Annotated in this window: 52 protein-coding genes and 1 pseudogene (1 of these 53 running past the window's edge); 13 read left to right on the top strand and 40 right to left on the bottom strand. The window is 58.8% G+C overall.

Annotated elements, in window-relative coordinates:
- The 3 genes from NKJ32_RS17735 to NKJ32_RS17725 form a co-directional block, all read left to right on the top strand.
- A protein-coding gene (locus NKJ32_RS17735) for an ABC transporter ATP-binding protein (protein ID WP_352592925.1) crosses the window boundary here: on the top strand, nt 1-131 show its 3' end. The gene continues 592 nt to the left of window position 1, outside the view; the window shows 131 of its 723 coding nt (coding positions 593-723); its start codon lies beyond the left edge, outside the window; its stop codon occupies nt 129-131.
- An 8-nt stretch (nt 132-139) separates the two neighbouring features.
- Nucleotides 140-880 (top strand): aspartate/glutamate racemase family protein, encoded by a 741-nt coding sequence (locus tag NKJ32_RS17730; protein WP_352592928.1) that lies wholly within the window; start codon nt 140-142, stop codon nt 878-880.
- A 102-nt stretch (nt 881-982) separates the two neighbouring features.
- On the top strand, nt 983-1,687 hold the full coding sequence (locus NKJ32_RS17725) for a GntR family transcriptional regulator (RefSeq protein WP_352592978.1): 705 nt from the start codon (nt 983-985) through the stop codon (nt 1,685-1,687).
- 1,030 nt (nt 1,688-2,717) lie between these two features.
- Here the strand turns inward: NKJ32_RS17725 and NKJ32_RS17720 are convergent.
- Together NKJ32_RS17720 and NKJ32_RS17715 are read right to left on the bottom strand one after the other, a co-directional pair.
- Nucleotides 2,718-5,267, bottom strand: a complete 2,550-nt coding sequence (locus tag NKJ32_RS17720) for a caspase family protein (protein WP_352828299.1) — start codon at nt 5,265-5,267, stop codon at nt 2,718-2,720.
- A gap of 714 nt (nt 5,268-5,981) precedes the next feature.
- Nucleotides 5,982-7,430 carry a caspase family protein gene (locus NKJ32_RS17715; protein WP_352828296.1) on the bottom strand — a complete coding sequence of 483 codons (1,449 nt, stop codon included), beginning with the start codon at nt 7,428-7,430 and terminating at the stop codon, nt 5,982-5,984.
- A 422-nt stretch (nt 7,431-7,852) separates the two neighbouring features.
- Between NKJ32_RS17715 and NKJ32_RS17710 the strand changes: the two genes are divergently transcribed.
- From NKJ32_RS17710 to NKJ32_RS17695, 4 genes are all read left to right on the top strand, one after another.
- A complete protein-coding gene (locus NKJ32_RS17710; RefSeq protein ID WP_352828293.1) occupies nt 7,853-8,194 on the top strand; it encodes a hypothetical protein in 342 nt (113 codons plus the stop codon).
- Nucleotides 8,154-8,948, top strand: coding sequence for an autotransporter outer membrane beta-barrel domain-containing protein (locus NKJ32_RS17705; RefSeq protein ID WP_352828290.1), 795 nt, complete (start codon nt 8,154-8,156; stop codon nt 8,946-8,948). Before NKJ32_RS17710 ends, NKJ32_RS17705 begins: the two co-directional genes overlap by 41 nt.
- Before the next feature lie 839 nt (nt 8,949-9,787).
- Complete coding sequence (locus NKJ32_RS17700; RefSeq protein ID WP_352624033.1) at nt 9,788-10,612, top strand: PA3715 family protein; 825 nt, start codon at nt 9,788-9,790, stop codon at nt 10,610-10,612.
- Between the two features lie 124 nt (nt 10,613-10,736).
- The gene (locus tag NKJ32_RS17695) at nt 10,737-11,285 is read left to right on the top strand and encodes a class I SAM-dependent methyltransferase (RefSeq protein ID WP_156948240.1); all 549 of its coding nucleotides are present in this window, start codon (nt 10,737-10,739) and stop codon (nt 11,283-11,285) included.
- A gap of 329 nt (nt 11,286-11,614) precedes the next feature.
- Here NKJ32_RS17695 and NKJ32_RS17690 read toward each other — a convergent pair whose 3' ends face one another.
- Nucleotides 11,615-11,848: a DUF6429 family protein gene (locus NKJ32_RS17690; protein WP_352508779.1), complete on the bottom strand. Its 234-nt coding sequence runs from the start codon at nt 11,846-11,848 to the stop codon at nt 11,615-11,617.
- 168 nt (nt 11,849-12,016) lie between these two features.
- Nucleotides 12,017-12,204, bottom strand: a pseudogene (locus tag NKJ32_RS17685) (3'(2'),5'-bisphosphate nucleotidase CysQ); the annotation flags it as partial.
- 324 nt (nt 12,205-12,528) lie between these two features.
- Between NKJ32_RS17685 and NKJ32_RS17680 the strand changes: the two are divergent.
- On the top strand, nt 12,529-14,115 hold the full coding sequence (locus tag NKJ32_RS17680; protein WP_352624032.1) for an adenylate/guanylate cyclase domain-containing protein: 1,587 nt from the start codon (nt 12,529-12,531) through the stop codon (nt 14,113-14,115).
- 146 nt (nt 14,116-14,261) lie between these two features.
- Here the strand turns inward: NKJ32_RS17680 and NKJ32_RS17675 are convergent, their stop codons facing one another.
- The 12 genes from NKJ32_RS17675 to NKJ32_RS17620 form a co-directional block, all read right to left on the bottom strand.
- Entirely contained in the window at nt 14,262-14,507 is a 246-nt protein-coding gene (locus NKJ32_RS17675; RefSeq protein WP_352624030.1) for a type II toxin-antitoxin system VapB family antitoxin, read from the bottom strand.
- Nucleotides 14,508-14,741: 234 nt separating this feature from the next.
- Nucleotides 14,742-15,530 (bottom strand): 3'(2'),5'-bisphosphate nucleotidase CysQ, encoded by a 789-nt coding sequence (cysQ, locus tag NKJ32_RS17670; protein ID WP_352828306.1) that lies wholly within the window; start codon nt 15,528-15,530, stop codon nt 14,742-14,744.
- 10 nt (nt 15,531-15,540) lie between these two features.
- Nucleotides 15,541-17,478: a sulfate adenylyltransferase subunit CysN gene (gene cysN, locus NKJ32_RS17665; RefSeq protein WP_352828287.1), complete on the bottom strand. Its 1,938-nt coding sequence runs from the start codon at nt 17,476-17,478 to the stop codon at nt 15,541-15,543.
- A 2-nt stretch (nt 17,479-17,480) separates the two neighbouring features.
- Complete coding sequence (gene cysD, locus NKJ32_RS17660; RefSeq protein WP_352828284.1) at nt 17,481-18,386, bottom strand: sulfate adenylyltransferase subunit CysD; 906 nt, start codon at nt 18,384-18,386, stop codon at nt 17,481-17,483.
- A gap of 353 nt (nt 18,387-18,739) precedes the next feature.
- The gene (locus tag NKJ32_RS17655) at nt 18,740-20,056 is read right to left on the bottom strand and encodes an O-antigen ligase family protein (RefSeq protein WP_352828282.1); all 1,317 of its coding nucleotides are present in this window, start codon (nt 20,054-20,056) and stop codon (nt 18,740-18,742) included.
- The gene (locus NKJ32_RS17650; protein WP_352828279.1) at nt 20,053-21,234 is read right to left on the bottom strand and encodes a tetratricopeptide repeat protein; all 1,182 of its coding nucleotides are present in this window, start codon (nt 21,232-21,234) and stop codon (nt 20,053-20,055) included. The genes NKJ32_RS17655 and NKJ32_RS17650 overlap by 4 nt, the downstream gene beginning before the upstream one ends.
- On the bottom strand, nt 21,200-23,584 hold the full coding sequence (locus NKJ32_RS17645; RefSeq protein ID WP_352828277.1) for a GumC family protein: 2,385 nt from the start codon (nt 23,582-23,584) through the stop codon (nt 21,200-21,202). The genes NKJ32_RS17650 and NKJ32_RS17645 overlap by 35 nt, the downstream gene beginning before the upstream one ends.
- A 55-nt stretch (nt 23,585-23,639) precedes the next feature.
- Nucleotides 23,640-24,398 carry a polysaccharide biosynthesis/export family protein gene (locus NKJ32_RS17640; RefSeq protein WP_352828275.1) on the bottom strand — a complete coding sequence of 253 codons (759 nt, stop codon included), beginning with the start codon at nt 24,396-24,398 and terminating at the stop codon, nt 23,640-23,642.
- Nucleotides 24,399-24,430: 32 nt separating this feature from the next.
- Complete coding sequence (locus NKJ32_RS17635) at nt 24,431-25,240, bottom strand: tyrosine-protein phosphatase (protein WP_352828274.1); 810 nt, start codon at nt 25,238-25,240, stop codon at nt 24,431-24,433.
- A 507-nt stretch (nt 25,241-25,747) separates the two neighbouring features.
- Entirely contained in the window at nt 25,748-26,230 is a 483-nt protein-coding gene (locus NKJ32_RS17630) for a hypothetical protein (protein ID WP_352570781.1), read from the bottom strand.
- Nucleotides 26,231-26,448: 218 nt separating this feature from the next.
- Complete coding sequence (locus NKJ32_RS17625; RefSeq protein WP_352828270.1) at nt 26,449-26,964, bottom strand: hypothetical protein; 516 nt, start codon at nt 26,962-26,964, stop codon at nt 26,449-26,451.
- Between the two features lie 297 nt (nt 26,965-27,261).
- Nucleotides 27,262-27,402, bottom strand: coding sequence for a hypothetical protein (locus NKJ32_RS17620; protein ID WP_352828267.1), 141 nt, complete (start codon nt 27,400-27,402; stop codon nt 27,262-27,264).
- Between the two features lie 178 nt (nt 27,403-27,580).
- Between NKJ32_RS17620 and NKJ32_RS17615 the strand changes: the two genes are divergently transcribed.
- Nucleotides 27,581-29,560, top strand: coding sequence for an acyltransferase family protein (locus tag NKJ32_RS17615; RefSeq protein WP_352828264.1), 1,980 nt, complete (start codon nt 27,581-27,583; stop codon nt 29,558-29,560).
- Between the two features lie 64 nt (nt 29,561-29,624).
- On the opposite strand, the gene NKJ32_RS17610 is transcribed toward NKJ32_RS17615, so the two are convergent.
- The 5 genes from NKJ32_RS17610 to NKJ32_RS17590 form a co-directional block, all read right to left on the bottom strand.
- Nucleotides 29,625-29,774 (bottom strand): hypothetical protein, encoded by a 150-nt coding sequence (locus NKJ32_RS17610; protein WP_352828261.1) that lies wholly within the window; start codon nt 29,772-29,774, stop codon nt 29,625-29,627.
- A gap of 1,045 nt (nt 29,775-30,819) precedes the next feature.
- A complete protein-coding gene (locus NKJ32_RS17605; protein ID WP_352828258.1) occupies nt 30,820-31,293 on the bottom strand; it encodes a hypothetical protein in 474 nt (157 codons plus the stop codon).
- 24 nt (nt 31,294-31,317) lie between these two features.
- Nucleotides 31,318-32,421: a glycosyltransferase family 4 protein gene (locus tag NKJ32_RS17600; protein ID WP_352828255.1), complete on the bottom strand. Its 1,104-nt coding sequence runs from the start codon at nt 32,419-32,421 to the stop codon at nt 31,318-31,320.
- A gap of 68 nt (nt 32,422-32,489) precedes the next feature.
- Nucleotides 32,490-33,464, bottom strand: a complete 975-nt coding sequence (locus tag NKJ32_RS17595; RefSeq protein ID WP_352828252.1) for an NAD-dependent epimerase/dehydratase family protein — start codon at nt 33,462-33,464, stop codon at nt 32,490-32,492.
- Between the two features lie 195 nt (nt 33,465-33,659).
- A complete protein-coding gene (locus NKJ32_RS17590; RefSeq protein WP_352570840.1) occupies nt 33,660-33,989 on the bottom strand; it encodes an acyltransferase in 330 nt (109 codons plus the stop codon).
- Between the two features lie 380 nt (nt 33,990-34,369).
- On the opposite strand from NKJ32_RS17590, the gene NKJ32_RS17585 reads away from it, so the two are divergent.
- The gene (locus NKJ32_RS17585; protein WP_352828249.1) at nt 34,370-35,233 is read left to right on the top strand and encodes a hypothetical protein; all 864 of its coding nucleotides are present in this window, start codon (nt 34,370-34,372) and stop codon (nt 35,231-35,233) included.
- A 63-nt stretch (nt 35,234-35,296) separates the two neighbouring features.
- On the opposite strand, the gene NKJ32_RS17580 is transcribed toward NKJ32_RS17585, so the two are convergent.
- The 16 genes from NKJ32_RS17580 to NKJ32_RS17505 form a co-directional block, all read right to left on the bottom strand.
- Nucleotides 35,297-36,679: an O-antigen ligase family protein gene (locus tag NKJ32_RS17580; protein ID WP_352828246.1), complete on the bottom strand. Its 1,383-nt coding sequence runs from the start codon at nt 36,677-36,679 to the stop codon at nt 35,297-35,299.
- A gap of 26 nt (nt 36,680-36,705) precedes the next feature.
- Nucleotides 36,706-37,782, bottom strand: a complete 1,077-nt coding sequence (locus NKJ32_RS17575; RefSeq protein ID WP_352828244.1) for a glycosyltransferase family protein — start codon at nt 37,780-37,782, stop codon at nt 36,706-36,708.
- 233 nt (nt 37,783-38,015) lie between these two features.
- Nucleotides 38,016-38,699, bottom strand: a complete 684-nt coding sequence (locus NKJ32_RS17570) for a class I SAM-dependent methyltransferase (protein ID WP_352828243.1) — start codon at nt 38,697-38,699, stop codon at nt 38,016-38,018.
- 105 nt (nt 38,700-38,804) lie between these two features.
- Entirely contained in the window at nt 38,805-40,181 is a 1,377-nt protein-coding gene (locus NKJ32_RS17565; RefSeq protein ID WP_352828240.1) for a flippase, read from the bottom strand.
- A gap of 357 nt (nt 40,182-40,538) precedes the next feature.
- Nucleotides 40,539-41,762, bottom strand: coding sequence for a glycosyltransferase (locus tag NKJ32_RS17560; protein WP_352828238.1), 1,224 nt, complete (start codon nt 41,760-41,762; stop codon nt 40,539-40,541).
- A gap of 59 nt (nt 41,763-41,821) precedes the next feature.
- Entirely contained in the window at nt 41,822-42,583 is a 762-nt protein-coding gene (locus NKJ32_RS17555; protein WP_352828236.1) for an FkbM family methyltransferase, read from the bottom strand.
- A 13-nt stretch (nt 42,584-42,596) separates the two neighbouring features.
- The gene (locus tag NKJ32_RS17550) at nt 42,597-43,547 is read right to left on the bottom strand and encodes a hypothetical protein (RefSeq protein WP_352828234.1); all 951 of its coding nucleotides are present in this window, start codon (nt 43,545-43,547) and stop codon (nt 42,597-42,599) included.
- Between the two features lie 161 nt (nt 43,548-43,708).
- Complete coding sequence (locus NKJ32_RS17545; RefSeq protein ID WP_352828232.1) at nt 43,709-44,179, bottom strand: hypothetical protein; 471 nt, start codon at nt 44,177-44,179, stop codon at nt 43,709-43,711.
- 23 nt (nt 44,180-44,202) lie between these two features.
- Nucleotides 44,203-45,048 carry an O-fucosyltransferase family protein gene (locus NKJ32_RS17540; RefSeq protein ID WP_352828229.1) on the bottom strand — a complete coding sequence of 282 codons (846 nt, stop codon included), beginning with the start codon at nt 45,046-45,048 and terminating at the stop codon, nt 44,203-44,205.
- Between the two features lies 1 nt (nt 45,049).
- Nucleotides 45,050-45,661, bottom strand: a complete 612-nt coding sequence (locus NKJ32_RS17535; protein WP_352828226.1) for a hypothetical protein — start codon at nt 45,659-45,661, stop codon at nt 45,050-45,052.
- 165 nt (nt 45,662-45,826) lie between these two features.
- Complete coding sequence (locus NKJ32_RS17530) at nt 45,827-46,600, bottom strand: glycosyltransferase family 2 protein (RefSeq protein ID WP_352828223.1); 774 nt, start codon at nt 46,598-46,600, stop codon at nt 45,827-45,829.
- Between the two features lie 21 nt (nt 46,601-46,621).
- Nucleotides 46,622-47,716, bottom strand: a complete 1,095-nt coding sequence (gmd, locus tag NKJ32_RS17525; RefSeq protein WP_352828221.1) for a GDP-mannose 4,6-dehydratase — start codon at nt 47,714-47,716, stop codon at nt 46,622-46,624.
- 160 nt (nt 47,717-47,876) lie between these two features.
- Complete coding sequence (locus tag NKJ32_RS17520; protein ID WP_352828218.1) at nt 47,877-49,154, bottom strand: sugar transferase; 1,278 nt, start codon at nt 49,152-49,154, stop codon at nt 47,877-47,879.
- Nucleotides 49,155-49,194: 40 nt separating this feature from the next.
- Nucleotides 49,195-50,514 (bottom strand): UDP-glucose dehydrogenase family protein, encoded by a 1,320-nt coding sequence (locus NKJ32_RS17515; protein WP_352828215.1) that lies wholly within the window; start codon nt 50,512-50,514, stop codon nt 49,195-49,197.
- Nucleotides 50,515-50,661: 147 nt separating this feature from the next.
- A complete protein-coding gene (gene nusG, locus NKJ32_RS17510; protein WP_352456046.1) occupies nt 50,662-51,252 on the bottom strand; it encodes a transcription termination/antitermination protein NusG in 591 nt (196 codons plus the stop codon).
- Nucleotides 51,253-51,627: 375 nt separating this feature from the next.
- Entirely contained in the window at nt 51,628-52,218 is a 591-nt protein-coding gene (locus NKJ32_RS17505) for a biotin transporter BioY (protein ID WP_352503745.1), read from the bottom strand.
- A gap of 114 nt (nt 52,219-52,332) precedes the next feature.
- Between NKJ32_RS17505 and NKJ32_RS17500 the strand changes: the two genes are divergently transcribed.
- A complete protein-coding gene (locus NKJ32_RS17500; protein ID WP_352828213.1) occupies nt 52,333-53,241 on the top strand; it encodes an MBL fold metallo-hydrolase in 909 nt (302 codons plus the stop codon).
- A 13-nt stretch (nt 53,242-53,254) separates the two neighbouring features.
- Here NKJ32_RS17500 and NKJ32_RS17495 read toward each other — a convergent pair whose 3' ends face one another.
- Nucleotides 53,255-54,037, bottom strand: a complete 783-nt coding sequence (locus NKJ32_RS17495; protein ID WP_352828210.1) for a DUF1499 domain-containing protein — start codon at nt 54,035-54,037, stop codon at nt 53,255-53,257.
- 83 nt (nt 54,038-54,120) lie between these two features.
- The gene (locus NKJ32_RS17490; protein WP_352828207.1) at nt 54,121-55,749 is read right to left on the bottom strand and encodes a fatty-acid--CoA ligase; all 1,629 of its coding nucleotides are present in this window, start codon (nt 55,747-55,749) and stop codon (nt 54,121-54,123) included.
- 175 nt (nt 55,750-55,924) lie between these two features.
- On the opposite strand from NKJ32_RS17490, the gene NKJ32_RS17485 reads away from it, so the two are divergent.
- Together NKJ32_RS17485 and NKJ32_RS17480 are read left to right on the top strand one after the other, a co-directional pair.
- Nucleotides 55,925-56,311 carry a hypothetical protein gene (locus NKJ32_RS17485; RefSeq protein ID WP_352828205.1) on the top strand — a complete coding sequence of 129 codons (387 nt, stop codon included), beginning with the start codon at nt 55,925-55,927 and terminating at the stop codon, nt 56,309-56,311.
- Nucleotides 56,312-56,436: 125 nt separating this feature from the next.
- Nucleotides 56,437-56,826: a DUF427 domain-containing protein gene (locus NKJ32_RS17480; RefSeq protein WP_352828204.1), complete on the top strand. Its 390-nt coding sequence runs from the start codon at nt 56,437-56,439 to the stop codon at nt 56,824-56,826.
- Here the strand turns inward: NKJ32_RS17480 and NKJ32_RS17475 are convergent, their stop codons facing one another.
- A complete protein-coding gene (locus NKJ32_RS17475) occupies nt 56,827-57,564 on the bottom strand; it encodes a polysaccharide deacetylase family protein (protein ID WP_352828203.1) in 738 nt (245 codons plus the stop codon). It lies immediately after the preceding gene.
- Between the last annotated feature and the right edge of the window lie 107 nt (nt 57,565-57,671).

The raw sequence follows: 57,671 nt of genomic DNA, 5'->3' as shown, positions 1-57,671 counted from the left end.
CGCGCATGGCGCTGCGCATCTCGCAGCGCGCCTACGCACTGACGACCGGAAAGATCGCGCTGGCCGGACATTCGGCTGAGCTGCTTGGCGACGACCGGGTCAAGAAACTCTATCTCGGCGGCGAAATATGAAAGCGCAAATGGACGTACTCGTCGTCAATCCCAACACCACCGCGTCCATGACCGAAAAGATCGGCGAGGCGGCGCGCCGCGCGGCTTCGGCCGGCACCAGGATCATCGCCGTCAATCCGAAGGACGGGCCGCCGAGCGTCGAAGGCTATTTCGACGAGGTCTTCGCCATCCCGGGAATGATCGGCGAGATCCAGAGACATCCGGCGGCGAGCGCCTGCGTCATCGCCTGCTTCGACGACACCGGCCTCGACGCAGTACGCTGCGTCGGCGAGATGCCGGTGGTCGGCATCGGCGAAGCGGCGTTTCACATGGCGAGCCTGATTGCCGGCAAATTTAGCGTGGTGACGACGCTGTCGCGTTCGGTGCCGGCGATCGAGCACAATCTGGTGCGCTACGGCCTCGCCAGCCGCTGCGCCAGGGTGCGGGCAAGCGACGTTCCCGTTCTGGAGCTCGAAGTGCCCGGCTCCAACGCCCGCCATCGAATTTCGGAGGAGATCGAGCGCGCCATCCGCGACGACCGGGCCGAAGCGATTGTGCTGGGATGCGCCGGCATGGCCGACCTCGCCGCCGCGCTCAGCCGCGAACATAGCCTTCCCGTGCTCGACGGCGTCGCCTGCGCAGTAAAACTCTGCGAGAGCCTCGTCGGCCTTGGCCTGTCGACCTCAAAGCGCGGCGGCTACCAGGTTCCACTCGAAAAATCCTTCGCCGGAATCTTTGCGCCCTTTTCGCCCTCCGGCCGTGTGTCCTGATGCGTGCAAAATTGTTGACATTCCCACACAGGATGTTCGATGTGCGGCCGGAAACGCGGTGTTCGCGCCGCTATGCGGTCCGGCCGCCGGGACAATGAGACGATGGACCTGCTTGGGCCAAAGCCACGGGATGGCGACAAGCCGACGATGCGCTGGTTTCCGGTCTATGCCGGCCTGCGCGACGCCATCGTCAGCCACCGCCTCGCACCGGGCACAAAACTACCCGAGGACGAACTCGCCTCGATCTATTCGGTGAGCCGCGCGGTGATACGCGCGGCGCTGCAGGCGCTGTCGCATGACCGCTTGGCTCGGCTCGAGCCGAACCGCGGCGCGTTCGTCGCCCAGCCGACCAAGCAGGAAGCGCGCGAGGTGTTCGAAGCGCGGGCGCTGATCGAGCCCAAGGTCGCGGCGCTTGCCGCCGAACTGGCAAAGCCGGCCGAGATTGCGCAACTGCGGCTTCATCTCGAAAAAGAGCACGAGGCCCTGCATGCCGGCCGCGACAGCGACGCCATTATGCTGTCGGCAAAATTCCATGTCGGCATCGCCGAAATCGCCGGCCATTCGATCCTGACCGGCTTCGTCAAAGACCTGCTGTCGCGGTCGTCGCTGATCATCGCGCTCTACTGGCGCCGCCGCGACACCACCTGCGAAAGCCAGGCCCATCACGCCCTTGTCGATGCCATCGAAAAGCACGACGCAAAAGACGCGTCCGACCTGATGCGAAGCCATCTCGTCGACCTGCTGTCGGGCCTTGATCTGACGCTTGGCGAGAAGAAGCCCGAGAGCCTGTCGGACATCTTGCGCTGATCTGCGCTGTCAAACCTTTCGCGGGAGTTCGCCTATGTCCGCGCCATGCTGGGCGTGATTGAAGGCATAGCTTCGGTCCATGACTACTACTGCTTCTTCGTTCCTGCCGTCATAATGGTAGCGCTTGTAGAGTCCCGCGGCGCTGCCCTCCGGCTGCCACTGCTCCTGCTGGGCCATAGAGTCAAATCAGTCCCTCCCGCACAACGAGCCGGTCGGGCAACGCGCCCGATCAGAGCTTGAAGCAATCATAAAGCGCGTGTTGGTCGCTCAAGCCGACCCGGTGAAACGCGATGCGCTCGAGCGGGACATCTGCGCAATGGCAGCAGTTCGTGGTGGACGGCTCCATGTCGCTTCAGGTGGGCATGATAACGGCGACAGCGCGGAAATAGACATGTGAGGTGAAAGAAGCGCTTTGGCAACGTGCGAGTCGAGGTCAGCTGGGCAAGCATCCAGCGGGACGACGTTGCGAATGACAATATGTGCCGATCCGGACTTTGTCTCTCTTTCTTAGGCGTCAGGAAATGGCGCAACCTCCTGGTTCAGGAACCGGAACATCTGGTACAGTCGAGGTGTGGCGCGGTGGCGGTAGGTTGAACATATCTGTTTGCCGCCCGTTTCGTCCGGCGGTGCCTTACTGGTCCTCCGGAATCGATCAAAGGCCACGGAACGCTACGGTCGTGCGATCCTTCTTTGGCCCTCACACCCTGACCTGATCACCCCCCCCAGCCGCCTCCCCCGCCTCCGCTCCCGCCGCTCCCGCCCGAAGGAGGAATGATGACAGGCGCAGGAACAGGCTCCTCTTCAACCGGTATAATCACTTTCTTGGCGGCCCTGGGTTTGGGAGCGGGCTTGACGACCTTTGGCGGAGGAACCCTGCGAACGACCTTCGGCGGGGGCGTGCCGACCAGCGCCGTCGGTTCAAATTTGGGTGTCAGAGAATTGCAGCCCATGAGGCCCGCCAGGACGCCGGATAGCGTTGTTCCGATGATTGCTCGCTTAAATGCCCTTTCCACCATTGCCTCCTCCTTGATCAAAACAAGTCCCGACGCGGATTGGCTTCTTCCCAGACTCGTCTGGCCGCGCGAACCAGTTGAGTATCGAGTGAACCGGACCCGGGGATCTTCGATTTCAGTTCCTGGCGCAGCTGCTTCAACGCCGCCGTTTTCGGCTTCGATCCGAATTTTGCCAGCGTCCTTTGGGCGTCCGGCAGTTCCTTGCGCAGGTCGAGCGCAGCCGCAAACGCGAGGAAACGCACTGCAACGGCCTGATCCGCCTTGTCGCCCTTTTGCAATTCGAGGGCCGCGCGATCGAAAGCTGCGAACTGATCGCCCCGCGCGATCCCAATTTCGAACAATCTTTGCGCTTCCGCTAGGTTCCGTTCCACGTCGACGCCGTCCCGATACATGCGTGCGAGGCTGCCCGGAGCGTAGGGCTGGCCGAGATCGATTGCCTTCTGAAAAAGCGCCAGCGCCTCTTTCGGATCCTTCTGAACGCCCTGCCCAGACAAGTAATTGCGGCCGAGCAGGTTCATCGAATACATGTCCTGCCGCTGGACGCCGGCCTGCAGAAACGCAACGGCGCGGGCCGGATCGGCGGTCACGCCGTTGCGGCCCTCGGTGAAGATCGCGGCCAGATCGTTCATGGCATAGGTGTGCCCCATCGCCGCCGCCTTGAGCAGCAGGTCCAAGCCCTTGCTGGTGTCGGGCTTGACGCCATAGCCATTGAACAAGGCGCGACCCCACGACGTCATGCCATAGGGGTCCCCCTTGTCCGACGCCGCCGCGTAAAGCGCGTTAGCCTGTGCGCGGTCGACGGCCATTCCGGTTCCCGTCGCATACATGTAGCCGAGCTCGAATACGGCACGGACGTGTCCCTTCTTGGCGGCTTCCTCGATGGCTGTCCTGCCCTCGTCGACCTTGCCTGCCGCAAGGAGCGCGCGCCCCAGTTCATAGCGGAAGCGCGGAACGGCGGGATAAGCCTTCACGGCGGCCTCGCAAAGCTCTACCGCGCTGGTGCCTATTTCGTTCGGCAGCAAGCCGGGGACGACGCCTTGCAGGTCGAGAGGTTCGCCGGCAGCCGTATCGCACGGATCCACTGTTGGCGACAGTTTCATTGTGGCGGGCTTGGATGATCTGCTGTCCGCCCGGATTTCGAAGCCAACCTCGACCGTGGCTTCGGCGCCGATCTGGGGTTCGTAGCGCAGCCGGTCGACTTCACCGGACCTCAGGCTTGAGTCGGGCGCCAGGGTTCGATCCGGCAGCGAGAGCGTTCCCGTTGCCGGATAACCCGAAACTTTCAGGCTGACGGCGGGATCATCGGTCGGGAAGTCAAGGTTCAGCGCAACCGGACCGACACCCACGGGAACATTGAAATTTCGGTTTTCGAGCGCCTCGGCCGCACCGGTGATATGAATGCCGCGCTCCAGCACGTTCTGCTTCTGCTCGGCTTCGAGCGAGGCCATGATCTCTTCGCCTTGCGCGCCTTCGCCGCTCTTGACCCGAAATACCACGATGCCTTGGGTTTGGCCTCCCCAGTTGTCATGCGTGGCATAGGCAAGCATATCCACCTCTTCCTGCGTAGCGACACCCTTGGGAACATCCATCTGCAAATGGGGCAGGTCCTTGCCTTGGATCGGCACGCCCACCTCGACAGGCTTGCCGTCCAGCATCAGGCGCCCCAAGGCAGGCGGTCTTTCGATGCTCAATGTGATCGTGCCGCCGTCGACGTCGATCGGTTCGGGCAGGCCCAAGCCGACGGGTCCCACTCCCGACAGCACGACCTTCTCCAGCACCGGCGGCAGCGAGGGGCGATTGCTGCGGCGCATTAGCACGACCTCGTCGATCAGCGACGAGTTCTCCCAGGGAACTTGGAGGCCATTTGTGGCTTCCACCACATCGCGGCGCACCGCCGCCATTACGGTGCGGATCTCCTGGTTCGGGGCCAGGGCGCGACGGGAAAACGCTGCCGAAAACGGACTGAGTTCGCCGGCGCCGTCATAAGCCGCCGCCCCGGGTTCGGTGGCAAACGCAATCAGGGTGTTCAGCGAGCTTCTCACCTGTGCGAGCCCGGCGTTGCCGGCGGTAATGAGCTGGTCTCTCAGCCAGTAATTCTTGCGTGGGAACGGATTGTTGCGGCAGGCATCGAGGATGATCACCTGGATCTTCGATTTCGAACGCAACTGTTCCAGCACATCGTTGAGCTTGATGGCCTGGACTTCGATGTCTGCCGCCTGCTTCAAGGAGGCATCGACCGGAATCAGGAAGTTTTCGCCGCCGATCTGGAAGCCGTGACCGGAATAGTAGACGACGGCTAGGTCGGCGCCGTCGACTGCGGCCAGATAGTTGCGAAACTGCTCCTCGAACTGCAGCTTGGTCAGATCGCTTGCGACGAAGACCTCAAAACCGGCCAGTCGAAACGTTTTCGATACGTCCTCGGCATCCCTGGCCGGGTTTTTGAGTGCCGGGAATTGTCGGTACTCCGAGTTGCCGATGACAAAGGCGACCCTTCGGTCGGCGCTAGCCTCAAAGGTCGTGAAGCTCGCGAGGAGGAAGGCTGCGATGATTCCGCAAAGTCGGAGCATGGCAAATCCCTTGAACGCTATTGCCTCGCCCACAAGAACACAGCATGTGGTAGCAAGGTCCGTCAGAGAGCATGCAATCTGCCGAGACAGAAAGAGAGAAAAGCCGTCGCGACAGCGGGCATATTCCTCACTTGATCGAATGCTAAATTACATCAGGGACCGAGTGTCTGCAACGTCTGTCACACCTCCAGGCGTGCTCTTCCGATCCCTGGCGCTCTGCTCGGTCGGCCACGCGCGACTTACGAGCCTGCCAGTTCAAGCACAGCGACGGATCAAATCCGGGTCACGAACAGTTCACGGCGACACAGAGCTGGACTCGCGCCCGCGCCAAACCATATCTCGGCTAGTACAGTCGACCGGATTGAGCACTACGGCGGCCGTCGTAAGCAAACTCGTTCCCCTTGCCCAGCGAAGCGGCATTTTGACGATTGTCCCGGCAGCTAGAATTGAAAAGCCCGGCGGTTCTGCGCGGTTCGTGCACCATCGAGCCGAGGCAAGATTGTTGGGTCCGAGTGTATGGCGGAGGGGGAGGAACTCGTATCCAACCTTCTCCGGTCCGGAAGACCTCACCAGACAATCGCGTTCATATACGCGGAACGGATCGCCGGAACAGCGATCGGTACGAGCCAGGTTGTTTAGCTGCGGCAGGCGGGCCCAAATCACGCCATGCTGTGGTCGCGTGACAAGAAGGGTACGCGTGGAACAATGGCTTCTCTAGAAAACGCCGCCAATCCCAATTCCGCCATTGATATCGGGAGGAGCAGCTGCGGGAGGCGAGGATTGCGGCTGCGAGTTTCTGGGATTTTTTCGGCTGGGAGCACCCTTTTTCCGCACGGGCGCAACATCTGAGGCGGCACTTGCTCGCCTGGGCCTCTGCGGTACGGTCACAGGGTCTTTGCAGACGCGGCCGGAGTGCAAAAAGAGCTCCCCCAGAAGTTCAACGGTCGGCTCGGTGGCCGACGTTATTCGCTTGGTGTTCTTGTAATACGTGCTGAGAGCATGGAGCGAGCCCTTGCCCCAATCTCCGTCGACGGTCATTCGATAACAACCTAGGCGGCGCAATTCTGTCTGGACACTGCGTACGAGCTCGGCTTGTTTTTCAGGCTTCGTTGCACCAGCCTGCGTGCCAACGATCAAAGTTTCGAGACCGGAGATCACACTTTTCCGGGCCCCTTCGAGGCTGGCAATCTCCGTACCAACCGCATCGGCTGACGCGCCGGATGGCGCCGAAGCCTCCAGCGATCGTAAAGTCTGTCCCACGATAATCACCGCAGTCTGCAAGTCGTTGGAAGCAAGTTCTACCTGGAGACTTTGCTTCGCGACAGGATCCGACAGGATGCGCGACAAGCTGGCGCTCAACTGAGCCGGGTCGAGCACTTGCTGCTCGGTGAAGTAAAACTGCTCGCGAAGGTTGGACTGATCCCACGGGACCTGACGACCGACAGTGAGTGCTTCAGTCTCGTTGCGCACGCGGATCATCATGTCCGAAATGCTGAGCCCTGGGATCTCGACATTCTTCAAAAGGGCTGTGGTGAACGGGCTGTTGTCTCCCGAGCCGTCCGCCGTGATGTTGCCTGGCTGGGTTGCAAAGGCAACAAACGTGTTTTCGCCCACTTCGACCTGCGCAAGCCCATCCATTACACTTGGGCCTTTGCCCATCGCGTTGTTTCGGCACGCGTCGAGGAAAATGAAGGTCTGCCGTTCCCGACTTGAGAATCGTGCGATCAGGTCGTTGAGCTTGATTGCTTTCGCAGTCAGTTCCCCGATGGTTTCAGGATCGGGCGTGTCGACCGGCAGCAGGTAATTCTCGCCCTGAAGCTGCACGCCATGCCCGGCGTAGAAAATCAGCACCGCGCTGGCGCCCACAAGCTTGCCATCGGCCTGGCGAAAGAGCCTGCCGAAACCGGCAAGGGAGAGATCCACTCCCAGCAGCACATCAAAATTCAGCCTTCCCAGGCTTTCGGAAAGCCTTGTGGCGTCGTTCACCGCATTGGGCAAGTGTGGGAGACGAACACTTTGGTAATCGGAGTTGCCGATGACAATGGCGAGCCGCTTGCTTGACTGTGGCGTTGGTTCATCTTCGACCGCCGCTTGAGCGCGTACCGATCCAACCAGTGCCACCAGCAGAACCATTATGATGCGCAGGAAGGGACTGTGGGTCATGTAACAGGCTCGTTTCAGCATGCGACAATCTCAGAGTCGTCGAAGTGTCGAACCGGCTCACGCTACTCTTGCGCGTGAAACTTATGTCTCGGAGTGCAGCGGTTTTTTTACACCAGAAATCACCTCAAAGAAAGCGCAAGGGTGGTGCTAGCCCGCTTTCTTGACGCAGTGATCATCCGACAAAGTAGCGCTGGCGCGTGCAATCGACAGATCCGGTCGGCAAGCTCCGCCGCAGGTTCTAGCAAGCAGAAATCGAGCAATGTACAAAACCCATATCCCGAGCGGCGAGAACCTGCTACACTCTTGCCAGCGCCGGTGCAATATGTTGCACCCACGCTGCCACAGCCAGATATTGCATTGAGAATCTTCTGCGTATCGCATCCCTTATTACATTAGCTTTGTAGTTAAGAGGGGAAAGGACAATGAAGGAAAGCTTCGCTCGGCGCTTATGCGCAGCGGGCATGTTCTCGTTTGCCGCTGCATTGATCTTACTGCCTTCTCAGGCAAGCGCCTGCATTATCGACAGTGAGGGCATCTTTCTGGACACGAACTGCTATCTTGGAGGTGCGACCAACAGCGTAATTGTCGACACGTCTTTGGGGGCGCTTGGTGATGTAGTTGACAGCGTAGTCGAAGCGGACGTCGGCCTCGCGAACGGGGTTCCGCTCGCTCAGTCGACGCCGTTCGGTGTTTTCGCTTCCGGTCAGTTGGCTCGCACTGAACATGACGGCTTCTCGATTTCGAATAGCTTGGGGCGTCCTTGATGGGCCGAGCTTCCGCGTAGATGAATTCTCCGCTGCCATCAGCGTCGACTTCAATGCCGCAAAGCGTTTTGGATTCGGCAGCGAGCATGGGCTGAACCTCGGCCTGTTCGCCGGGTATGCCTCGGCCAAAGTCGATTCCGACGCATTCGGGTTCATCGGGGAGGGTGAAGCAACCAACAGAAGTGGGATGTTCGGCGGCTACGGGCTCATTCGACGCGGCACAAGTTATGCGCTCGTGGCAGCATCTGCGTTCCTTGGGAACACCGACATCGAAAGGGCGGGACGCACTTTCGGCAGCTACGACACACAGGGCTATGCACTGACAGGCTCAATTGGTCGCATCTTCAACCTGACCGATCGGGTGCGACTCGACATCCGCGGCGGATTGTTGGGCGTCATCTTTACCGGCGATGGATACACAGACAGCTTTGACACTGTCTATGGAAAGAGCCGGTTGTCGTTTGGCGCAGTCAAATTCGAACCTGGAGTCTACGCTGATTTTCTGCTCGGCAATGGCATGGTGATCAGCCCCTATGCGCGATTGGATATCCAGGAGCGCTTCGGCTATTCCAACACGGCAAGCGCCGACGGTAGAGAGAGTGACTTTGACGACGCGGACTTTTCGGCTGCACTGTCGTCCGGCTTCAACCTGAAAATGTCTCAATCGATAATGCTCAGCAGCGAAATTCGCGGTAAGTGGTCTCAAGACAGTTCAACCGTCAGCGGCAAGCTGGGTGTGAAGATCGCCTTTTGAATTCGGGATTGGGATCCCGGTAATTGGACTGACCAGCAAAAGAGCTGATCATCGCCACTGCGTATCAGCTATTCTGCGGCAGGATGCTTTTTATGCGGCTGGGTCAATAGCGCGGGCGATGACCCCGGGAGCGGGTCCAGCAGGCTGGCTAAGCGCGGATGGTGGCCTTGCCGCTGGCGATGAAATGCAGGTTGGCGAATCCTCGTCATCGCGTTGGTCGCTCCGCTCGGTCGTGCGCGCGAAACCCACGAGCCAAGCAGCCCAGCCACAACGACGGATCAAACCGGGGTCGCGCCGAGGCAGTGCTGCTTTTCCAAGGCGCCATAGGGTCGCCAGTATCCCGGCCTTGTGTGCCGAGCGGTCGCTCCGAACCCCTTAGCGGCACCCCATTTCTCAGCCCGCACCCGCGCACTGGCCCCGTTAACGGAATTCGGTCGAGGGGTATGGAGGCCGAGCTCCTACATCTTCGAAAGGAAGCGAGCGCCTTTGCTTTCTTTCAGGCTGCCGACGCCAGAGGCAATCCTCTAGTCGAGATTATCTTGGCGACAAATGCGCCTGGTCCCGGCTTTGGAGGGAGGCCGATGTGAAACGGTTCATGGGCGGTACAAGGGCTCGATCCGCGGCCGACCCCGCCACACATCTTGATCTGCCAGTACAGTCGGTCCGTGGATGACCGGGTTCAGCGCTGGGGGCATGCGTCGTAGGGGACTCAAACGAGCTCTCTCGATTCAGCAGTTCATCGAGGCCTCGTTAGCCGCACTTTCCGCGCACCCCTGTGCGCCGCCAGCAATCTCGCGTAGACATGCCTGCCCGCATCCGCGCTGTGACGTGAGAACCTCATGCGAATCCTGTTGCCTGTCTTCTTCCTCTGCCTGACCAGCCTGTCGCCCGCCAAGGCCGCGGCGGGCGATTGCGGCGATGCCGCCGCGCTGGTGCAGCAGGCCTATCCCAAGGCCCGAAAGAGCGCCGACGGCACCTCGTTCACGCTTGAACCCCATACCAGCATCGCCTCGACGCTCCCGGAGAGCGATGCGCCATTCGGCCTGGCCTGCAAGATCTGGCCGGCTCATGACGACCTGCTTTTGGTCGCGGTACCGCTGATTGACAGCGCTAACGGCGACGACCTGCATGTCGGCGATATCGAGCTTCTGGTCGTCGACAGGAATACGCTGCGTGTGCGCCAGCGCCTGCTCCAGCCTGGACTGATGACCGATGATGCCATCGCGATCCGTAAGGTGGAATTCGACACCGGCCGCTATGCAATGGCCCCTGAGGTCACCGCCTTCGGCCTGCGCATCGAAATGGCAAACCATTCTCAGGCCAATCCCTTCACTGAAACCGACCTGCGGCTCTATGCCCTCGCCGGCGGTGCGCTGCGCGTGGTGCTCGACGGTCTCGTGGTGGCCGGCACTGGCGGCGAAGGCGATGCCAGTTGCGCCGGATCCTTCCATTCCAGCCAGGTCAGGCTGACGATGAGCCCGGCGCGCCACCACGGCTATCATGACATCATTGCGGTCGAGCGGACGGATACCGACAATCCCTCCCCCGACCAGAATGGCGAATGCCAGTCCCATCCTGGCAAGCCTGTGAAGCGGACCTACCGGATGCGCTATGACGGCAGCCGCTACGCGGTTCCCGCGGCACTCAAGGTGATGGGGTTGTGACGCGGCCGCACACGTCCCTGCCTTGGTTCGTCAATGTGATCAATTCCAGTTGAAAGGGTATCGACCATTAATTCTCTCGTGGTAGGAGGCGCTCAAGGGGGCTCTTCCCAAAGGAGCTGATAATTTGTGGTGGTCAAGATTCAAAAGGGGTTTTGCCGGAACGTGGGACGACAGACTTGACGGACTATTCTCCGCAAAGGTCGACTACGCCGGAAAATCCATTCTCGATGTTGGCTGCAATATGGGTGTTGTCGCCTATGAGATATCCAAGCTGAAACCCAGCTCGATCCACGGGATAGACATCGCCAAGCCGCACATCGAGACTGCAAAAATGTTATTGAGCGGCTCCCCGGTACATGCCCGGTTCGATCGCCTGAATCTCGGCAGCCGGCGCCTCGGCAATATCCTTCTACCGAAATACGATATCGTCCTGCTGCTGGCCGTCTATCAGCACATGCAGCGCAACATCGGCCCAGGCAAGGCGCGAAGGGTGCTTTCCAATATTGTGAGGCGCACCTCAAACGTCGTTGCCCGCGTTCCGCCTGGAACGGATGGCGAATTCATCGAAACGCTTTCTGACGAGGGGTTCCAGGTGAAGAGCACTCACACATCGCCTCTTGGTAGTCATGTGCTCGTGCTTGAGAAACCTGCCTTCGGAAATCCGCAGCCATGATGACACATTGCTTGCGGTAATCTGCCTCTTCAACATCCCATGTGCCAGCAGCGGGCGCAGACCCGCTGCCTGCCTGCAACTCGGCCCGGGCAACGCCGATTCGCCGGCAGAAAGCATTTGCGGATGGACTTCGCGCCAATGCCGTTGACATTGAGGGCCGCGGCTGCGGTGTTCTCTGCCACTGCCTTAACAGTTGGATGCGCCCGTTGGCGTAGACGAATTTGGCCGTACGGCGAGAGCGGCCGTCCCGCCTGCGGTCAGCGCGCCGCCGGTGTCGAAATTCAGCCATGTGCGCTATCAGCTCGCAGGCGCCCGTCCCGCGCTCTGGCTCAGGGCGCCGGGCGAGTGAACAGGGTTCGGAATAGCTCCTCAGCACGCCGCAGTCCTTCATCTGTCAGAACCACTGACTTCGCCTTGTTTGCCGGATTCGCGATCAGCCCCTTCTCGTGCAAGCGATCCAGAGCATTCCAATCCAACCCCTTCCAGGCGCGCCTCTCTTCATGCAGCGTCAGCCAAAGCAGGCCCATAACGGCATCGTCGATCTTGTCGGTGTCGATCTCCATGCAAGCAGTTTAACACGCGAAAGCGCCGCTGCCACGATCCACACCGTAGGGTTATTCCTCGCGCAACGGTTCGGCTGAAAATAAGTGCTTCACTCAGGCGTCGCGTACGCGACAGCGTCATTTGCGCGGGCGACGAGCCGGGATGGCATCGGAGTTCAATCATGGTGGCTAAGCGACTGTGGCAGCCTTGCCGCTGGCAACGAAATGCGAATTGGTGAAATCCTCGTCGTCGCTCTGGTTGCGCTTACCGCAGGCGAGCGGCGCACCATCCGGTCCGCGTCATGCTGCCGGCAGCGCCGCGGTACGGCGTCACCCGCCGCAGGGTCCCATTCCATAGTGCGACCGACGCGCGGATACGTTTTGCGGGACACTTTCTTTTCCGACCCGCTCTCCGACCGCAGAAGTCTCAACCTTGCCAGAGGTGAATTTTTGACCCCTGAGCGGTTATCGCGGAGCGCATTCCGGCCACAACCGACGTTGCGACATGCCCTTTCACTGATTCACTGTCCGTCTAGCGCCAGAATGCGAATCCGCTGTGAGGGTCGGGGCTTAGCAACAACCGCTCAAGGTCGGTCCGACGTTGCAGGGCTGACGTGTTTTCATCGAGCCAAGACTGACTCTGGTACCGTGCCGGGAATGAGCTATAGTTCAGATACTAATGACGGCCGGGCGCTTGCACAATGGCTGGACTGGGTGAACAGATTGCGCGCCAGCAGCGCACCATGGGACCGCTCCTGGTGGCGGCAGTGGTCATCGGCCTTATCGGTCTGCCCGTCGCAGCCTGGCTCGACCTCCGAGACCTGTCGGAACGGATGCTGCGCAGGCAAGCCAGCGAAATCAGCCGCATCATCGACGAAATGCGCGGATTTTACGGCAGCGACGTCGTGGGACGCGTGCTGCAAGCTAACGGCGCCGTGACTGCGACGCACAACTACCGGGACGTGCCAGGTGCGATCCCTATTCCAGCAACCCTCTCGATCGAACTCGGCAAGCGCATCAGCGCTCATGACGGCTCGGTCAAATATCGGTTCGTCTCGGATCTGCCCTTCAAAGGTCGCGCGCCCCACCAGCTCGATGCGTTCGAGCGGAATGCAATCTTGGCTTTGCGCGCCAACCCGAAGGAGCCGATCATCGAGGTCTCGGGTTCACTGTTTGACCGGCAGGTCCGCGCCGCGGCCCCTGTTGTAATGGGACAAGTCTGCGTGACCTGCCATAACTCACACCCGGACAGCCCCAAGACGGACTGGAAGGTAGGGGATGTCCGAGGGATCCAGGAGATATCAGTCAATCAGCCTATCGCTGCGAACGTGCTGACCTTCAAGTATCTGCTTCTATATTTCGGCTTCGCAGCGGCGGCGGGCCTGACGTTCATTCTCCTGCAGCGTCGGCAGTCCACGTTGGTTCAGGGCATCAACAAGGAGCTTTCCGAGGCAAACGACTTCCTGGCCGCGATTTCATTGAAGATCGCCAAATACCTTTCGCCTCAAATTTACAAAAGCATCTTCAGCGGCCAGAAGGACGTCACCATCGCGACCGAGCGCAAGAAGCTCACGATCTTTTTCTCCGACGTCAAGGATTTCACCGCGATCGTGGAACGGCTCCAGCCCGAGGACCTGACGCTTCTCCTCAACGAGTACTTCACCGAGATGTCGACGATCGCGCTCAAACACGGCGCCACCGTCGACAAGTTCATCGGCGACGCGCTTCTTGTGTTCTTCGGAGACCCCGAGACGCAAGGCATCGAGGAAGACGCGAGAGCCTGCTTGCGCATGGCTGTCGACATGCAGCGTCGGGTGGAGCAGTTAAACAGGGTGTGGCGTGACCGCGGAGTTGAACGGCCCTTCCGAGCTCGCATGGGCATCAACACGGGCTATTGCAATGTTGGGAACTTCGGTTCCGATGATCGGATGGACTACACCATCATCGGAGCCGAAGCGAACTTGGCGGCCCGTCTGCAGTCGATTGCCGAGCCCGGCGGCATCTGCCTCAGCTATGAGACTTACGCGCTCGTGCGCGACCTTGTCCGGGCGCGTCCATTAGCACCGATTGCCATGAAGGGGATCAGCCGGGAGGTTGTCCCCTACGAAGTCGAGGGCCTTCTGGGTGAACTCGCCCAGCGCCCTCAGGTCATCAGCGAGCACGCGACTGGCCTCGACTTGTTCCTCGATGTTGAGGCAATCGACGAGAACGGGGTAGAGCGGGCGAAGAAACGACTTTCGGAGGCGCTCCTGGCCTTAACCGTCCGAAGCAAGCCCGCCGCATTTTAGGTTCTTGAACGTGATCCAATCTGGACCGTGGCCAGCCAAGTAAAGTCCGGTTCAACACCGTTCAGCCGCGCCGGGTCCCGGCCAGGAGTTCGCGCGCATCATGCTCTTGATCATCAGCGCCGTCAGGGCCGAGGCGTCGATGAACATCAGTCATTCTCGTACAGGCTGTCGCGAAACGCCTTGTCGGCGGGCCTGCCGTGATCAGGCTTGCCCCGGGCTCGCAGATCACGGCAGAACCTGAGGCCGATCTCTACGAGGGACGGTCTAGCCTGTTCGCGCTCAAGCTCATGCTTGAGCGCGGCATGGACGGCCTCTGTCAGACCAGTCCTCTTAAGCGCGGCGACCCGGCGGGCCAGTGCGTCGGTCTCGGGATTCTTGATGTGGAACGCCATCACTCGCTCGTATAGCCGTTCAAGTGTATCGGTATACAGCAATTTGGATACACCGTGTGAAGGCCCCGCAGCATCGACCGGACACGAAGCGAATCGGCCACGCCGACCCACATGTCGGCTGGATGGGGATCGTACCGCTGTGTTTACAGATCTCGAGCAGTATCTGAGGTCGCTTGCACAAGTCACTTGCAACACCCGCACTTTCGTACGGGTCTGGAACTGCGCAATCACCGTCTAGCCAAATCCAGCAGCCTTGCCGCTTGCGATAAAATGCGGGTTGGCGAAATCCTCGTCGTCACTCTGGTTGCGCTTGCCGTAGGCGAGCGGCTCACCATCCAGCGTGCGCGTCATGCCGCCGGCGGCGCGTAGCACCGCGTCACCCGCGGCCGTATCCCACTCCATGGTGCGGCCGAAGCGCGGATAGACGTCCGCCTCGGCGCCGGCGACAAGACAGAATTTCAGCGACGAGCCGACCGAGACGATCTCGGCAGCGCCAAGCGCGCGGATATAGGCGTCGGTTTCCGGCGTGTTGTGGGAGCGGCTGGCAACGACGGTCAGCGGCACCATACCGGCCCTTGCCGAAATCGGCTGGCGATCGACGATCTCGTAGTCGTTATTGATCTCGATCGTTTCCGCTTGGCCCGGCCGGCCGGAAAAGAAGCGGCCGGTGCAAGGCGCGAAGACGACGCCGATCTCAGGCACGCCATGGCGAACCAGCGCGATATTGACAGTGAAATCGGTCCGCCGTTTGACGAACTCCTTGGTGCCGTCGAGCGGATCGATCAGGAAAAAGGCGTCGCCGAGATCCGGTGCCATGATGCCGGCCGAAGCTTCTTCCTCGGCCACGCACGGAATCTCTGGAAATGCGGCGCGTAGCCCGGCAAGGATGATCTTTTCGCTCTCGCGATCCGCCTCCGTCACTGGCGAATTGTCCGATTTGCTGTCGACCGCACAGCCGACACGAAAGACACGCATCACCTCGCGCCCTGCCGCCAAGGCAAGGTGCTCGAAGACGGCGAGCATCGCTTCGTCGTCAGATACCGCCGCCGCTATCATATTGGTCTTCGGCAATGTCCCGCTCGTTCAGCCAGTGTTCCAGGGCGTCCACCATCTCCTCGGCCGATCTGCCGAGGGTCTTGAGATGGATTTCGGGCTTTTCCGGCAGCTCATACGGTGAATCGACGCCGGTGAAATTCTTGATCTCGCCGTTCAACGCCCGCGCATAGAGACCCTTCGGATCGCGCCTGGCGCATTCCTCGAAGGGGGTATCGACAAACACCTCGACGAATTCGCCGTCGGCCATCAATTCGCGCGCCATGCGCCGCTCCGCGCTGAACGGCGAGATGAACGACACGATGACGATCAGCCCGGCGTCGGCCATCAGGCGTGCCACTTCGGCGACGCGGCGAATGTTTTCGACACGATCGGCGTCGGTGAAACCGAGATCGCGGTTGAGGCCGTGACGGACGTTGTCGCCATCCAGAATGTACGTATGGCGCCCAGTGGCGAACAGCTTCTTTTCGAACAGATTGGCGATGGTCGACTTGCCCGAGCCCGAAAGCCCGGTGAACCAGAACACGGCCGGCCGCTGGTTCTTCATATCGGCGCGGGCGCGCTTGCCGACATCGAGCGACTGCCAGTGGATGTTTTCGGCGCGACGCAGCGAATGCAGGATCATGCCGGCGCCGACCGTGGCATTGGTGATGCGGTCGATCAGGATGAAGGCGCCGGTGGTGCGGTTCTCGGCAAACGGATCGAAGGCTATCGGCGACCGCGTCGAGATGTTGCAGATGCCGACTTCGTTCATTTCAAGCGACTTGGCCGCCTCATGGGCAAAGTCGTTGACGTTGACCCGGTATTTCAGGTCGGTGACGGTGGCGCTGGTCTGGTCGGTCTCGGTGCGCAGGATGTAGGAGCGGCCAGGCAGCAGCGCATGTTCGTCGAACCAGACGATGTTGGCGGCGAACTGGTCGGCGACCTGCGGCCGCGCCGCCGGCGATACCAGCATATTGCCGCGCGAGACTTCGACCTCGTCGTCGAGGACAAGAGTGATGGCTTGGCCGGCAATAGCCTGCTGAAGGTCGCCGCCATGCGAAACGATGCGCCTGACATGGGAGGATTTGCCGGATTTGGCGACGACCACCTCGTCGCCCGGCGCAACCGAGCCGGAGGCGATGGTGCCGGCGAAACCGCGGAAGTCGAGATTGGGGCGGTTCACATATTGGACCGGAAACCGGAACGGCAATTCGACCGCGGCCTCGTCGACCGAGACGGTTTCGAGATGTTCGATCAGCGTCGGGCCGGAATACCAGTCCGTCCTGTCGGAACGGCCGGTAACGTTGTCGCCATAGCGGGCCGACATAGGGATGGGCACGATCGTCTGGAAGCCGAGCTCACGTGAGAACTGCGCGTAATCCGCGACGATCCGTTCAAAAACCGCCTCGTCGAAGCCGACAAGATCGATCTTGTTGATGGCGAGCACGATGTGGCGGATGCCAAGCAGCGAGGCGATGATCGAATGCCGCCTGGTCTGACGCAGCACGCCCTGGCGGGCATCGATCAGTACGATGGCGAGATCCGCCGTCGATGCACCCGTCGCCATGTTACGCGTGTACTGTTCGTGGCCGGGCGTGTCGGCGACGATGAACTTGCGCTTTGGCGTGGCGAAGAAGCGATAGGCGACGTCGATGGTAATGCCTTGCTCGCGCTCGGCCTCGAGGCCGTCGACCAGCAGCGCGAAGTCGACGTCATCGCCGGTGGTGCCGTGCTTGCGCGAATCGCGCTCGAGCGTGGCCAGCTGGTCCTCGAAAATCTGCTTGGTGTCGGAAAGCAGGCGCCCGATCAGCGTCGACTTGCCGTCGTCGACTGAGCCGCAGGTCAGGAAGCGCAGCAGCGACTTTCGTTCCTGTGCCGCCAGATAGTCGCGAACACCGTCGGTTGGGGCGAGGCTCTTGGCCATGATGTGGCGCATGCTCAGAAATACCCCTCGCGCTTCTTCTTTTCCATCGAGCCGGCTTCGTCACGGTCGATCAGGCGACCTTGCCGCTCGGAAGTGCGCGCCGTGAGCATTTCGCCGACTATCGCCTCCAGAGTGTCGGCCTCCGAGTCGATCGCGCCGGTCAGCGGATAGCAGCCGAGCGTGCGGAACCGCACCATCCGGTTCTCCACTGTTTCGCCGGGCCGCAGCTGCATGCGCTCATCATCCCTCAGGATAAGCATGCCATCGCGCTCGACGACCGGCCGCTCCTTCGCCAGATACAGGGGCACGATCGGGATGTCTTCCTGAAGAATGTACTGCCAGATGTCGAGCTCGGTCCAGTTCGACAACGGGAACACCCTGATCGATTCACCGGCAGCGACGCGGGTGTTGAAAATCTTCCACATCTCCGGCCGCTGGTTCTTCGGATCCCAGACGTGCTGGGCGTTGCGGAAGGAGAAGATGCGCTCCTTGGCGCGCGACTTCTCCTCGTCGCGACGGGCGCCGCCGAAGGCTGCGTCAAACCCGTATTTGTCGAGCGCCTGGCGCAGCGCCACCGTCTTCATCACATGCGTGTGGGTGTTTGAGCCGTGGTCGAAAGGGTTGATGTTGTCGCGCACACCGTCGTCATTGACATGGACCAGGAGGTCGAAACCGAGCTTTTGCTGCATCTGGTCGCGAAAGGCGATCATCTCGCGGAATTTCCAGGTCGTGTCGACATGGAGAAAGGGAAAAGGCGGCTTGGCCGGATAAAACGCCTTCATCGCCAGATGCATGAGCACCGATGAATCCTTGCCGACCGAATAGAGCATCACCGGCTTGGCGAAAGCCGCGGCCACCTCGCGAAAAATATGGATGGATTCGGCCTCAAGCCGCTGAAGGTGCGTAAGTGCGATGTTCATGGACTGCGAGCGTTCTTTCGTACCGATCCACGGAAGGGCCTGCATCGGAGGCGACCTTCAGTCGCCCGATTCAAACTGCACTTCCGGACAATCTATTCTCGTGCGGGCGTTCTAGCAGATCGTTCCGGTCCAGAACAATGCAAGACAGGCTTGCGGCCGAATGGTTCGGGAATGAATTTTCCATACAGCCGGGAAAATTGGGAAATTCCTGCTCAGCGACCAAATCCGCTTGGGAGCGGCAGGAAAATATTGCCTAGGCTCGGGGAGCTGAAAGCCAGGACCCCGCGGTCAGGGCGCTTGCCCGACAGTCGTCCGCCTCATTCAGCCGACGAGCAGCCGTGGCAACGATGTCGTTAAGATGAAGTGCCGATGGGGACAAGCAGCTTGTCACCGTTGTGATCGATCTCGATCATCTCACTCTTGCGGCTCGAGCGTTCCGCAAATCCTTTGTGGAAGATGATCGCGTTCATATAGGCAAACGTTATCGCCAGTGCCGCGGTTCGCAGCGGATAGTCGACCAGCGAATGAATAAGAAGAAAAGAAACCGAGAGGAACGCTGCTTTCTGGAGCGGGTCTCGGCGAATTCTAACCAATGCCGCGAAAAGCAATACGAAATAACTCGCCATCAGCAGGATGGCGGGAACTCCGCCCTCGAAGGCTATTTCAAGATATTCATTATGGGCATGATTGACGTATTGCCTAAAAATCATGCCCTCCCTTTCATAAATTTGATAGGCGTTTTGAAAATTCCCAAATCCGACACCTGTCGCCCAATTGTCCTTGATGCCCTCGAGCGTGGTTCGGGCAAATTCCCCTCGCCCGAAAGCCGGGTCGATTGCCTCCAGGTCGATCTTGGTCCAGGCGCCAATCGTGTATATCGAAAGCCCGACAAAAATCAGGAGAACGCTAAACCCGCTCGCCCTCGAACGGGCTGAGAGAAATATCACGGACAATACGGTGATCGCCAACCCAATCAGAACACCGGCACGCGAACCGGCTGCCAAAAGCAGCAGCAAAAGTGTGACCAATCCCAGGAACCCCGACAAAAGGCGCCCACGGAAGAGAGCATGGTAAACGACGAAGGGGATCGACACAAAAAGCAAAGCCGCGAAATGGTTCCGGTTGGCAAAAAGCCCGGCATTGATCGTAAACGGCAACAGTCCGACAATCGCGATATCGTCAGAGAGTGAATATTGAATCGCTCCCGCCAAACCGTTGCAGATAACACCCATGAGGAAAAACGGAAGAAGTGCGCTGACCTGCTCGGCACGCAAACGCAATACGGCCAAAAAAAATGCCGCCGCGGCCAAAAGGTAAAGCAGACTTTCGATCGTGCGGCCGACGCCGACGCTGATGAAACGAAACGGGGTGTCTCCAACCCAGGGATCACCAAACAGCAGCTCCGGCCGAAACCCGTTGAAGGTGCCCGCCGGCAGCGGGAGGATTTGGAGAACCGCCAACGCCACGGCGAAGATCAGCAGCCACAAGACAGAACGGGGGCTTCGTTGGCCAGAGGTTCGCGAGAATATGGCGGCCGCCGAGACAATTGCCGCGACCTCAATCAGAGTGTCCGTGTAAAGGCCGCTGGCCGTACCACCGCCGATCAGCAGCGATACAAACAAGACCGAGCCGAGGAGATATTTGTCCCATTCCGACGGCCGATGGTTCAAGACGGATTTCTCTCGATGCTCAATTTGTGCATTACTAGCGTTCCGACATATCGAAATCGCCAGCTCTCGGCAATGGCGGCAGTCCGCAGCGTCAATGCTTGCATAGGGCAGTCAGTCGGCCCAACCGAAAAATCCAGACTCAGCCTTTGACGGTTGTATGTGCCCTCCGGAATGTTGAACCGTGCGATCTCACCGGCCGGCCCCAGACATCTGATCGACCAGAACAACTCCTTTGGAAGCTTCAGGTTGCGTGCAGAGGCGAACAGCGAAATCCTATAGGAGCCTGGGGGCAGCGCGACGTACTGCTGAAGGGCTGTGTTCTTGACCGGTGTGTTCAAAAACCGGACCGTCGCACCACTCTCGCCTTCCACCGCATCCTGGGATTTCGCAAATGTAATTTCCAGGCCCGATTGATCGCGAGTCTGCCAATCGAACGGTTTGCCGCCGGCGACCGGCTCAAACGTGCCGTTGAAAATATATCCAACCAGCTTCCGCTCTTGATCGGACAGGCTGAAAAGAAATAGCCGATATGCCGGTCCATATTCCCTCTGGCGAAAATAGCCGTTGATGACGGCACTGAGTTCGCCCGAATTTGGTGGCGCGTTTGATCCGGTCAAGTCGAGCAGCAGCCGATTTGCGAAATCGAGCCCCTCGGAGGTTTTGCTAAGGGCGTAGATCAGACTGACCCTCCAGGGCGCCTCCGCCTTGATGGCCGTCAGCACGGCTTGGTATCCATCGGGATCTGAGAGGATTTTCGGTAGGCCATCGGAGATCGCCGGAAATTGGTCTGGCCATCGCCGCAGCAATGTGTCGATCTCGCCGACAGCCCTTGACAGATCACCTGTCTCGGTCGAGTGGCCGATAGACCTCTGGAGCGCATGGATTTCCGTCTTGGACACTCCTAGGGCCTGATCGAAAAGCTTATAGGCTTCGTCTTTCTCGCCTTGCCGATATTTGATCTCACCGATCAGGCTGTAGAGACGTGCGTCGGCCAGATTGAAACGAAGCACATCCTTGGCCCTGGCAAGCAAGGCCTCAAGGTCTGGAGCGTTATTCGTGTCGTTCAGATCGCTGGTGATCTCGCTTATCACCGCATCGACGTTCAGCGGGTCCAGCACAAGAGAAACAGCCGGTGTTTCTGTTTCAAGAAATCGACTTAGCCCGATCGAGGAAGCCACCAACACTAGAACGGATGCGACGAACCAAACGACTGAATGTCGGAGACTTTGCATAAGCGGGCTGGCTTGCTCCATCATCGACTTTGCCCTCAATCTTGGGAGTATTCGTGTCCGTCCCGTAGTTATAATACTGATAGTTCATATATTTGTAGGCATAATTGTAGTCGAACTTGTTCACCGCAAACTTTGACATCGCGGCTCCGACCACGTTCGCGCCAGCAGCTCGCAGGCGCTTCAACGCGGTCTTGGCCGACTTGCGCGTCACCTGATTTGTAGAGATGACCATCAATGTGCCCTCAGCGAGTCGGCTGAGAATAGGAGCATCAGAAAGGCCGACAATCGGCGGCGCATCGATAATGACAAGATCGAAGCGCTTGCCGAGATTGGTTACTATCAGAGCCATCTTCGGTGAGGAGAGCAGATCCGCAGGATTTGGAGGGATTGTTCCCGAAGTTAGAACGGTCACGTTGGGATATTTCGTCGCCCTGAAAATGCTCGCCAGATCCTCCTTGCGAACGGTGTTTGTCAGCAGATTGCTCAGTCCGATCGTATTGTCGAGACCAAACAGGCGATGAAGGTTCGGTTTGCGGAGATCGCCGTCGACAATGAGAACCCTTGCGCCGAGCGATGCAAAATCCTGGCCGAGTTTGAACGATGTGGTCGACTTGCCTTCCGAAGGCTCCGAACTCGTGACGACCAGAGATCTTGGCGCGCCTTCCGCACCGGAAAACTGCAGCGATGTTCGAAGCGAACGATAGGCCTCCGAAAGGCCGGATTTCTGATCGGCAATACTGGCCACGAGTTCCCGGTCATCGACCAGCGGCAAGATGCCGAGCATCGCCAAGCCGAGCTCTTTTTCAACCTGCTCGGGATTGGTGAAGGTGTTGTTCAGCAGTTCAATGACATAAATGATCGACGCGCTCAGAGCCATGAAAAGAGCCAGGGCGATTGCGAGATTGATGCTCAGGCGCGGCGAATATGGGCGATTCGGCTGCGGGGCAAAATCTACGATTGCGGCGCTTTGCGTCTTGAGTTCTGAGCTGACACCGACCTCGTTCAGCTTGGCGATTAGGTTGTCATATTGCGACCGGTTTGAATCGACCTCGCGCTTAAGAATCGTGTATTTGATGTTCTTGTCGTTGAAGATTACCTGCTGCTTTTCCATCTCAGCAAGTTTGGCTTTGAGATCGGCCTCCTTGTTCTGCGCCTCCTGATATTTCAGCCGCAGGGAATCGGTTATAGCCAGCACGCCGTTGTTATAGAGCCGCTGCAACTCCTTGATCTGGGACTGAAGCTGCTGCATTTCGGGAAAACCGGGCTTGAGAATGCCCAGCTTTTGCTGGTACTGGCTAGTCAAATCTGCCAGCTTGTCACTGAGTTTCTGCAGGCCTTCGCTTTCGAGGACGGGGGCCAAGCTCGAACCGCGGCCTTTATCTATCTGGTCCACCACACGTCCAGCATCGAGACGATCCTGAATTGCTGTGGCCAGAGCAGTGTTCAGCGCCTCGATGTTCGATCCTATCAGCGATTTATCGTCGCCGGTTATCGTTATGCCTGCATCCTTGGCATAAGCGACCAGCTCCTCTTCGGATTTTTGCAGCTTTTGCTTTACTTGCAAGACCTGTTCCTGGATGAATTGCCGTGCAAGGTCCGAGGTCTCACTGGTTTGATCAAGGCGTTGATCGATGAAACTTTGCGCAACCTGGTTGGCTACATCACTTGCATACTTCGGCTTCTGATCGACAAAGGTGATGGACAGCAGGCTCGTGTTGGGGACGAGGTTGACCGTGAGATCAGTTAGGATTCGTCCGATCGCAATTGCCTCACGTTGCTCCGGAGTGGTCTCCTCAACGGAGGGCGATTTGGAAACGCCGAACGCGCGGTAGAAAATGTTACCGAGCGAAAAGTCTGGCGTGGGAAACAGGAAGTCCGGCTTTTCGCTCAGACCCAGTTGAAACACCACACGCTGGGCCAATGCGCGGCTTTTCAGCTTTTCTCGAGCCGTTTGAAAGGCCCGCAAGTCGCTGTTTTCTGAAACCACCTCGATGTCCTGGAACACCTTGGCCGAAGGAACCAGCACCTCCAATTGTGTCGTTGCCTGATATTTTGGCGTCTGCATCATGCTAACGATAACGCCGGCAACAAGCCCGGCTGCCGCCATCATGACGATCAGCCATCGATACCGGACAACGTAGAACAACAGCTTGATTGGATTGAAGCCCTCATCCTGCTCCGAGTGATCGTGGCCGTACGGGCTGTAGTTTTGCGCACCATCGTAATACAGGTCGGCGGACAACGCCTGGCCGTGTCCTGGGCCTGCAATTTGATGCTGTCTGTTACGATCGAGCATGGCGCGAGGTAATCCTAGGTTTGTCTGTATTCCGATAATTCGGACCGGCCGCGATTTATAGTCCCGGGATCACTGCAATTCGGGCTGCACTTGAGGCGACACCGAGGGCGTCCTTGAGATTGTTCATCGCAATTTTCGACTTCGAGGCGAAGACCACGATCTTGTCCCCACCGTAGATGCGTGGATTGCGACTCTTGCCACCACGAATCTCCTCGACGTTGTAATTAGCAACCAAAGTGTTTGCGCCGATATTGCGATAGACAAAGACCTTTTTTGCATCCCCAACGGTATTGAACCCTCCGGCAAGGGCGATCGCATCGATGAGAGAAGAATTGCTCGCCACCGGATAGATACCGGCCTTGTTGACTTCGCCGTCGACGGTTATGCGCTGTCCGATCGATTCCTTGACGAAGACAGTGACGTCAGGAGACTGCAGGTATTTGGCGCCATAGGCAGTCTCGATCTCTTGCTCCAACTGGCGAACGGTTTTTCCTGCCGCGGTAATGGTGCCAATAAGTGGAAGCGAAATCTGACCACCAGAGTCGACTTGAACCGTTCTGTTCAAATTGTCGACCTGAAACACATTTACATCGAGCACATCGTTTGGAGACAAAGGCTGCTCGCTGCCGTTCTGTGTATTTTGCGGCGCAGGCAGGTCCTTCACCACCCGCAGAGCGCCGCCGCCCGAAAGTGGCGAGGATGATGATGTCAATTGAAGTGCATCCACGGCAGTCGGTGAAGAGGGGGCCGTCGACGAGGTGCTCGTGCATGCCGAGATCGCCAGTGATGCGAGCAAGGCAAATATCGTGGCCATATGCCTTCTTGCGAAACTAAAACCGCCGCCCATTACGCGGTCCCACCCTTGAACAAGCGGCCCAATCCTCCAAAGCGGCTGGTATTGCCGGCGTTTGGCTTTTTCGGACGTGCTTTTCCCACCGGCTCAATTGGCTGGTTCGCCAATATTTGGCCCGGGCGTTTCAACACCATGTTGCGGGCCTCGTCTTCCCCACATCGCTTGGCAGCAGCGGCAACCGCCTGCGAAAGTCCAGGACGCCGGCGTGTGGCGCTATGAGTGTCTGATGCGATAATGTCCACCCTGCCCTCGTCAATCAGCTTTTCAGAATAATAAAGTGCCGTGCGCCCAAAAGCACCAACAATCGAGTCGGCAGTAAGCTGGATCAGGCAGCCCATTGCATTCAGCCTCTCGATAACGTCGTAATTCGTTTTGATCCAGGTCAAACGCTCAGGATGAGTAAGAATCGGGATGAAACCGGCGTTTATGAGGCGCAGAACAAGATCCTCCATTCGTGGAGGTAGAACATGATGCGGCGGTTCGAACAGAAAATAGCGGGACCTGTTTAAAGTTGGCACACTGCCGGCCGCCAATCGGTCCGGAAGATCTGGCGCTATGTGAACGTCGGCGCCGATGTAAAGAGCAAGTGGTATGGCGGCGCGGCGCAGCGCCTGGTGCAGCTCTTGAACTGCTCGAACGATGTTCGACGTTCCGTTTTCGTATACGCCGGGTGTCACGTGCGGCGTGCACGCCATGTGGGTCGTTCCGTCGGCCACCGCCAGTCGAGCCATTTCCAGCGATTCGGCAAGACTGGGCGAGCCGTCGTCGAGGCCGGGCAAGATATGGGAATGCAGATCGATCATAGGCGTTTGTGACTGCAACGAAGCAACGTGGCGACGTCATCCCCAAAAAGTATAAATGCGTCACCCGCAAAACGGCGAATGACGCATTTGTCAAGTTCACGCGATACGATGGATGCCAGGTCCCAGCTACTGACGGACAGAGTTGTCGTCATCATGCGGGCCGATGATCAGCGCCGCACCGGCGGCAAAAGCGGCGCCTGATGTTTCGAGCGCTAGACACATGCTGCCCTCCGCAGGATTGATCTTGACCGTCGCGTTGGTCGTATCCGAAACTTGCACCAACACGCAGCAGCAAAAGATTGCGATTCAACAAATTTGCCTGGATAGACCGGCACTTCGCCCCTCATCCCGGCGTGTTCGCCAGCCTCGCCTTGGCTTACGCGATCCGACCGATGCGGCAGTCGCGATACCAGCATACACGCCAGGGTCGCTCTATCGCCAACAACAGACACAGCAGAAGCGCCACACGCCTCTGCTGCCGTTGCCTTATTTAACTACGCCGTCAACTTAGTCGCTAACGGCGTGGCCGTGATCTTTGTCCGCCGTTGCAGCTAGAACACCAGCCCCAAGAGCCATGCCGCCAAAAATGAAGAGCGGCGTGTTGTTGTTTGTGTTAGGATTGCCCGTCTGGGCGGTCTTCTCAGAACCCAGGACATTGAGGCAAATCTTATTCTCGACCCGCGAGATATCAAGCGTCGAATTCGCCGGAACGCTCAGATTGCAGCCACCGACCTGAACCGAAGCCGAGCCCTTGGCGCCAACCACGACACGACTGCCGAAATCCAGCGCGCCGCCCGCTTGCGCCGGGCCGTAGCCAGCCACCTGCGAGACCATTACGTCGCCATTGACGCGGCCGAGCGATCCAATCGGATTTACGCCGTTATAGGCGGTTGCACAGGTGCACGACCCGTCCTGCGCGAAAGACGACACCGGGGCGAAGCCGGCCAACACAACAACTCCGGCCAACGCACTTTTCAAAACTAGGTTCATCCGCATCAATCCTTCTGTCCCACGTTACCTGAGGCCCACCCAACCATCAAGCTACTCATCAGCGCGTAACAGCTTTTTGCGCCAATTCCAACCCACTTCCCATATGCGAGATAATTTTTGGTTTCGGTGTGGTTGATTAAACACACCATTAGAATATCGAATCGTATCGTCTTTACAGTCGGCCGCAAGAGCGGGTTGCCAGAAGCCGCAACTAGCGTTCATTGTCGCCCGCCGACATCATCATCGCTCCAACGCTTTGCGTAGGATCTTGCAGTCGACCACGGCCTGATATTATGCGCATTCGCGCCGTTGCGCTGAGCCAGAGAGGCAGCATCACGCGCTAGCCCGAGATCAACAGCCGCGCCTGCTGTCGCTGAGAACTGGTAAGCGAGGTGAGTGAGGAAGCCGGTTGAATTCACCCGACCACGCTCGATGCCAGTTGCACTGAAACCTAGCATACCGTCAACGCTGGAGAATATACCGTTGGCGCTGCCGCTCGTGCCTCGGTAGAAGAAGGATGGTGTACCAGCGGTTGTTGTTGACCAGCCGCGCACGCTTCCTGTTTTGGAAATCGTCAGCATGCTTACGCTGCCAATTTGGAAATCAGCGAGCCGCGAACCGGCGGCACTCGCCCTATCTGTCACATTGACCTTGAGGGCGGTGAAGGTTGTGGCGATGTTGTTCCAGACGATCGCCGGCAGGTGAATAGTTGCCAGATCCTTATCGCCTACCACTCAGTCGCAGTGAACTTCTGCCCGGTCGTGGCCCCGAGGATCGAGATGGCAAAAACAGTCTCGACATTAAACATGGAATTGGTCGGACCTTGTAGGACCCGGCGCCATCGACTGCAGCGGTGCCGCCGGTCTCATTGATCCAGAGATCGCCGGCGGAAATGTTCTGGCCGTTGAGGCCGCGGCGATCTGGATTGGCCGCAGCGAGCGCCTGTGCGGTGCCGCCGGTGGTGATGGCTCCAGAGCGGTTCGTTCCACTGCTAAGGGTCATGACTGCGTCCCCTGTGTTGCGCCGCGAGATCAGACGACCGCTTTCCAGTCGGTGTTGGTCAGGCTGGTCGAGATGTAGAAGACGGCAGCGGCGGTATCGAAATGCCACTTGCCGATGAAGGTTGGCGTCACCACGCCCGACGGCGATGCGGCACTCGTCGAGTAGGTCATGTGATCCTTGATGTCCTTGCCATCGACATGCCAAGGCGAGCCGAAGATGGTGTCATGGTTGGATTCACATGGGCATTGCGTATCTCCTGGTTGGTCCGCCCTTGCGAGCAGGTTGTTAAGACTCGCGCGGATAGATTGAAATTCATCAGCGGATAGTGTGGAGTGCCCGCCGTTTGGAATGGCTGGGGGTCAGATGAAATTTCGAGCCGATATCAACGGCCTGCGAGCCGTCGCCGTCTTGCCTGTCGTCCTGTACCACGCGGGTTTTTCATGGATCAGCGGCGGCTTTGTCGGGGTCGATATCTTCTTCGTCATTTCCGGGTTTCTGATCACCTCGGACATCATCGACCGGATCGACAAAGGCGAATTTTCCCTCGTAGAGTTCTACCATCGGCGCGTTCGGCGTATTTTCCCGGCGCTGTTCGCGATGCTGGCGGCCTGCTTTGTCATGGCGTGGCTCGTGCTGCCGCCCGGCGAACTGATCGCCTTTGCAAAGAGCGCGATCGCCGCGGCGTTTTCAGCCGCGAACCTCTATTTCTACCGCAACACCGACTACTTCACCGAAGCCGCCACGTCGCTGCCGCTGCTGCACACATGGTCACTAGCGGTCGAGGAGCAGTTCTATCTGCTATGGCCGCTTGCGCTCATGGCCCTGATGCGCTGGCTGCGGCCATGGTCCTTGATCATCGTCGCTGGGCTGTGCGTCATGTCGATCGACATTGCCCAGCGCTTGCTCCCGATCAGTCAGCCATTCGTGTTCTACATGCTGCCGACGCGAGCTTGGGAACTGCTCATTGGCGGCCTGCTCGCGCTGCCTGCGGTGCGCGCTGTGAATATCGGCCATGGGGCGGCAGAGTTCCTATCCGCCTGCGGTCTGGCGCTCATCATCGCTTCGTTGTTCCTGATCAACGATGACACGCCATTTCCCGGCCTGCATGCGCTGCCGCCGTGCCTCGGCGCGGCGCTCATCATCGGCATCCATCGCGAAACGATGGTCTCGAAAGCGTTGTCTATCTGCCCGGCCGCGTTCATCGGCCTGATTTCCTACTCGCTCTACCTCTGGCATTGGCCGCTTTTGGTCTTCGCCGGGATCTACCAGAACCGCGATCTGCTTGTCTCGGAGCGGGTCAGCATCGTCGTTGCCGCGCTGCTGATCTCCACGCTCTCATGGCGCTTTGTCGAGCGCCCGTTCCGCCAGAAGCCGGGAATTAGCACAGCCCTCTGGAAATGGATGGTGCCGGCCGCCGGCGTCACGGTCGCGGCTTGCGGTCTGTCACTGGTCATCATCAAGGGCGTTGGCTTCCCCGGCAGAGGTCCGGATGGCGGGCCATCGGTTCAAGCCGTCAGGGCAGAGAGCGCCAAGTTTCAAGCTTCTTCGTGCCTGGAGCGCGGGGCGCTCATCCCAAACACGAGGGAATGCATCATCGGTAGCGACAATGATGAGGCCCCCACGGTTGTACTGTGGGGCGACTCTCACGCTGCGCATTTGGCTTCTGCCTTGGACGAGGCCGCGAAGGTCGCCGGGATACGTGTACGGCAGATCACGAAAGTCGGATGCGCCCCTCTGCCCGGAATGCGGATGCTTCCACCAAGCCCGATGCGGGCGGATTGCCCGGCTTTCAACTCGGCTGCGCTACAGTCAATTCTTGAAGATCCTCACGTCTCGCTTGTGATCATGGCCGGCCGCTGGAACACCTATTCGCGCCAAGGCAAAAGCCTGGTTTCGAAGGATGGAGAATGGCCGTCTGATGAGACGTCTAAGGCCAACTTTACATCCTCGATAAAGGATACCGCCAGCAAACTCGCGGCCCACGAGATCAAAACCGCAGTCGTTGGACCAGCGCCGGAACCGCCGACGGACGTTCTGACTTGTCTGATCCGCGCCAACTTCTTGAAGGAAGACGATGCGCCCTGCTCAAGGATGCCTGCCGCCCAGCATTGGCGGAACAATCAGGTCTTGGCCGCCCTGCTCCCGCCGAATGTCGAGTTCATCCCAATCATTCCAGCCCTGTGCAAACCGGGAGAATGCCCGCTCAAAGTCGGCGACGATATCCTTTACCTCGATGCGACCCATCTTTCGCGGGCCGGCGGGCATATTCTGGCCCCGCTTTTCGCAAAGGCTTTTTCGCCTGCGGCCGGCAATCTCGCCGCCAAGTAGCCTATGGTTTGGCGACTTCGACGCGCAACGTGCCGCTGGCGAGATCGAGCGGGTTGCCCCGACATCATCGCGGAAAATAATACTCGACCGTATCGGCCGCGCTGACGTAGGCGTAGAGTGAGACGCCGGCCTGCGCCTGGCTGAATGATGCCCGCACGAAATCGCCGAGGACCGCGCCAGTGACGGCAGTGGTGGCTGCCGTGCAGGCGCCCAACGCGATGCTTGCCGGATCGACCGTGGCAGACGCGCGCGCAGCTTGCGCGAGGGGTTTATCTGCCGCCAGAACCCGCCGACATTGATAAAATCCAACACGTCGCCAGAGACGCAAACCTTGTCGACGTTGTCGAGCAGGTGGAATCGCCAGCGCCGCCGACCTGGTTCCGGATCGTCGTGAAGGCGTCGTTTGATGATGAGGGTGAGCTGCTGCCCGTCGATCAGCGCGACGGTGCTGGTTATGTTGGTCACGGAGGTTGCGATGGTGTTCGCGGTTCGCAATACATTGATCGGCGTCGGCATCGCGTAGGTAGCCGCATTCGCAGTTGGCGCTCCCGGCGTTGCCGCCACAAAGCCGGCCTCACGCCCCACTTCAGGCGGGAGATTTGCAAATCCTGTTTGCCGAGATTACCGCCGCGAACCTGTAAGATCCGTATGTCGGTAAGCAGCGAAGATGTCGTATTATAGAAGTCCGGGAACGCCCCTGTCGTCGTAGTGGAGTTGTTGTCAACGAGGAACGAACCGCCGGTACCTTGAATATAAGAATTGCCGCTGCGGGTCGCCCCCTTGATTGTAAACGGGTGTTGTCACGTATTCAGACGTTGCACCCGGTTCCGCTCAAGATCTCGATTGCTGTGACAAAGGTTCCAGTAGCGCGGGCGACGCCAGATTTTTCAATAGCAAGCTGCCCGGAGCTTTCGATGGCGATTGCCGCGTGGCCAAAGTCTTCGGCATTGCCGCCAAGAATATGAACCTGGAAGACTGCAGTTGTGCCGGTAACAAAAGGATCGCCACCAAGCGAAAATATAATTTTTACCTGTAATTTATCACAGGCAAGACACTCAATGACCGCGGCGTGACCGCCGATACGGAAGCCGGCTTCACCTGCGCCGCAGTTGTAGGCATAGCAGTTTTCCAGGGCCGTACTGTTTCCGCCAGCAAGTAGGATACTGTCGCCGCCTGTGGAGCTGAAAGAACAGCCAGACCACTTCGTTGCAAAGTGGAGATTTGCTATCCAGCCGGCCTTCTTCCATTCGAGGCAAGAACTACGAGCCTGGCGCGCAAGACTTGTAGGTCGAGCCCGCCTGCGCGGGCTGCCCGCACAGAATGCCCGCCTCGACGAGCTTTGCAGCCAGATCCGTGCCGTCGGAGGTGAGGCACTGCACGACGACGGCGTCACGGAATTTCGGCGCGACATTGCCGTCGCACGGTGTCCCCAAGCCTACGGGTTTGCATGTCAATGCGAGTCCTTGATAGTCCCGGCGCATGGACTCGGTGACCATGACTCGCATTGACGGGGGCTTGGCAAATGTGACGCCGCACAGCACGATCTTGCGGCTGGCGACCCGCAGATCGTCGATAGATTGGACAGTAAGCTTGCCATCGAAGGATGTGAGAGCTGCCGCCGGCTTCGGCGCCTGTGCACGAATATTCGTTCCCTTGTTGATGGCGATGAAAAGAAAGCCGCCCGCAAACGCCAACGTTATGAACGCAAGTACGGCCACCTTCCCGATCGACAATTCATCACACTCCCAATTCAACAATCAACGCGCGGCGGATTTGGTCTTTTCAAACAAGGCAAGCAGTGCTGCCGCATAATCCCGTCGGCGGACCTGTTGCCGGCCTTGCTGCACGGTGACACTGTCGCGGACAATAGTCGGCTGCCGCCCGATTTCAAGGAGACGCTGCGCAAGGATTTCGGCGTTGTCCGGCGGGAAGAACAGCGCGTCCGGAGCCTGCTCGCGATGCAGCAGGATGTCGGACAGCAACATGGGCGCGCCCAGCGATTTCGCCTCTTCAACGGTGGTCGACCACCCCTCGAAATGGGACGGGTTTATCAGACAGTCCGTTGCACCTGTTAGGGCGACGACGTCGTCATAGGGGATCAATCCGAGGTGTCGAAAATGGCTCTCAACCCGATACGTTTGCGCCAGGCCCATCAGACGCTTGAACAAGGTCGGATCGCGTGGGTCGGTCGTGCGCCCCGTGAGGACTATCGGTGGCACGGAACCCAATGCCCCAAGCCGGTCTATATGCCTTAACGCCTCGACGACCAGCCCGTGATTCTTGTGCATCCAAAACTGGTTAGGCAGGAAAAAGAAGCGCTTGGGCAGATCGTGCGCCCGGCGTGCAGCTTCGGTGCGCGCCATGACGGCGCCTGGATCGAGATCGATGGCGAAGCGCACCACGGCGGTCTTGCCGCGCGAGGCTGGATAGAATGTTTCGCAGTCGGCGAGCGCGTCCTCGCTCGAGAGCATTATCGTGCGATTGCCGGACGTCTGCAGACGGAAGCCGAGATCTCTGCGCCACCAGGCGCGACGCGGAAAGAGATGCGGCAGGCGACGGTGCTGAAAGTCAGGTATCCAGGAAATGACGGGCAGCGGAAACCGATTGCCGAACCACTGAGCGACTTCAAAGACAACATCGATGTCTTGTGCAACGACAATATCCGCGAATGCGCGATCACTTCCGGCGGCAAGCGCGATCAGCCCTCGCTTGCCGAGCCCGGCGCCAGTGACCCGGTCGTCGACGATAGCCGGCGCGGCCAACATATGATCGAAGGACGCGCCAACAGTTGAATGCTGCTCAGGTGTGAGAAACAGCTTCGCCTGAACCTTACCGCCCAACTCGGAGGCGATGACGCTCAACATGTTGCGCAGATAGGACTCGCCGCCTGACCAGGATCCGCGGCCAATGAGCGTGAAGCCAACGGTAATCAAGGCGCGGCGCGTCGCAGACGGCCGACCGGTTCGGCGAGAATTTCAGCACGATACCAATCGACATAGCCGGCAATGCCCCTGCTGAGCGGCACCTGCAACTGGAGCCCGTCCGGGACGCCGGAGGGACCGGAGATCAGATTGACAGGGTCGCCCGGCCGGGATTCTCCCGAAAACGCGAGGCGATGCTTTCCGCCCCAGGCTTCCAAGACCATCCCGGCAATCGTGCTGACGGACGCGGCGGCTCCGGCACCGCCATTATAGACCGCGAAGCTTGCTGCATTGGCGGGCAAGACGCGATGGATCAATCGCACGACATCCGAGACATGGTGCCAATCCCGCATTTCCGCTCCGGTGCCACCAAGCACAATGTCGGTTTTGCCTGCCGCGAGCCTGCCGCAGAGATCCCAGAGAAGTTGCTTGCGCAGCCCTTCGCCATAGACGGAGAAAAGCCGTGCCACCGAGACCGGCTGCCCGTATGCCGCGCAGTATGACCGGCCGAGTTCCTCCACCATTAGCTTGTGATAGCCATAAGGGGAATAGGGATCGAGCGCGGCGTCGACCCCGATCGGGCCGAAATGGCCGCCGCCATAAACGGCGGCGGAGGATGCCAGAACGACGGAGGAATCCGGTGCGTGGCGACGCAGGAAATCGAGGACACAAGCCGTGGAACCGACGCTTTGTTCAAAGTCCTTCAGCGGCTCGGCAATCGACCGGCCTACCGTAGAGCCGCCTGCCAGGTGATATACGGCTGCCGGGCGACCATATGCGGCCAGAGCCGCGCCCATCGTTTCCGCGGTCACGCCGCCGGGAAAGAAAGCACCGCCGGTCGCCACGGCGAAGCCAGGCGCTTCGCTTCGGCCGAAGCCGAGCACAAGGTCGCCTTGCTGGGCAAGAAATCGCGACAGGTGCAGGCCGATGAAGCCACCGGCTCCAGTCACCCAGACAGGCTTCGCCTCGTTCAGCTGCGTCACCAAATCAGCCCTTCCCTTGCTTATGGCAAAGGAAAGAGACCAGGCGCCCGGGCCGGCGGTCCAGCAGTGCTGCTGCTCCGGCAACGGCACTGAAGGGCAGCGGGGACAAGGCCAGGCGGACGAGCCCCGACAGCGGACCGAAGACTCCGGCGAGCCGCTCGCGAATTTCGGTTGCTGTCATCGGGTCATAATTCACTACGAGATTGATCCCATCGAATGTTTTGGTCTGGGTTCGGCGAGCTGCTTTATCACTCTCGCGGGATTGCCTGCTACGACGGAGTATGGCGGGACACTTTTGGTGACAACGGCACCGGCTGCGACAACCGACCCATATCCGACTGTCACACCCTTTAGAATGATTGCATTGAACCCGATCCACGCAAAGTCTTCGATAATTACGGGGCTTGAAACCACATTTGACCAGTCTCGAGCCACTCGCCTTGTGTGATTGGTAATATCGTCCCGCCTTTCGTCCACGTATATAGAATGCGAATTATGATCTACAATAGTAACCCCCCACGACATTAGAACATCGTTACCAATTACTACTTTGTTTGCCGCAATTATCTGACTTTTGCCTATAAAACACCTATCTCCTACCGTTATGCTAGCAGAGTCCCGATCAAAATAGAAGCGGCAATACAATGCGTTATCTACACCTATATTCAACCGTTCTGGCACAATACGAAGGGCATTCCGTATGCGAACCTTGTTGTGCCGCTTAAGAACAATAATCTTTAGAATGGAGCGCAAAAATCTCAGCACGGCTATCCACCAGTCCAATCCAGAGACGTCTATCACCTCAGATGGGCGTCGATCACGCTTCCGTAAGGACGTTGTCCGAAGCGTCCAGCTACGCTACCGTTTCTCGACTCGTCAAGTTCGGCTTATGAGGGACTCAAACTGTGCAAATTTCGGCCGCGCAAAAATTCGCCGACTGGCGACGCCGGATGCCGGACGCAATGTTTTTCCAGACGGTATTTTGTGTGATGTGCCTTCTGGCTGGGATAGTGCCCGCGACGTCGCAGACGCGCGCACCGTTCAAGCTTTTCGAGGTTCTGTCGTTCGACGGCGATCACCCCGACTTCCGCTCGTTCGGTTTCGACCATCTTACGATCGCAGACCCTCATGTTCTGGGACTAGATGTTCCCGACGCCCGCCAAGTGCAGCAAGCCCTTAAACTGCCGAGGACCAATCAGTATCTCGCCATCGACATCGAGACCTGGCCGTTGATAGGCCCGGATCAAGCTTCGACCATCGCGAAATTCCAAAAGACGCTTGGCGCTTTCAGGAAGGCGGACCCTAGTATCAAGCTTGGCATCTATAATATATTGCCTCTCAGGGATTATTGGAGAGCGATCGGCCATCAGGGCCCTGCTGCACTGGACGAATGGAAGCAGCAAAACAACACCTTCGCGTCCTCCCTCCTCCCTTATGTCGATGAGCTATTTCCCTCATTGTATACATTTTATGGCGACAAGAACGCATGGGTGACCTATGCGGAAGCCAACATCGAGGAAGCACGAAGAATCTCGCAAGGAAAACCGGTCTACTGCTTTCTTTGGCCGCAGTTTCATAAGACCCTGGCCTTTCTGCCGGGCGATTATTGGTATACCGAACTGGAGACCTGCAAAAGGCTGGCTGACGGCATCGTGATCTGGGGTACTATCGGCGGACATTCGTCATACCGGCCGGCGAAATGGGATGAAAATGCGGAGTGGTGGCAAGCTACCTTGAAATTCCTGGGGGAGCATAGCCGAACGCCTTAGCCACAGACTGGCGGTGCTACAGACGCATTCGCTTACAGGGGAATATGGTCTAACCGTTCAGTCTTATCTAGCTCCGCTCAAAACCCCGAATTGGGCATATGAGCGCTCCATCACGCGTCGACGTGCCCGCAAGTCAAATGACCTCATGGCATTGACCCGGAAAATCATTACCGTAACGACAATCCAAAGGAATGCGGCGCCCCAGAGCGACCCGGAGAATTGCGATCCGATGAAGGCTTGCACGGTCAAAAGCGGCAGCAGCACCAAGCGCCTGTCGGCCAGGAACTTTACCGCCACTGCTATCCTCGCGAAAACCAGGACGAATATCGCCATGCCGACAAGCCCCACGGCTTGCAGGATCTCCATGAACATGTTGTGCGGATATGAGAAGAAAGGCAGTTGCGTCCCGTAGCCGAACCATGGGTTCTGCTGAAACAATTCCCACGAATACCCAAACGCTTCCACACGTGCCAGCGTCGAGTTGGTTGCTGCAGTTCCAGTCCCCGTCAAATGAAACTTGTTGAGCAATGGAGTCATGTCCATCGTCGCCAGTACAAATATTGCGGCGGCGAGAAGCAACCACCCCATGGCGATAGTCATGAGCCTGGGGCGGAGCATGGGAAACAAAATGATGCAACAAGCCAGGGCGACAATTGGACCGCGAGCAGCAGCGAGGTATATGGTGAACGCCGATGCCACGGCTACAGCAAAAATTGCGAATTTAAGAATTTTTCCTTGGGGGATTCTTATCAGAGTGTATGAGGCGATAAGCGTAGTCAGACCGGCATGGCCTATGGAAATGGGGTTCAAACGTTCGAGAGAAAGCCGGTCCGAATTGTCGATCAGCACGGCACTCGAACCAGTATACTGAAACCAGACGATACCCGCCACGGTCAACGCCCCGACAGCAAAAATGGCCCAAGCCACGTTGACCTCCAACCATCTGTTCGTCGACAGGGCTAGAAAAGCCGCGGGCACGATCGAAGTAGTCGTGGCGAATACAAGACCTTCCGGCGCCTTGCCTATCCCGGCGTTGGCATCAAGGCCAAGCTTCAACATGTAAAGCCCGACAAAATAAAACAACCATATATTTCCGAAGCGCCAGGCCTTTTGCCGATCCGAAAACAAAAGCGACAGCCCACAGAGGCAAATTACCAGAAGGCGAAAGGCGATCGAAAGTTGTCCATCTTCTCTTGCGGTCAAAGATGAAAGGATCGCGACCAGTGGATAGCCGGCAATCGCCAGGGCAAAGCTCCAAGCCCACAAATCCTTATAGACCGGAACGGGTCTGCTGACATGCATGACGATGACGGCACCTTCGAAACAGCAACATCGATACCATGTCTCTTCCAATCGAGACAATGGGCCGGCGCCAGCCAGCTGATGTGTGGCGCCTAAAGCTCTCGCATCATGGCCGCCGTGTGCCCAAGGCTTATCCGTCGCCATTGAGTGCAAAGCGATCAAATTGTGCGTTATGCCAGTTCGAGAAACCGCTCAAATTGTCTTTGCTTGCTAAATTCCTCACGGATCGCGCGGTGACCGGCTCGGCCGATCTCGTCCCAGCTTCCAGCGTCCAATTGGCTTTCGATTTTTTCAGCTGCGTCATGCGGGTGTTCATAGACCGCGATGGTTTCACCGTCGCGCATAGGGGCGGGGTAAATGCCGGAGTCGGAGACAAGCAGAGTCCCGGCTCCCATGGCTTCGAAACAGCGCATATTGCCACGGTCTGGGCCGGCCATGTCGATCGAGGCGTTGACGACGATCTTGGCCCTTCCGAGCTGTTCGTACATCGCGCGCCCGAATACGGGGGGAGCACTGACTGCGCGGATCGCACTCGGGCGGCGCACCATTCTCAGGGGACCGAACCAGCCGAGGGGCGTTTCGGCGAGCGGTGTATAGCGTGATAGGTCCAAATGGAAGACGACGCGGCGACGGCTGGAAAGACCTGCGACAGCCTCCAAAATCTGCCGCCGACGCTGGTGATGGCGACTGTAGCCGCCGAAGAAGAGGACATCGATGTCTCTGTCGCGATTCGCGGCGACGGTATCGAGTTCCGGATCGTGGGCAGGAAAGAAGTGGGCGGTCCTGGCGCCCTGCTCTTCCCAAATCTTGCGCATTGACGGGAAATTGCAGACGACGAGATCATAACCCGAAAAGTCAATCTTGCCGGGTGCTGCGCGCCAAGCAATCTTTCGCTTCACATGCGCCGGCAGCCGCCGCACGAAAGAGGCGTCGTAACGAAATGGATCAAGATTGTAGAAGATATCCGTCTTGTGATGCTCGATTTGGGCAAGAAGGATATCGGCCAACGACGCATGTTCGCCAAGGCCGTGTTCGAGCGCCCATGCCCGCTGCAGCGATTCGTCGTCCCCATTTGTAAAGAAAGCTTCAGGGTTGCCGGCGTAGACCGGCAACAGGATATGCGCCGCCCCGTAGCGGTCGTTCAAAAACACTTCCTTCTGCTGGTCAAACCCACGAATCCCCGCCACAAGACCAGCGAGTCTGGTGCGATAGCTTGGTGAAATCCCGGAGTTTTGAAAAAGTCGCATGGCTGGTTCCTGTTGGAATTCAGTCGCGGGAGCGCTGATAGTGATTCGTCGGCCAATCAGTTGGCGGCCCATCGAAATAGGGCTCAAGCCCACGGCCCTAGCATACCGGCCGCTGCGCTCGACATCTAATGAGTCCGAATCTCCAAGCTAGTCTTGGCAACAAGCCTGGTATCCATACCAAGCCGCAACCGGCAGTGATCCAATCACTCCCGTCAATATCATGAATTCAAGACTCACACGGTAAAGTGTGCCACGCCGTGGATACCCCTGGCTAAATTTCCTTTGGAAAAATAGGGAACAAATTTGACGCTGAAGAGATCGGCCCAGAGCCGCAGTATCTCCTGCTCACCAAGCCTATGGATGTCATCGAGAAACACGGCGTAATCTTGCGCGAGGCGTGCCTCGATGGCTGGAAGTGCGGGATAGCGCGCCAGTTCAAATCCCTTCTTGTAGGCAGGCGGACCATCGACGACCACACAATCAACAGACAGGTTCTGCACGGCCGTTTCGACGACCGTTTGATCGTACCATTGCAGGCCATTTTTACTCAAAGTGCAAGGCCCCATCGGCGCGTGAATGACTGAGGCGAATTCGGATAGATTAAACGCTGCGAGGCGATTCTCGACGAAGGTTGCCCATTCCGCGTCGCTCTCGAAGCTGACAATCCGACCACCAAGCCGTGACAGGATCTGGGCGATATAGATCGTGGAAATACCACTTCCGAATTCCACGATTGTCTTGCGGGAGTTGATTTCGATTTCGTTGAGCACGACCTGCAGGGCTGAAGGAAGCAGGGACGCATCCGACCACGGCAAGTATGGCAGGCCGAGCCGGGATAGTTCTACCGCGGCTCGCGTATCATTGGAAACTTGCGCAAAGCGGTTCCACTTTGTCGCCATCCTGTTAAGCACCGTCATGCGCTCAAAACTCCGCTCTGCATCTGCAATTGAAATATCGCCGTCAAGGACGCTTGCCGCCCATGCGCATCGAAGGCCACGTGATCCCGCCGTTAGAACGGCCGGTCAGGCATAGGCGCCTCGTCTTACATAGTTCAAGAACTCTCTGGGCGCGCGCCACGGCATAAAGATGGAGCGCGACATCATTAGGAAAATCGGCCGCGTTCGGCGCAGGATGGACAAGGCAAGGTAGGTGGCCATGGCATATGAAACGAGCGTCGCAAGCGCGGCACCAATACTCCCATAGTGGGGAATGAGAAGGAAATTAAAGGCCACATTCGTAAGCGCACCGAGGCCTTCGGTTAACATGAAGAACGTCGCGCCACCTCCGATGATCGTCCATCTCGTGAATGCGATGCGCATGAACAAGAAGGGCGCGGACAGGACATGGACCATCAACACCGGAACCGATGCATTGTATTCAACGCCGAAAAGAAACCGGATAAGCGGCCCGCCGAGCAAGAACATCGTGGCGATCATGCCAAGCCCCGCGAGCCACAAGACATCGAAAACGGACTGAAGCCGCTTTTCAAACAAATCCTGATTGGTTTTTGCGGACTCGATCAGCTTGGGAAACACACTAGCGACCAATGCGGCCGGCGCGAAGTATGCCGCCTCGGAAAGGGTAGCCGCCACCGCATAGGTGCCAACTTCTGCCGGCCCTGCCTGCCAGCGAAGCATGATCATATCGATTTTCAGATAAATGAGCGCAAATATCGACCCAAGAAAAAGCATCCAGCTCTCGGAAAGCAGTTCCCTTGCCAAGGTCGGAGAGAACCGCCAGGAGGACAAGGGGGGGCCTTTCTGCTGCTTGTAGAAGCGGAACGAAAGCATGGCCGCTATCAACATCTGGACCACATTTGCAGCGGCGAACGCCATCACCGCGGCCCCGATCCATACAAGCCCGAGTTTTCCCAGGCCAACCAATAACGCCGATACGCTGGAGGAAATGGCACTGTATCGGGCCTGGACACGCGAGTGAAACCAGAGCCCGAGGAACCCTGTGAGCGACGCCATGGGGATGAAGGCCGCGGCCAAAAACAACATGGCACGCTCCGTCGAGTTCACACTGACAGACAGCGCATAGACGACCATGCCCGCGGCTCCCAGCAAATGCCCGGAGAACTTAAGGGCGAAGACTGTGCCGAGAACACGTGGCACGTCGTCAGGGCGATTGACGATTTCTCGAATGACCAGCCCGTCGAGCCCAAGTTGTCCGACAACCGCAAACAGCAGTGCCGTTGAGAAGCAATAGGACAGCAATCCAAATTCGCTCGGCCCGAGATAACGGGCCACAGCGGCCACCACCAAAAGCCCTATCAGACTCACTAGCAGCCTGTCGGAAATCAACCAGAGCGAGTTTGAAACATACTTCCAGTACCGTCTAACCAGACTTGAAAACGTCTGGGCGGCTGTAAAGCTCTTACGCACGATGAGATTCAAGCATCGTGACGAGTTTGTCATGCTTGGTCGGGGAAGACCCAATTGTCGCTTTTTGAGTTAACATTCTTCAGCCTTTGCGACAACGAGCGATTGGTGCAACCGCCATGTAGGCGATTTGTACGAGAAGGATCAAAACCTGCGCGCCACCGGCCATGGTCCCACCGGATGCTTTGCGTCTCCTGAGATCGCGCGTCAGATGCTCACTGCTCAGCAGAGAGCCTTTCGACGTATCGGGATGATCGGACAGAGCTTTCGTCACAATGACATTCCATGGCACTCTTTTCGGTTGGTCACAGCATCTCGGTTGGTCACAGCCTCGATTACCGGCTGCCGAACAGTCATTTGTTGACAAGGCCATCAGTTTACCGGACTTTTTACACTTTCCCGTTGCGTTGACTTGCCGTCCAAACGCTCCCGATAAAGTTCAATATGCCGTTCTACAGCGCTAGCGAGCGAATACCTCTCAACAACGTCCGCGCGCGCGCGCTCCCCCATTTCGGCAAGGGCGCTTCGCGGAAATGCGCAAGCCTGTCTTACGGCATCCAAGAACTTGGCATGGTCTCCATTTGGTACCAGCCACCCCGTTTCGCCGTTTCGGATCATGTCCACCGCCGGCGTGCCATCATAGGCGATTACAGGCGTGCCCGACGCCATCGCCTCGACTGTCACTTTGCCGAAAGACTCTTGCAAGGACGTCATAAGATAGAGGTCCGCAGCCGCATATACCCTGTTGAGCTTGACATCATCGTCCAATAGCCCGAATTGCGTGCAATTGTCCGGCGCCGGGGAGACAAGCTGCTCGATATTTCCTCCAAAGATCGCAAAATGCACGCGTGGATCTCCACGATAGGCCTCGAACAAAGCGGCAAGCGTCGCGCTGCCTTTGCGCGGATTGGCCAGATTAAGCGCTCCAGCGGCCAGAATAATTCTGTCGTCCGGAAGCCGCAGTGCCGCCCGAGCCTCCGCCTTGGCAATTGGGACGAAGCGATCCAGCATCACAGAATTCGAAATGACACGGATATCGTGCCCCTTCAGAACGGTGCTGGACCGCGCCTTCTCGGCGATGCTGTTGCTAATAGCAACGAATGTAATGTTCTTGCCGATATGTGCCGCCTTGAAGGCTAGATCGTGCGGCGTAATGTCGTCATCTGGAGCGCCGTCGAGTTCTGGGCAACAGCCGCAAGTGGCACTAAAGCGTTCGCACTGGCCCGAGAAATGGCAGCCCCCGGTGAACGGCCACATGTCGCGTAGCGTCCATACGACAGGGCGCGTCTCCGCCTGGAGCGCACGCCAAAGCGGCGGCCCAATCGTCGTTGCTCCGACGAACTGGATGTGTATCAGATCCGCCTCCCGGTAAGTGGGCCATTTGTGGAGGCTGAGGCCATGAGCGATGGGTTGAAAGTTCGGCGGCAGAGGTCCGAACCGGCGCTTGATCTGCCACCGCCCAAGGCGATTTCGCAGGCTGACGGGAAGCCGCGCGAAAAATGAAGATGCTTCGGCTTTGAGACCTGATGGCAGATTGGATTCGACACGACCAATAATGCGCGTGTCTATACCGCGCCCGAGAAGGGCTTCGTGCAATGCGCGTATGCCCCTGCCGGCTCCCGAATGAAGGGGGCAACCGACGATTTGAACGACTTTCACTGGGCAGCCTCGCCGGTAGTGCCGTGGCCATCCTGGAAGAAGAGCGCATCGATCTGATTAAGCCGATGGGTTTGCGGGTTGCGGAATCCGGTCCAGATGTCCCACAGGCCGAAACCCTGCTCGGCCATCCACTGCTGTACCGCGATCCCCGAAGGTTGCCCGGCATAAAGATCGACCAGTGAAAGCTCGACGAGAACGCCCTGGATGTACGGCAGGATTGTGCTCGCGCCTGCAAGAACCAGGGCCTCGCTGCCTTGCACATCCATCTTCAAGAGGACATTGCGACCGGTCAGATCAAGGTTGGGCCAAAGCGTGTCAAGTCTCTGGATTTCGACCTCGATCTGCTTGTCCACCTTGACCTGCGGGGCCGCCTCGACGAAGCCTCCAAGCGGCTCGAGCAGCGAGCTACTGGCAGAGCCCTGTGTGACATAAAAGGTCGCTTTGCCCGCTTTGTCGCCTAACGCCAAACGCGGCGCGACAGACCACCGGCCCCCGAACGCCGCGGCCGCTTCAATCAAGAGCGCGTGCTCGTCAGGCAGCGGCTCGAACGAGAGGATGCGCCCCTCAAACCCGTTCTTGAAAAGTTGCTGGGCGAATTGCCCCCGATTGGCGCCTACGTCGAGAACCGTATCGATCCTGTGCATGCGCAGGAAATGAATGAAACGAAGGTCATCGCGCGAATTCAGCCCGTTCAGCCGGATATCCAGGCCAAACCGTCGGCCAACGTCGCGTAGAGCCTGTTTAGTCTGCGGACCCATGATATTCCATCTTTTAAGCTCGGGATTTCTTGTTTCTGCCATTACCGGCGCGGTTCGGCATTCCCGCCAGTTGCTTCGGCAAAGCACCGTCACGATCTGCAAATGCGGCACGCAAACGTGCCACCGATTGGTCCCGGCATGTCATTGCCATACAGTCGGGCTGCGGCGGCGCATCCGCTTCGCCGATTTCCATGAGAACCGCCGCGCCTTCGTCAATATCATCGAATGCGCAACGGTGAACCGGATAGTTGAGATGCGATGCAATGCTGTCAATGTACGATCCCCGCCGGACAATGACTTGTTTGCCAAGCTGCATGGCGCGGCCGAACAGCCCGGAAGAGGAATCATAGGACGGGTCGTAGCAGGCCCATAGGCACGTAGCGCACAGCTTCGCAGACAAAACCTCGTCATCAGTCAGATAGCGGTCGATCACCAGGCCGCCAGCCTCGCTCACTAGCTCTGCGAACCGCTTCTGATCTTCCGGGACTTTGCCGGCGACGACAATCATCAGCCGGTCGGTGATGGCAGGCTTAGCTTGCAAGATTTTGGCCAGGAACGGAAAACCTTTCATGACGGACGGTCCGCCAAGAAACAAGAGGATGGGGCGACCTTGGGCCTTCCGTTTCACGTCCTGCGCAAGTGCGCTGTCAGGCCAATCGGCGTTCTCGATCCTACTGTCCAAATCCCAAAACTGCGGATCGTAAATCCAGTCGTCCGCCACGCTCGCGAAGCGTTGATCGAGATAAAAGGGCAGGATCGAGAGCAAGGTCACACCGCGTAGCCGCTTGAGCAAGCGAAAGGCGTGGCGCCGTACCACGGAATAAAACCCCGGGGTGAAGCAGCGTCGCGGGCTCATGAAAACCGCGACTGTGTCGCGACTGAGGACGGCGCGCAAAATGGCTACGCCAAAAAAGAACGCAATGTCGTCCTCAAGCGTGGCAAACAGCACTGCGTCCGCGGCCAAAAGCGTCCTCAATGTCGAAATGCCGCGGGGTTCGATCAGCCGCGTGAGCCCCGTTATACCAGATAACGTCTCAACATAGGATTCGCGGTGCCCACCGGGCGAGCCCACGGTTACGAAGCCACGCGCAACGATTTCGTCCGCGGAGGTTGGGAGACTTGATCTCACTTTGGTCTTGAATATCTGCTGCCGGGCCGGATCGGTGGAACCGTAGCATGGTCCAGCATCCAGCCATATGACATCCGTCGCAATCTGCCGAGTTCGCTCTGCTGCGCGGCATAAATTCCTACGATCGTGCAGAACGTCATCCAAAGGCCGGAGTGGCCCAAAATGGCACCGGAGAACATGGCTTGTCCGAGTTCCTTGAAGAAGGTTATGGCCCCAAAAGGCGATGATCGAAGTGTGGTCGTCCCGACGACACCGAAAAGGCCGAGAAAATTGCCGGAGTCAAGTGCCCGAACAGGAAGATCGCGCCGACGAACCCGGTGGCCATCGGCGCTTCCAGGATTACGTTGTGAGGAACAGTGGCAAAGCGCTATTTCGAACATCAGCCGGCCGAAGATTGCAGGCGCCTCAAGCGCGCTCTGATCTGCAAACTTGTCAGTCGAGTTCACTGTCATACCGAAATGAGTCAACGAATATCCCCTATCCGGCCGCCTTAAAGTCGATGGTCGAGACCAGACCGTTCCGGAAAGCTGCGTTGAAGGTCAAATTTCTCGTCCCAGATCGCCGGCATGCCACCGAGATAGACTGCCCACATCGAAAACGTCGAGCGGGAAGCGATCACCACGCGCGCCCGTGATAGGTTATGCATCGCGGTGAGTGCATTGCCGCTCGGATCAATCGTAAGATCCTGTATACCCAATTCGCGATTGACGAAGTCCACGTTGCCATCCGTGAAAAGCGTAATTCGCGGCGTCGCAGTGCCAAGGAGCCGCCGTGCTTCTGCGAGTGCGGCGCGATACCAATCGAAGGGCAACCGGATATTATTGCCCCCGGGAGCGCTACCAGACTGCGCGAAATCACCGAGCCGGATGTGGAGCCCGATGTCATAGGCGTCGTTAATGACTCCGACGCTGCGGACCGTATCCTCGAGCCAGGCCGACACGATTTCGCTATGGCCGGTAAGGTCGTGGAAATAACGCTTTAGGCCTGAATAGCGCACCGCAACGCCGATCTCGCCACGATAGTCATCTTCGTCGACCTTCGGATACCACTGAGCGTGCGCCCAATCGCGCCACTCAGCACCCGTGCGGCCGCGTATCACGCTGCCGTAAGTTCGCGTGTCCCGCTCGCGGCGAAGGAACGTTCCTAACTTGAGCTGTCTCAGAGTCGGATGAACGAAGACACCGCCGCGAACCTTCTGCCCGATCAAGGCGCGCGCGATCGGAAAGAGAAGATTGCCCAGCCCGGGCCCTGGTGAGCGGATGACCCCTACATCCCACCGGCTAAGAACCGGCAGATGCCACGGGCCTCCTCTGGTCAGTTCGTCGTTGGATGCCAATCTAGCCAAGCTTTCGGACGGCCAAAAACTGATCATTAAGCACGGAAAGTCTCCATTGTGTTTCCGGCAGCAGGATTTCCAGCTTTTGGATCACTTCCGACTTCCTTGGCCATCCCGGCTCGACGCCGAAGAGTCGGAAATCATCGACCACAACCGCAACGAAATTTGAAATGAAGGGGGCGATGAGATCGAGCTCCTTCAGCACCGGCTCTGGCTCGTCGCCCTGTCCCGTTTCGCCACCGCTGAAGTGCCCATCCAGAAAGATAAGCGCCTTGTTCACCCGCGCGGCTATTTCAGGCAGCAGCTTGGCGCCGTCGCCGAGCAGCAATTCCACATTTTTCCGTCCTGCACAGCGCTTGCTGGCTTGAAGGTATAGTGCTTCGTCAATTTCGACAGAGATCACCTTCTCAAACAGGTGAGACATTCGCTTTGTCGTGACACCTTTGTAGGAACCGATTTCCACTGCAGTCATGGCGCCAGTCATGTCTCTGCAGGTTTTCATATTGTGCAACTTCGTCAGCGAATGCGGGACAAACGGTCGGTTGCGCAGTTTCGCAATGAGGTCGAGGGCATAGCCTCCGATCGGCTCCAAAATGCTCTTCGGGTCATTCATCGTCAGGCTTCTGCCACTTGGGAATGTTGTTGATACATGATCGTCAAAAGATCGCGGCGACTCGATCCATATACGCGTCGGCGATTGTCCGCTAGGCGTCTCGCCCGATTCCAATCAAGCGCTGGACGATCAAGGAACGGACCTTCAACCACGGCTCGCTTGCCTTCAAACAAGGGGACCGCTGTTTCGCTGCGCTTTGGACAAAAACTGCCCCAGCTTGCGAACAGGCTTGGCAACAAGCGCATAGTCGATTGGTCCGGAGCGCAGCCACTGTCGTCGCGACTGCAGCGCCTCAAAGTTGTGCCCGATATAGGAGCCAAGGCTCCGCGTGCTGGCCCCGCCGACCATCATGTCGACCAAGACGTGGTTGGTGATAACGGCTTTGAATCCATGTAGCTCGACCGCTCTCAGCATCCAATCGTAATCCGATGCCACCTTGAGTCTGAGGTCGAACGTGCCGACGGTCTCCGCCACCTTCCGCCTGACGTAGAACGTCGGATGGGCCGGCATCCAACCGGTGCGAAAACCTTTGGCCGGCTTGGGAGCAGCACGCCACCGGCGCACGACCCGCTTGCTCACATGGTCTTCGACAAAATCCAGGTCGCCATGCACTATATCAGCCTGTTCGAGCCCTTCCGAGATGCGTCCGAGCGCCGTGAGGTCATGAAAGCAATCATCTGAATTCAGCACGCCCACCGCGTCACCGGTATAGAGGCGCAGCCCCTTGTTGAGCGCATCATACATTCCGCTGTCGGGTTCGCTGATCAGCCGGATCTCGTCCTGTGGGTAGGACCTGACTATTGCCAGCGTCTCGTCTGACGATCCGCCATCGACCACCACCAGTTCCTTTTCCGCATAGTTCTGGGCAAAGAAGCTGTCGATCGTATGCTTGATGGTCGCGGCCGAGTTCCGGCAGACCGTCAGAACCGAGACCTTCATGTCAATCCGGTCCGACGCTGCTTACTGGGCCGCAACGCGAACGCTATCCTCGTCAAGGCGCCGGTGTTCCGATTCCCGCTTTACCGTCTCAAGGTCGGACTGGACCATTTCCTGGACCATTGTCGCCAGCGACGTTGTTGCCTTCCACCCGAGAACGCGCTCCGCTTTCGAGGCATCGCCGATCAGAAGCTCAACTTCAGTCGGTCTGAAATAGCGCGGATCCACTTCGACCAGAACCGCACCGGATTTCGCGTCGATGCCTTTTTCTTCGATTCCGGAACCAACCCACTGGATTTCGGTCCCGACTTCGTTGAACGCAAGCTCGACAAAGCGGCGGACCGAGTTCTTGACCCCAGTTGCAAGGACATAATCGTCGGGCACCTCATGCTGAAGAATTCTCCACATGCCTTCGACATAGTCGCGGGCATGTCCCCAATCCCGTTCAGCCGACAAATTGCCGAGATAGAGCTTGTCCTGAAGGCCGAGGCTAATTGCGGCAGCCGCGCGCGTGATCTTGCGGGTGACGAAGGTCTCGCCGCGCATCGGGCTCTCGTGGTTGAAAAGGATGCCGTTGGAGGCATGGATGTCGTAGGCTTCGCGGTAATTCACGGTGATCCAATAGGCATAGATCTTTGCCGCCGCATAAGGTGACCGGGGATAAAAGGGGGTCGTCTCCCGTTGCGGTATCTCCTGCACCTTGCCGTAGAGTTCGGACGTCGATGCCTGATAGAAACGCGTCTTTTTTGTCAGGCCAAGCAGCCGAATGGCTTCGAGCAGGCGCAATGTGCCGATCGCGTCCGCGTTCGCCGTATATTCCGCGGTCTCGAAGCTCACCTGGACATGCGATTGTGCGGCGAGATTATAAATCTCGTCTGGCTGCACTTCCTGGACGATGCGGATGAGGTTGGTGGCATCGGTCATGTCGCCATAGTGCAGCGACAGTCTTACGTTCTTTTCATGCGGATCCTGATAGAGATTATCGATGCGACCTGTATTGAACGACGACGACCGCCGCTTGATGCCGTGGACATCATAGCCCTTTGCCAAGAGAAGTTCCGCCAGATAGGCGCCGTCCTGGCCGGTGATGCCGGTAATGAGCGCGGTCTTCCTAGTCATTGTGCTTTCTCCGAGGTCGATACGACGGTATTTTCAACGCTAATCAGCGTAACTTTAGACATTCCAAAATACCCATTTTAAGAAAGCTGGGGTTATCCCCACCCTGCGAAGCTCGTGAGCGGCGGCTTGGCTACGTCGAGTAGCGATCTTTCCCGCCTTGTCAACGCGCGCCAAATCCCGTCAGCATGGTTCGGATGGTACGAAACACGATCAGCACGTCGAGCCAAGGGGAGAAATTCTTGATGTAGTAGAAGTCGTAGTGAAGCTTTTCCAGGACGTCGTCCACGGCTGCAACATGGCCCTGGTTGACTTGCGCCCATCCGGTAATGCCGGGCCGAACGATGTGACGGTAGCGATAGAATGGCAGCTCCGCCTCGTACCATTTCGACAGTACAAGTGCTTCCGGCCGCGGTCCGATCCAACTCATCTCGCCGCGCAGGATGTTGAAGGCCTGCGGCAACTCGTCGATCCTGGACTTTCTCAAGAACTGCCCCAAACGGGTGATGCGTGTATCGCCGGGCTTCGTCATGGCCGCTTCCTTCTCGTCGACAGACGTGTCGCTGAGCTTCATCGTTCGAAACTTGTAGACCTCGTAGGGATGCCCTCGGTAGCCCATTCGCTTCTGTCTAAACAGCGCAGGTCCAGGCGAATCGATCTTTACAGCAATTGCCACGAACAACAGCAATGGCGAGAAAACAACAAGCACAAATAACGCGGAAGCCCAATCTATTGCCTGCTTTATTTTCAGATAGGCCTGGTTTGGGTTCAGGGAACCCAGTGTATTTTCAGAAAGATGCTCTATCTCTACCCTGCCGGTGAGCGATTCGCTGATTTGCTTGACATGGTAGACCGGCGTTCCCGAGAGCGCGCGGTCGGCGATATAGCGCTCCCACTCATCCGAAAGGTCGGCTCGAAGATCGGCCACCACGCCGCTCGCGTGCTCGACAACCGTGTTGGTCGAATGAATCCTGTGCCAGCTCACACCTGGTACACTCTCCAGCCTGTCGACGTCTCCGCCGGGAATTATCGCAAGCCGGTATACATCCAGCCTACGCGTCGCCAGGCTCAAGCCAAAATACCACAATGTCGACTGAATGAAGCTCGCTGCCGCCTGGAACCGGCTGTAGTCGAATCTGAAAAAGAAGATCGTCGCGAACACGAGGCCGTAGGTCAGGGCGAAGGTTGGCAGGATGTAGCCAGCCGCTGCAACGCCCGGGAAATTGCCGATGCGCTTGTAAAACAGATAGCCTGTTGTGTGGGCGATGAATGCTGCGAAGATCGTAACCTGCATGTTCGATTGCCAGATCACTTGTTGATCAACCGACAGGCGTAACAACGCCGGCAGCAGGATAGCGAATGTCAATCCGCCAAGCAGCTGAAAGCGCATCCGGAGCAGGAGATGCCGTTTGTTGGGTAAATGGATGGTGGTGGCGATCAATTTGAATCCCGCGAATCGGGCTCCATGAAAACCTGGACGCTTACTGGACAGGATGCCGCTCTCGGCCGACGCTCGAATAGGCTATGCCTTCCCTCACGACGTCCTCGCCGCGATAGACGTTTCGCAGGTCGACCATCACCGGCGTCGCCATGACTGCACGGAGCCGCTTCAGATCCAGCGACCGAAACGCGTTCCACTCGGTGACAATGACGATCGCGTGCGCGCCGTCGGCCACCGCGTAGGCGCTTTCCCCGAATTCAATGCCCTCTATCATCTTGCGCGCCTGCTCCATGCCGACCGGATCATAGGCCTTGATCGAAGCGCCTGCATCCTGGAGTGCCTGAATGATGGCCAATGAGGGGGCGTCGCGCATGTCGTCGGTGTTCGGCTTGAACGTAAGGCCAAGGATGCCGATGGACTTGCCGCGCACAGAGCCGCCGCAGGCCTCAACCACCTTGCGCGCCATCGCCCGTTTGCGCTGGTCGTTTATCGAGACCGTCGTTTCAATCAGCCGCACCGGGCTTGCCGCGTCCTGCGCGGTCTTGACCAGTGCCAGCGTATCTTTCGGGAAACAGGAGCCGCCATAGCCCGGTCCAGCATGAAGAAACTTTGCACCGATGCGATTGTCCATGCCGATGCCGCGCGCGACGTCCTGCACATCTGCCCCCAACCGCTCGCAGAGATCGGCAATTTCGTTGATGAAGGTGATCTTCATGGCCAGAAATGCGTTGCCGGCATATTTGGTAAGCTCAGCCGTACGCCGGCTCGTATAGAATATCGGCGCGACATTCAACGAGAGTGGACGGTAGATCTCGCCCATGACGGCTTTGGCCCGTTCTGCATCGGTCCCGACAATAATGCGGTCGGGCCGCTTGAAATCCTCGATGGCCGATCCTTCGCGAAGAAATTCGGGATTGGAGACCACCGCAAAATCGGCGGCGGAATTTTGCTCGCGGATGATCCGTTCCACCTCATCTCCGGTACCGACAGGGACGGTCGATTTCGTCACCACGACCGTAAATCCTTTGAGCGCGCGGCCAACTTCGGCGGCCGCATCGTAAACGAAGGACAGATCGGCGTGCCCATCGCCACGCCGTGACGGCGTGCCGACGGCTATGAAGACGACATCCGATTGAGAAACGGCATCGGCCAGATTGTCGTCGAAACGCAAGCGACCTTGCGCGGTATTCGTGGTGACGAGGTCGTCGAGCCCTGGCTCATAGATCGGTATCTTGCCAAGTTTGAGCATGGCAAGCTTTTCCGCATCCCGGTCGACGCAGCAGACCTGATGGCCAAAGTCGGCGAAGCAGGCGCCCGAGACGAGCCCTACATAGCCGGCACCAATCATTGTTATTCGCATAGCGCGTACTCTCATTAGCGCCGACGAGACGATCTCGTCAGACAGCGCCTAGTCCCACCGAAGAACGGCTACCGCACTCCCGGGTGAAAACCCGAGAGCCGATCCTACAACAATTTGCATCGCCTCGCCGCACCTCGATGCTTACGACTATGCGATGGCGACGAGATCCCTGGTATCAAGGTCGACAGGTATCTCGCCATTCATGATCGCAACCAGAACCCGAGCCCTTCCGGCTGGATCGAGCCGGTCAAGGCGACCGATCATTTCCGCGAACGGGCCGGAAAGGATCCGAACCGAAGCACCGGCTGCGAGGCCGCCACTGAAGTCGAGCAGGCCGTGCCTGCCGGTCAACGCAATGAAGCGCTCTACCAGACCGGAGGGGACAGGCAAAGGCCGGTCCCCTTGCATGACGAGGGAGCGCACACCGAACGTTCCGTTGATCGAGCGCCAACGTTGCAGCGCGACGTCAAGGGCGATGAACATATAACCCGGGAAATAAGCTGCGGACCGTGTTTCGAGCCGCCGGGCATGACGCACGGTTTTCTCGCAGCGAGGCACAAAGGGCTCGAATCCCTGGATCCGGAGATGCCGCTCTGCGACATGCTCCTTCCCGGGAAAGACGCTGGCCGCATACCAGCGCGTTGCCGGCGCGGCGGTCGGCTCAGGCGACAGGGCTGTTGCCTTGCTCGTTGTTTTTTCCGCGCTACTCACGTGTCTTCCTTCGGCGGTCGGCGGCATGATCTCAGGTCAACGGTTACGACAGTGTGTGGATACCAGCAAGCAACCAAGCCACTAGAGTCAAGGCGGTTGGGTTAAGAATTTCCTACACATTGTCCAGAAATTTAGCTGTGCCTAAATAATCATCGAGCCGCTTTCTTTTTCAGCTGGCTGAGATGCTATGTCGAGCAATTTATTTCCATGCGTAGGTGCTTGGTTACGCTGGTCGTGACGAATCGCCCGTTGGTTCTGGTACTTAGTCCGTCGACTTGAAGCTAATGTGACGGATGGCGTCGCGCACAAGCCTGCCGCCAGCGACAAAGATCCTGCACGGCCACACCAACTACGGCGAAAAATCACTGTCGCGCAGAACAGGTTATCACCGCTCGACCGGCTTCACGAACGCTTCAACAGCGACCAGACAGCCGGCACCAGGCTCGCGGCCAGCGCAACCTTGATCAGATCACCGACGATAAAGGGCACCACCCCGAACTGCCAGGACTTTTCCGGGCCGATCAACAGCGCCAGCCAAGCAAAGCCCATTGCCATCATGACGATCTCGGCCACCAGCATGGCATTGAAGAGCTTGATAGGATGGCGATCCCAGCCACGGTCGGCAGCCCAGCCGACGATCGCCGCCATGACGACGAAGCCGGCTAGATAACCGCCGGTCGAACCGAGCATGTAAGCGATACCGATGCCCTTTTCGGGCGTGCTCTGGAAGACCGGAAGGCCCAACGCGCCCTCGGCCATGTAGAGAAGCAGCGTGGCGACGCCGAGGCGCATGCCGAAGGCGGCGGCAATCAGCAAGACGGCAAGCGTCTGCATCGAGATATCGACCGGTCCGAGCATGACCTTGGTTTTGGCAGACAAGATCAGCAGCAACGTTCCGGCGATCGCCAGCAAAAGCTGTCCTGCCAGCCGGGCCGCGCCCTTTTCAGGCAAAGCGAGAGAAATGAGCGGACGCATCGTCGTTGCAATTGCCATAGTCTTCCCCGTTCCGGATTGCCGCCGAACGCGGCCTTGCGTTTTCCTATATTGGCTTCCGTGCTATGCGGCAATCGGTTTTGCCCTCGCCCCAAAAAAGGTCGCGACGTTCGCATGGCGCTGAAATTCGACACACGCTTCGATCCGGCCTATGGCCAGGGCGTAGCCGTTGCGCCTAGTATTCAACGCGTCACCGCCAGGAACCCAAGCCCGTTCACCTATCACGGAACCAACAGCTATATCGTCGGGCGCGAGACGCTGGCGGTGATCGATCCCGGACCGGATGACGAGGCACATCTTCGAACACTGCTCGAAGCGATCGGGACCAGGCCGGTCAGCCATATCTTCGTCAGCCACACGCATCGCGACCATTCGCCGCTGGCGGCTCGGTTAAAGCAGCATACCGGTGCGGCGGTTCTGGCGGAAGGCCGGCATCGCCCGGCGCGGCCATTGCGTACCGGCGAGGTCAGTCCGCTCGATGCCAGCGCCGACACCGACTTTGTTCCTGATATCGCGCTGCCGGACGATATGGTGATCGACGGCGACGGCTGGGCGATCCGGACGGTGCTGACGCCCGGCCATACCGCCAATCACGCGGCCTTCGCGCTGGAGGGAACCGGCATCCTTTTCTCGGCCGATCACGTGATGGCGTGGGCAACCACGATCGTCGCGCCGCCGGATGGCGCGATGGCCGAGTACATGACATCGCTCGATCGGCTGATCGAACGTGACGACCGGCTGCTGCTGCCCGGTCATGGTGGGCCGCTGACCGAGCCGCGCAGCTTCATGCGCGGATTGAAAACGCATCGCAAAATGCGCGAACGCGCAATTCTGGAGCGGATCAACAGCGGCGACCGGACAATCAAGGACATGGTGGACGCGATCTATCGAGACACCGACCCGCGCCTGCATGGCGCGGCCGGCCTGTCGGTGCTTGCCCATCTGGAAGACCTGGTGGCGCGCGGCCTGGTCCACACCGATGGCGCGCCGGCTATCGACGGCATCTATTCGCCGGCAAAGTAGTACCCTCCCGACATCATTCCGCCGGCGCCACGCCCACCTGGCCGGCGACTTCCTGGTCGAGTTCGGCAAGGAAATCGGTGATGCGCGCTGCATTGTCGCCAAGATCGTGGCGGCCGTAACGCGAGGCCGAGCGCATATCGACGATGACCGCATCGCCGTCATCGGTCACGCGGATGGCGACATCGGCGGGAAGGCCAAGCAGCAAGCTCTTGGCCAGCGCATCGACCGTCACGTCGCTTTGCCCTGCTGCGTCGGGAAACGGCGCCGTGAGCTGCCAGCCGCGCCGATCGAGCACGGTTTTGACCGCCTCCAGAACGCGATCGAAAGGCAAGGTATAGCTGCGTCCGGTAACAAGCGGATAAGCTTCGATTTGCAGCCGCTGCTCGCCGGGCGTCGGCGGCAAAAGCTCGTTCATAGCCTTTGTCCGGGTAGAAATATCGAGCGCCGGCGGGTCGTCGAAATCCGTCGAGATGTCGCGCAGCGGCGGATAGGTCGCCGCCCAATAGGCCCCGACAGCGTAAGGGATGAGCACCAGAAACGCCAGCAAGGCGCCGGCGGTCAGGTCTTGGCCGCCACGATCACCGAAGTTCCACAATCGCGCGAAGGCAAACCCGGCAAACAAAAGCGCAAACGCGGCCAGCAAGGCGACAATGCCAAGCACCCATAGGAAAGCTTGGGTCTCGACGAGGTCATAGCGATGGCCGATGAGAGCGGTCAGCAGCAGGACTGCCGAAAACGCGCCGGCGCGCCGCGACCAACCGGCAGCCCTCGACGTTTGTCGCTCGGGAATTCTCATTGGTATCCGCGCTGCCCCAACCCGAACACAGGCATAGTGCCTTTCAGCGGCGGCTTGAAGACGCAAAGACGCCGCATCTCCGGTCAATCCGTCGGCAGGTGATAATCCCGGAACTGCTGGCGCAAGGTAATCTTCTGGATCTTGCCGGCAGCGGTGTGTGGGATTTCGCCGACAAAAGCGACGTCGTCCGGCATCCACCACTTCGCCACCTTGCCGTCCATGAAAGCGAGAATATCCGTCTTGGTCGGCTCCCTGCCCGGCTTGCGCACGACCACGAGCAAAGGCCGCTCGCCCCATTTCGAATGCGGAATGCCGATGGCGGCGGCCTCCGCCACATCGGGATGGCCGACCGCGAGGTTCTCGAGCTCGATGGTCGAGATCCATTCGCCGCCCGACTTGATCACGTCCTTGGCGCGGTCGGTGATCTGCATATAGCCTCCGGGGTCGATATGCGCGACGTCACCGGTATCGAACCAGCCGTCTTGATCGAACTGTTCGGATCCGATGCCGCCATAATAGGCGCGCGCGATGGCCGGCCCGCGGACCTTGAGCCGGCCGAAGGTCTTGCCGTCCCATGGCAGTTCGTTGCCGACGTCGTCCGTCACCTTCATTTCGATGCCGAACGGTGTAAAGCCTTGTTTCTGCTGGACGCCGAGGCGGGCCTCGCCCTTCAGCCCGGCGTAATCCGGCTTCAGGGTGCACAGCGTACCGAGCGGCGACATCTCGGTCATGCCCCAGGCGTGGACGACCTGGACATCGTAACGGTCCTGGAACTTCGTCGTGAGCGCGCGTGGACAGGACGAGCCGCCGATGACGACTTTCTGCAGATAGGGCAGTTTCTTGCCGGTCTCTTCCAGATACTGGAGGAGCATCATCCACACCGTCGGCACGGCGGCGCTGAAGGTCACCTGCTCGGTGTCGAGCAGCTCGTAGAGCGAAGCGCCATCCATCTTGCAACCGGGCATGACCAGCTTGGCGCCGACCATCGGCGCGCTCTGGGCAAGGCCCCAGGCATTGGCGTGGAACATCGGCACGACCGGCAATATGGTATCGCGCGACGACAGGCCCATGGCGTCGGGCATGGCGGCGATCATGGCGTGCAGCACGTTCGAACGATGGCTGTAGAGGACGCCTTTCGGGTCGCCCGTGGTCCCCGAGGTGTAGCACATACCGGCGGCGGTGTTTTCGTCGTATGTCTTCCAGGCGAAGTTGCCGTCGGCTTCAGCAAGCCATTCTTCATAGGCGACGACCTTGGGCAGCGCAGTCTCCGGCAAATGCGCCTTGTCGGTCAGCACGATAACCTGGTTCAGCGATTTGACCGCGCCGGCGATCTTTTCAAGCAGCGGCAGGAAGCTCAGGTCGACGAAGATCGCCTTGTCCTCGGCATTGTTCATGATCCAGGTGATCTGCTCGGGAAAGAGCCGCGGGTTGAGCGTGTGATAGATCGCGCCGACACCCATGATGCCGTACCAGGCCTCGATGTGGCGCGCGGTGTTCCAGGCCAGTGTTGCGATGCGGTCGCCAAGCCCGAAGCCGTCACGCTCGAGCCGCTCGGCGACCTTCAGGGCACGATCATGGATTTCGGCATATGTGCTGCGCACGATCGGCCCCTCGATCGAACGCGACACGATTTCGCGGCTGCCGTGCTGCCTCTCGGCATTGTCGATCAGCTTATGGCAAAGCAGCGGCCATTCCTGCATCAGCCCGAGCATCTTGTTCCTCCCGTTATTTTTTCGCCATTGTGGGACGAACCGGCGGATTGTCCAGCCAGGATCGGGCTGGAGCGGGGCATGGAGCCAATTGAAGCCGAATTCGCCACAATCCGGCCATGCTCGGCGTTAACGTTGATTAACGGCGGGGCGCGATTGGCGAATGAAAGAGGTTCGCATGGACGCGCAGCTCGACGACAAAGCCCTCGAAAATACGCTTGCCGAAAGTCTAGCCGATCTGGTGGCGGCCGACGTCGCGCAGGCCGATCTGGTGCCTGACGCCAAAGCCGTTTCCGAAGATGAATTCGTCGAGATCGTCGGTGGCGCCCTCGAAGCGGTCGGCGGCACGCTCTTGTTCAAGATGTGCGTCGAGAACGAGGGCGAAAGTCAGCACGTCGCTGCCGCCTGCGTCGGCGACGGCGGCAATCGCCAGTTCCTGCTGCTCACCTTGCCGACCAGCGGTGGTGCGCTGAAGGTCGAGACCACCTCGAAAAGCACCAATCCGGTGGCCGGCATTGCCGCCGCGTATGCCGGGCTGATGGACGCGTTCCAGGCCGCCGCCTGAGTTTCCGGGGAAGCGGAAGAAAGAGGCGAGACTTCTCTCCGCGGGCGACGCCCGCCTGGTGGCAGGCAGGTCTTGCGCAAGGCTCTTGCCAGACACATCTTGGGGTTGAGGCAAGGAGATCCGATATGGACCAGATCGCAAATCCGTCACCCGGCTTTCAGCGCAATCCCGGCAAGGTCATCACAGTCGAGCCTTACAAGGGCACCGTGACGGTGCGCGCTGGCGATGTCGTCATCGCTTCGTCCAACAAGGTCAAAGTGCTGACCGAATCGCCCTACCCCCCGGTTTTCTACATTCCGTTCGGCGACATCGACTTCAAACAGCTTGGCAAGACCGAACACTCGACCCATTGCCCCTATAAGGGCGATGCCAGCTATTGGAGCGTGCTGCCCGCCGGCGATGCAGGCAAGGATGCGATGTGGGCCTATGAGCGGCCGTTCGACGAGATGGCCGATATCCGCGACCACGGCGCGTTCTATCTGAACAAGGTGACCATAGAGGCCACGCCCGACTGATCAGTCGGTGGTGCCTTCATCGCCGACGCCGTCGGCATCGTCGAGACGCACGAAGGTGAGGCCCTTGGCCTTCAGCGCCAGAAGTCCCTGCACCACGCCTTCGCCGGCCGCATGGGTCGGCTGGTTGATGTGAGCGATGATGACGTCGCCGTCCTTCGCCGCGGCAATGCGCCGGGCGGTCTCTTTTGTGCCGAGCAATGAGCCGCCATCGCCGTTGATTGAAAATCCGGCGATCTTGAAACCAAGCTTGCGTATCATCGCGATTGCCGACGGGCTGTATTCGGCGGTTGCGCCGCGAAACCATTTCGGCGCCGGTTCGCCGGTCACGGCAAGAGCGGCAGCACCCGATTCGACCTCGGCCAGCACGGCCTCCGGGCTGCCGGCACTGCGAATGCCGTAGATCTTTTGCGGCGTGTCGACAGCCGGGACATGGCGGCCGCCATGGTTTTCCAATTCAAACAGTTCGGGATGCGCCCGCATGATCTCGACGGCGGCGGCGTTGTGCTTCAGCCAGATGCCGGTGACGAAAATGGTGGCAGGAATCTTGTTTTCCACCAGCGCCGAGAGAATCCGTGTGTCGGTCCTTCCGCCGCACGCATCGAGCGTCAGCGCGACGCGGCCGCTGCCCGCCTCGGCCTTGATGTGCAGCGTCGGTGCGACGAGCAACTGGGCGTTGCCGGGAGAGGCAGCCCACAGCGATATCGCAATGGCGCAAAAATACTTTTGGAACGGGCGCATCGATTATTTCCAGGTCGGCCGGATCAAAGTTGAAGCGGCGACCCCAAGACCGTCATCAAGGCGGAAATCGGGACGATGCCCCTGCAAAAGCGTCGGCAGCGGCAATT

Origin of the sequence: Mesorhizobium sp. M0159, from assembly GCF_040322295.1 — a bacterium.
In the GTDB taxonomy this organism is placed as follows: Bacteria; Pseudomonadota; Alphaproteobacteria; order Rhizobiales; family Rhizobiaceae; genus Mesorhizobium.
This window is presented reverse-complemented; position numbering and strand designations above follow the sequence as displayed.

What these genes read in the sequence shown, in the direction of transcription:
- NKJ32_RS17730 (WP_352592928.1), top strand. Translation starts at nt 140, where the DNA reads ATGGACGTACTCGTCGTCAATCCCAACACCACCGCGTCCATGACCGAA.
- NKJ32_RS17725 (WP_352592978.1), top strand. Translation starts at nt 983, where the DNA reads ATGGACCTGCTTGGGCCAAAGCCACGGGATGGCGACAAGCCGACGATG.
- NKJ32_RS17720 (WP_352828299.1), bottom strand. Translation starts at nt 5,267, where the DNA reads ATGCTCCGACTTTGCGGAATCATCGCAGCCTTCCTCCTCGCGAGCTTC.
- NKJ32_RS17715 (WP_352828296.1), bottom strand. Translation starts at nt 7,430, where the DNA reads ATGACCCACAGTCCCTTCCTGCGCATCATAATGGTTCTGCTGGTGGCA.
- NKJ32_RS17710 (WP_352828293.1), top strand. Translation starts at nt 7,853, where the DNA reads ATGAAGGAAAGCTTCGCTCGGCGCTTATGCGCAGCGGGCATGTTCTCG.
- NKJ32_RS17705 (WP_352828290.1), top strand. Translation starts at nt 8,154, where the DNA reads ATGACGGCTTCTCGATTTCGAATAGCTTGGGGCGTCCTTGATGGGCCG.
- NKJ32_RS17700 (WP_352624033.1), top strand. Translation starts at nt 9,788, where the DNA reads ATGCGAATCCTGTTGCCTGTCTTCTTCCTCTGCCTGACCAGCCTGTCG.
- NKJ32_RS17690 (WP_352508779.1), bottom strand. Translation starts at nt 11,848, where the DNA reads ATGGAGATCGACACCGACAAGATCGACGATGCCGTTATGGGCCTGCTT.
- NKJ32_RS17680 (WP_352624032.1), top strand. Translation starts at nt 12,529, where the DNA reads ATGGCTGGACTGGGTGAACAGATTGCGCGCCAGCAGCGCACCATGGGA.
- NKJ32_RS17675 (WP_352624030.1), bottom strand. Translation starts at nt 14,507, where the DNA reads ATGGCGTTCCACATCAAGAATCCCGAGACCGACGCACTGGCCCGCCGG.
- cysQ (WP_352828306.1), bottom strand. Translation starts at nt 15,530, where the DNA reads ATGCTCGCCGTCTTCGAGCACCTTGCCTTGGCGGCAGGGCGCGAGGTG.
- cysN (WP_352828287.1), bottom strand. Translation starts at nt 17,478, where the DNA reads ATGCGCCACATCATGGCCAAGAGCCTCGCCCCAACCGACGGTGTTCGC.
- cysD (WP_352828284.1), bottom strand. Translation starts at nt 18,386, where the DNA reads ATGAACATCGCACTTACGCACCTTCAGCGGCTTGAGGCCGAATCCATC.
- NKJ32_RS17645 (WP_352828277.1), bottom strand. Translation starts at nt 23,584, where the DNA reads ATGCTCGATCGTAACAGACAGCATCAAATTGCAGGCCCAGGACACGGC.
- NKJ32_RS17640 (WP_352828275.1), bottom strand. Translation starts at nt 24,398, where the DNA reads ATGGCCACGATATTTGCCTTGCTCGCATCACTGGCGATCTCGGCATGC.
- NKJ32_RS17635 (WP_352828274.1), bottom strand. Translation starts at nt 25,240, where the DNA reads ATGATCGATCTGCATTCCCATATCTTGCCCGGCCTCGACGACGGCTCG.
- NKJ32_RS17630 (WP_352570781.1), bottom strand. Translation starts at nt 26,230, where the DNA reads ATGAACCTAGTTTTGAAAAGTGCGTTGGCCGGAGTTGTTGTGTTGGCC.
- NKJ32_RS17620 (WP_352828267.1), bottom strand. Translation starts at nt 27,402, where the DNA reads ATGACCTACTCGACGAGTGCCGCATCGCCGTCGGGCGTGGTGACGCCA.
- NKJ32_RS17615 (WP_352828264.1), top strand. Translation starts at nt 27,581, where the DNA reads ATGGCTGGGGGTCAGATGAAATTTCGAGCCGATATCAACGGCCTGCGA.
- NKJ32_RS17590 (WP_352570840.1), bottom strand. Translation starts at nt 33,989, where the DNA reads ATGTCGTGGGGGGTTACTATTGTAGATCATAATTCGCATTCTATATAC.
- NKJ32_RS17580 (WP_352828246.1), bottom strand. Translation starts at nt 36,679, where the DNA reads ATGGCGACGGATAAGCCTTGGGCACACGGCGGCCATGATGCGAGAGCT.
- NKJ32_RS17575 (WP_352828244.1), bottom strand. Translation starts at nt 37,782, where the DNA reads ATGCGACTTTTTCAAAACTCCGGGATTTCACCAAGCTATCGCACCAGA.
- NKJ32_RS17570 (WP_352828243.1), bottom strand. Translation starts at nt 38,699, where the DNA reads ATGACGGTGCTTAACAGGATGGCGACAAAGTGGAACCGCTTTGCGCAA.
- NKJ32_RS17555 (WP_352828236.1), bottom strand. Translation starts at nt 42,583, where the DNA reads ATGGGTCCGCAGACTAAACAGGCTCTACGCGACGTTGGCCGACGGTTT.
- NKJ32_RS17535 (WP_352828226.1), bottom strand. Translation starts at nt 45,661, where the DNA reads ATGAATGACCCGAAGAGCATTTTGGAGCCGATCGGAGGCTATGCCCTC.
- NKJ32_RS17530 (WP_352828223.1), bottom strand. Translation starts at nt 46,600, where the DNA reads ATGAAGGTCTCGGTTCTGACGGTCTGCCGGAACTCGGCCGCGACCATC.
- gmd (WP_352828221.1), bottom strand. Translation starts at nt 47,716, where the DNA reads ATGACTAGGAAGACCGCGCTCATTACCGGCATCACCGGCCAGGACGGC.
- NKJ32_RS17515 (WP_352828215.1), bottom strand. Translation starts at nt 50,514, where the DNA reads ATGCGAATAACAATGATTGGTGCCGGCTATGTAGGGCTCGTCTCGGGC.
- nusG (WP_352456046.1), bottom strand. Translation starts at nt 51,252, where the DNA reads ATGCCGCCGACCGCCGAAGGAAGACACGTGAGTAGCGCGGAAAAAACA.
- NKJ32_RS17505 (WP_352503745.1), bottom strand. Translation starts at nt 52,218, where the DNA reads ATGGCAATTGCAACGACGATGCGTCCGCTCATTTCTCTCGCTTTGCCT.
- NKJ32_RS17500 (WP_352828213.1), top strand. Translation starts at nt 52,333, where the DNA reads ATGGCGCTGAAATTCGACACACGCTTCGATCCGGCCTATGGCCAGGGC.
- NKJ32_RS17495 (WP_352828210.1), bottom strand. Translation starts at nt 54,037, where the DNA reads ATGAGAATTCCCGAGCGACAAACGTCGAGGGCTGCCGGTTGGTCGCGG.
- NKJ32_RS17490 (WP_352828207.1), bottom strand. Translation starts at nt 55,749, where the DNA reads ATGCTCGGGCTGATGCAGGAATGGCCGCTGCTTTGCCATAAGCTGATC.
- NKJ32_RS17485 (WP_352828205.1), top strand. Translation starts at nt 55,925, where the DNA reads ATGGACGCGCAGCTCGACGACAAAGCCCTCGAAAATACGCTTGCCGAA.
- NKJ32_RS17480 (WP_352828204.1), top strand. Translation starts at nt 56,437, where the DNA reads ATGGACCAGATCGCAAATCCGTCACCCGGCTTTCAGCGCAATCCCGGC.
- NKJ32_RS17475 (WP_352828203.1), bottom strand. Translation starts at nt 57,564, where the DNA reads ATGCGCCCGTTCCAAAAGTATTTTTGCGCCATTGCGATATCGCTGTGG.